We start from the raw sequence: 57671 nt of genomic DNA, 5'->3' as shown, positions 1-57671 counted from the left end.
AGGGCCAACGTCCCAGGACTTCATATCGCAGGGAAGACAGGAACAACGAATTATACAGACGAGGAAAGAGCACAATGGAATATCCCGAGCAGCTCTTATATTCCAGATGCCTGGTTCTCCGGTTATACACCAAATTACACAGCATCGATTTGGACCGGATATAAGGACCGTTCCACCCCAATTGCACCGGGAGATGGACAAAAGATTGCTCAAGATATGTTTAGGAATTTAATTTCCTATGTATCTGAAGGGAAACAAACATCCGATTTCCCTGTTCCAAATAGTGTTCAAAGGGTAAGAATTGAAAAAGGCTCAATGCCGCCGGTACTTGCAAGTCAATATACACCATCAAATTTGGTCATTACAGAATATGCTGTTAAAGGGAACGCACCAAGCAGAGTATCAACTCGATATGATAAATTGAATGCACCTGGCAGTGCATCAGTAAAATACGACGAAAAAAATAATCAGCTTGTTCTTAAGTGGAGTTATAAAAATAAATCATCAGCGAATATTCAATTCGCTGTGACTGTTGATAATGGTTCCGGACAAACAAGTTTAACAACTGAGAACAAATCCATTTCAATTCCAAATGTTACACCGGGAGCAACCTATAAATTTACCATTGTTGCAACCGACGGAAGCCGGAAAAGTGATTCGGCTGCTGCAAGCTTCACTGTACCAAAAGCTCCTGAAGAAACAACTCCTGGAAATGAAAACAATGGTGATAACGGAAATAAGAACGGTACACCATCTGATACGAATCCAGGACAGGATACCGGTCAAGACCAGGGCAACGGTACTGGTACTGGTACTGGCACTGGCACTGACACTGAACAAGGACAGGGTCAGGGTCAAGATCAGGGTACTGGCACCGAACAAGGAAATAATCCAGGTAATAATGATCAAGGCACTACTGACACTAATACCGGCACAACAGACAGCGGTACCACTACCCCAGACACTGAACAGCCGGGTACCCAATAACATCAAAAAAAGCGTCTAGCCTTATGGCTTTGACGCTTTTTCTTTAATATTTTTTTTAACAAACTGTTTTTCTTGTTCAAGAAAAAGTTCAGAAAGCTGACGATAGGAATGAAAAAGGTTTGGTCTTTTGAGGATAAAGCCAATCCTCTCACCGATGTTAACAGGTCTGTATGGTAATGAATCAAGTGGCAGTGGTTCTTTATCAACCACCGGCAATTCATTCGACCAAAATAAGAATTTAAGAAATAAGTTAATCCCCTTTTTCATTCCCAGATTCGTATTCTCTTGATCACGAATGCGATAAAATTTTTCAAGATCTGTTTTGATCTGTCCCCATTCCAAAAGAAGACTTGGAATCACTTCGGAAGGGTTCTCCCAAGGCTTTTCAAAATTAACTCGATTTTCCATTAGGAAACATCCTTTGCCTTCATCCTCTTCTTCCCTTCCCTGCATAGCTCTAATAAAGGACAAGAAGGACATTGCGGGTTTTGTGCCTTACAATGGTATCTTCCAAAGAAAATCAGGCGATGATGGGTTACCGACCATTCCTCGGGTGGTATTTTCCTCATTAGCGTCTTTTCCACCTCAAGAACAGAATCTTTCCAGCGGCAAATGCCTAACCGTTTAGTCACTCTTTCAACATGGGTATCAACGGCAATAGCCGGTATATTATAAGCAACAGAAACCACGACATTTGCAGTTTTTCTTCCAACTCCAGGGAGCTTCGTGAGTTCATCACGATCCATAGGAATTCCCCCATCATACTCTTCTAGGATCATGCGGCATAGGCTTTGAATATTTTTAGCTTTATTACGGTATAGCCCAATTGAACGAATATCATTTTGCAGTTCTTCCAGCGGTACACTCAAATAATCTTCAGGAGTTCTGTACTTTTGAAATAAGTTTTTCGTTACTTTATTGACGAGTGCGTCTGTACATTGGGCTGATAAAGAAACAGCGATGATTAATTCAAAGGGATTAGAATGATTTAATTCACAATGGGCGTCAGGAAACATCTCGCCCATTTTATCAAGACAATAGCGAATTTGTGTATTATTCAACAAAACTGTTCACCTACCTCATAAATTAAACTTGCCTGCGATTTGCGCTTGAATCTAACACAGATTAAATAAAAACAAACGAGAGAAGTTTCTCTCGCTGATTTGAGATTTTATTGTTCGAGCCAATTGTAGAAAGGGACTGTTGGGGGTTGTTCCGAATCTTCCTGGCTTGTTTTTCTATTTTGCTGTTGTTTATTACGAAATTTTCGACCATGGTTTTTTGCTTGTTCAATTGTTTTAATCCCGTTTTTCTTCCATTCAAATAAAATCCGATCAATATAACGAAAATTCAATTTTCCGGACATTACTGCTTCGCGTAATGCAGCTTTAATAATAATGGGGTGATGATGATCATCATCCATCCACATCGCCAATGACTCGCATTCAAATGGAGATAAGGGACGCCCGAATTCTTTTTCAAAACATGTATAAAGATCTGTTTCTTCGGATTTTTTATTTGCCTCATCAACGCGTTTATTTTTCATCAAGAATTGTTCAACCAATTTCTCTAGCAAGGGAATCACAGAATACCTTTCATACCGAATCCCATCCTGTGAATATTCATCAATGATTTCGATACATCCCTTTTGGATAAGTCTTCGCAGCATTTCATTGCATTCCGCTATGGAAACTGTCATACGGGAGGAGAGTTCTTCAGGGGTTGGAAATTGATTTCCTTTTTCGATAAAAGTCATAATATTTAATAAAAGAACAAGTTCGTATTCGTTTAAATTTAGATTTCGATACTCAGAAAATAAAATGGCCGGGACAGTAATATTACCTTCCTGAAGCCATGAAACAATCGTTGATTTCATATAGTAAACACCTCCTGTTAAGTATAACATGAACAGGCCATGGTAGTAAGAAGTATTAGAAATCCAACATTGGTAAAGAAAACTATAAGTAAAAAAAGTCTGCATTAGCAGACTTTTTCATCAATAAAGATTATCCTTGACGCTTAGACTCAACAAATTGACGCATTCTGGCAACTGCTTTTTCTAATAAATCCAATGACGTCGCATAGGAAAGACGAATATTATCTGGCGTTCCAAAACCAGAGCCTGGGATAACGGCAACTTTCGCTTCTTCGAGTAATGCAGTTGCAAAGTCATCCACATTATTAAATCCTGTAAGCTCTGCTGCCTCTTTCACATTCGGATACAAATAAAAGGCTCCTTGTGGCTTTACACATGAAAAACCTGGAATTGAAACTAATTGATCATAAATAATTTCTAATCTTTGTTCAAAGGCTTGACGCATTTCCTCGACAGGCGCCTGCGTGCCGTTATATGCTGCAATAGCCGCATATTGTGCAGTTGTTGTTGGATTCGATGTACTGTGACTTGCCAGGTTTGTCATTGCTTGGATAATTTGACTGTTACCAGCAGCATAACCAATTCTCCATCCAGTCATGGAATGGGATTTGGAAACACCATTGATAATAATAGTCTGAGCTTTTAGTTCAGGTGAAATTTGAGCAATTGAAATATGCTTATGATCACCGTACACAAGCTTTTCATAAATTTCATCTGAAACAACTAGGATGTCCTTTTCAAGGCAAACCTTTCCTAATTCCTGAAGCTCCTCCGCTGTGTATAGGACACCTGTAGGATTGCTTGGTGAATTAATGATAACGGCTTTAGTCCGATCAGTAATGGCATTCACTAACTGGTCAGGAGTGATTTTAAATTGATTTTCTTCTGCACCCTCAATATAAACCGGCGCACCTCCTGCAAGCTTTACTTGTTCAGGATAGCTGACCCAGTATGGAGTTGGAATAATAACCTCGTCCCCATCATTTAACAGCACTTGGAAAAGGGTGTATAAAACATGTTTAGCTCCATTTCCAACAATGATTTCATTTGCCTTATAGGAAATCCCTTGGTCCTTTTCAAATTTTTCAATAATCGCTTTCTTAAGTGCAGGTAAACCCGCTGAAGGAGTATATTTTGTATGACCTGCCTGCATAGACGCTGTTGCTGCATCTAAAATGTGCTGTGGTGTATTAAAATCAGGCTCACCAGCACCTAATCCAATAACATCTTCACCTTGTTCTTTTAATTCTTTTGCTTTTGCTGTAATCGCTAATGTTGATGAAGGCGTTAGCGCCAACACCCGATTTGCAAGATTTACCAACTTCTTCTCCTCCATTCTCCAACTATACTAAAAGTTTTCAATTTTTTTTAGCCATTCTCCTGTTTCAAAGTGAATGTAATAATAATTTATTAAATTATTTTTTGAACGGTAATAAATTTCCCATAAAGGGATATTTTTCTCCATTCCTAATCGAACAGAAATAATTTTTTCAGGATTTTTTTCTTGTAAAAGCTTTTTTATTGCCTGTTCTTTTGTAAGACCTGTCTTTGCATTTCTTACGATAATCTGTTTCGTCTTTTCAGGAATCCAAACGATAATTTTTTGACCGTTTTTGGCTTTTCCTTCAATGACATTAACCGTATCGATTCCATGATAGACATGAAAGTCATCCACCTCTTTAATGGCAACTTTTTTCTCAGCAAGAGCAACGGCTTTTTTTTCTGCAGTATTAAGGGGTTCTTGGGCTTTTACATACACTTTAACCAAAATCCCTGTAAAAACTAATATAATTACTACGAGACTTACAATCCATTTTTTCACGTTATCACTTCACTATGTACGATAAATGGTAAAAATCGCTTTATTTTTATCTTCTTGATCTAGGGCAAGTCCAAACATGAGGTCTTTTTCCTTTAGTGTTCGATTAAGAGCATCGACTATTTTATATAAATCCGGACCATGCTGGATTTTAACCGTTGATAAGACTTCAATTTTACTCTCCATATCCTGCCTCCTTTATTGCCAAATCAGAAAACTCTTCAACTATTATAACAGGTGTGCACGGTTTCGTGTTTTAATTTACCCTATATTAGTTTAATTTTTTGCCTTTATTCATCCCCTTCAATTGGGATGTTAAATACCTCATAGTTTGACTCTGTAAATTTAATGGTCACAGTACCTTGCTTCTTTGTAAAATATACTTCCGACCAGGAGTCCTGTAAATCCTGGATCATATCAATATCAGGTGAGTTTTTTTCTGCGGAAAAAAGAATCGATATTTGTGGGTTGACCGTATGAATTAATTTTTCAGATAAAGAATTGTCCTCGACCATCGTTGGAACCTTAAAGACATTGATATCACCGAGATTTTTTTTCATTAACATTTCCTGTGACCTTGGACTATATGAAGTCATAAAAAAGAGACGATGTTTATAAAACTTTAAAGTAAAGTCTAACCCCTCATCTTGTTCATTTCCTGCAAACTGAACGTTTGCTAATACCTCAGGTAAAATCTGTTTCGATGTCCCTTCTCCCCAGACCTTTATAGGAATTAAATTCGCACCATGGAAATAAGCCGACAATTGATTTGAAATTTCACGGGTTGTCACAATTTCTTTTATAAAATATTTGGAGATTAAATGATTAATTTGAGATTCATTTAATCCTTGTTTATTTGTTAAAATTAAAGAATTAATTTCTTTTACTCCATAGAACTGCAGCCATTCATCTAATTCTGACTCTACGCTCTCTCCACCTGTATTCACTAATATATTTTCATCATTAGGGCCTTGAATAAGGGTTGCCTCCCCGTTTGTTAACCCCAAAAAAGATACGGCCATTTCATGGTCTTTCAATTTTAAGTTGATACTTTCAAAATCATCTGGGATTAATGAAGAGGCAAAACCCAATGTGGCATTCTGTAATAATAGAGTTATTAGGATTAGTAAAATTCTCATACACATTCCCTCCCCTATAGTATCTATAGGATGTGTAATTTTACCAAATTTTATCCCAATTTACTGGTTAGGAAGATTCCTTCTTTCATAACCACTCATTAATAATCTCCACAAGTTCATCTATATTACCTTTTTTGACCGGAACAGCGGGAATTGACTTTAAAAAGGCATTGCCATACTTCGTAGTGATAATCCTTTTATCAAGAACAATGACAATCCCCCTGTCTGAAGCTGTTCGAATCAATCGGCCAAAGCCTTGTTTGAAACGAAGAATCGCCTCCGGAAGAGAATAATCCGAAAAGGCATTCCCACCCTGCTGGGTGATATATTGACATTTTGCCTCCGTAAAGGGTTCGTCCGGCGGGCTAAATGGAAGCCTGACAATAATAAGGCAGGATAAATCCTCTCCGGGGATATCTACACCTTCCCAAAAACTGCTTGTCCCGAGTAAAATGGCCTTATCATAGCGCTGAAAATTTCGCGTTAGCCTTGTTCTGCTCCCACTTGTAATTCCTTGAGCAAAAATCGCAAAATCGCTTAAAAAACCACTTTCTTTTATGAGTTCATATGTCTTTTTCAGCATGTCATAGGCTGTGAAAAGAATCAGCATTCTTCCCTTTGTTGCTTCCGAAAGTGAAATAATATGTTCTGTAATGGTTACAACATAATCATCCAGTGAAACAGAATTGATTTCAGGTAAATCCTCAGAAATCAATAGCTGAACATGATCTCCATATTCAAATGGAGAAGGAATCATCATAGTAGAAGCGGAATGTAGACCAATCTCCTTCTTTATATATTCAAATGAATGGTTAACCGTTAAGGTGGCTGATGTTACAACAACGCTTTTCTTCTTATTGAAGAACTTTTCCCTGAGCGCTACCGCAACAGAGGCTGGTTTCGCTAAAAAGGTTGTTACGTTTTGTGGAGACCTATAGTCTACTTCCATCCATTTTACAAAATTTGTTTTTAGAATAAAACATGATTGGACAGTATTCTTCAATTCTTCCAAATCATGTAGGAATGAAATCAATTCCTCGATTATATTCCTATGCTCTTGTGTAAGTTTATCTTTTTTATTCTCAATCCATGCTAATCTGTCCATCATTGCTGAATGCAAATCCTTTAGCAAGAATGCAAATCTTTCTGCACTATGGACAAGTGCTGACTTCTCTTTTCCATGATCTTCGTCTGAAAAGCGCACCTTTGCTCGGATGAATCCCTTTTTGTTACTTCCCATCTTTTTGGCATATAGGGCAATCAGCTTAAAAAAATCATCCATTTCATAAAATAAATCTGTTGCCAGCTTGTTTATTTTAGATGTATGTGTCAACGCTTCCCCTTTGATGCCGGATACTTGCAGCAATTCCTCAAATTGATAAAAAAGCTGCTTCTGTTCATAGTGACCAAATTGGCTTAACAGCATTCTAGTGGACAAATAATCCAAGCTAAAGCCAAAAAACTGACTGGCTACCTTCTCAAAATGATGTCCCTCATCAATAATGCAGAAATCAAAATTAGGCATAATGGTCCCATCAGTGGAAAGATCACTTAATAGTAAAGAATGATTTGTAATGATTAAATTTGCTTCTTCAGCTGTTTTTTTAGCCCGAAGATAGTAATCCTTTTCAAGCCATTCATTTGATTGTATAAAAACAACAGGGTCATTTTTTATCCGATTCCAATAAAAAGATCCTCCGCTTGCAAGATTTAATTCATCTTTATCACCTGTGTCTGTTTCCATCAACCAGACCAGGATTTGCATTTTCGTTAAAGTTGTATCGTAATTATCGTTTTCATCTAATAAGGTTTCGTTGAATTTCTCCAGGCTTATATAGTGACTTCTTCCTTTCAAAAGCACTGATATGAATTTGAATGGAAGCATCTTTTCGAGCATTGGAATTTCTTTTTTAATAATCTGCTCCTGGAGCTGAATGGTATGGGTACTCACAACAACGGGCTGTCCGATTTGCTTGGAATAAAATACGCTTGGTAATAAATAGCCAAGGGATTTTCCTACTCCTGTCCCCGCTTCAATCAACAAATGCTCCTGTTTTTGAAACGCTTGATAAATTCCATCCATCATCGTAAGTTGACCGGTTCTATTTTCAAAGTTTTCAAAGGCCTGCTTTATGATTTTGATTTTTTCCGCTTCTTGTTCAGGATAATGAAGAGACTCCTTTTCCCGATTTACTGATTGCCTCGCAGTTTCTTTTTTTAAGGCAATTCCCTTAAACATTTCAAGCCCTTCTGGCAGGACATCTTTAGTAAGATCCTTCTCCACGAGTAACTCGTCGAGCAATTGCTGTAAATCACTTTTAAGACCACCTGATAGCTGTGAAAGCTGTCTTAATGTTGTGATGGGCATTGATGCCAGTTTGTTAAGCAAAATAAGGAATAATTCTGCAGTTACCTCGGCATCACTGTCGGCTTGATGCGGACGGTCGTGCTGTAAATTTTCTTTTTCTGCTAGATCTGACAACTTATAGCCGTCTGCTGTTGGGTACAGAATCCTTGCCATTTCCACCGTGTCTATTACAGATCCGTAAAATCCTTCAAAACCAGCAAGCTGTAATTCTTCCTGAAGAAATGACAAATCAAATAATACATTATGTGCAACGAAATAAGCCCCTTCAAGAATTTTCTCTATCCTTGGGGCAATTTCTGAAAACACAGGAGCATCCTTTACCATATCATCATGAATACCAGTCAATTCTTCAATAAAAGCCGGAATTTGCTTTTTTGGATTAACCAGTGATGAAAATTTTTCTGTGATTTTACCGTTTTCAATGACCACAGCTGCAAATTGAATAATTCTATCTCCCTTTTTAGGAAGATTACCCGTGGTTTCTAAATCTATAACAACATATTTATTATCTAACATTATTTACACCTCAAACCTTCGTTCATTAAAACGGTATCACAAAAAAGGTAAAAGAAAAAGAAACTATTTCATGAGATTTAAAACTATTATATAAAAAGAACCGCAAAAAAGAAAAATCCCCAAAAGAGGGGATTACATCACTGTTAACGCTGGTTCAGCGTGTATCAATTCTTTTATTTTGTTGTTTTCATCCATGATGGCTACCCTTGGGCTATGCTCAGATAATTTTTCTTCTGAAACGATAGCATAGGAAATAATAATAACAATATCCCCTTTTTGGACAAGTCGTGCCGCCGCACCATTTAAACAAATCACTCCGCTGCCGCGCTCGCCGGGAATAATATAGGTTTCAAGACGTGCTCCATTGTTGTTGTTGACAATTTGCACCTTTTCATTGGCAAGCATCCCAACCGCATCCAAAATATCTTCATCAATGGTAATACTGCCCACATAGTTTAAATTCGCTTCTGTAACAGTTGCGCGATGGATTTTTCCATTCATCATTGTACGAAACATGATTGTTCTCCTCCCGGTCTTTGGTTGTTTTTCTATTGTACAGATTAATTTATTTCTAAAATGAAATTATCAATTAAACGAACATTAGTAAAATGTACAGCCAATGCGATGATGAATTTCCCCTCTAATCTTTCTAAAGGAAGTAACTGCGGGTAGGACAATATTTCTACATAATCAATACGACCGCTGCTCTCTGAAGTAATCATTTCCTTAATTAAGCTGATTAGTGTAGAAGGGTTTCTCTCCCCCTCATTCATCACCTTTTTCGCTTGCATCAAGCTTTTATGAAGAACAACTGCCTGCTTTCTATCTTCCGGAAGAAGATTTACATTCCTTGAGCTCTTAGCAAGCCCGTCTGCTTCTCGAACAATATCAACGGGTACTAATTCAACTGGGAAATTTAAGTCGGTAATTAGCCCCTCAACAACTGCCACTTGCTGGGCATCCTTTTTCCCGAAATAAGCCCTTGTTGGCAGCACAATATGGAAAAGCTTCGCCAAAACTGTTGCCACCCCGTCAAAATGACCGGGACGGGATTTTCCGCATAGTACGTCCGTGCGTTTCTGAACCACTAAGGTAACGGATGAAGGATTCGGATACATTTCCTCAACAGAGGGGTAGAAAAGAAAATCTACCCCCTCACTCTCCGCCAATTCCCGGTCCCGTTCAAAATCGCGGGGATATGTGGAAAAGTCCTCATTTGGACCAAACTGAAGTGGATTAACGAATATGCTTAATACAACCAGATCATTTTCTTCTCTCGCTTTTTTTATAAGACTGAGATGACCCTCATGCAAAAAACCCATGGTTGGGACAAAGCCGATCGATTTTCCTTGTCCTTTTTGATTTAAGACCTCTGCTTGCATTTCTTTGACAGCTGGAATAACCCTCATTGTTTTCCTCCATAAAGACCTTGAAGTTCTTCCTCTTTCATTGTAAAGGAGTGTTGATCTTCCGGAAATTTGTTCGATTTAACCTCTTCGGTATAGGCTTGGATTGATTCCGTAATAAATGGATTTAGATTTGAATATTTCTTTACAAACTTAGGTACCCGTTCAACACCATATCCTAAGACGTCATGATATACAAGGACTTGTCCATCTACATTTTGCCCTGCACCAATCCCAATCACAGGTATGTTCAATTCTTTTGCAACTTCATGTGCAAGCTGCTTTGGAACACATTCTAAAACAACGGCAAATGCTCCTGCACGTTCACATTCTCTTGCATCTTCAAGCAATTTAATCGCCGCATGGGCATCTTTGCCCTGAACCTTATATCCACCTAATACGCCTACAGATTGTGGTGTTAACCCTAAATGGGCGCAAACTGGGATTCCAGCCTTGGTAAGGGCAGCTATTTTTTCAATAACATCATCTGCTCCTTCAATCTTTACCGCATGTGCACCTGTTTCTTGAATCAATCTGCCGGCATTTTTCAGCGTTTCATGTAGTGATAGATGGTACGTTAAAAATGGCATATCAGCGACAATAAAGGTGTCTTTAGCTCCTCGTTTAACCGCTTTTGTGTGGTGGATCATGTCATCAAGGGTTACGGGAATAGTAGAGTCATACCCGAGGACAACCATACCTAATGAGTCCCCAACTAAAATGATGTCTACTCCTCCTTGCTCGGCATGTTGAGCGGAAGGATAATCATAGGCCGTTAACATGACAATTTTTTCTCCGTTTTGTTTCATTTTCAGAAATTCAGTCGTTTGCTTCATCATCGTACCTCCTTGTATTAGGAAGAGGTGAGTAAACGTAAAGAGTATCTTTTCGAAAATAAAAAGATCCTTCTGAAGGCAGAGAGGATCATTGTTACTCTTGTTTATGTTCATCCCTCTGTCCCGGTCCGAAATTTCGGATCTAGGCAGAATCCAATATTATATGTTTTTTAAATCTACAGGTGCAGTTCTGATTTGATACTGCCCAATGGAATTATAACAAAATATACGAAATGTGCAACTAAAGATTTTAAAGCTCTATATCTGCAGAATAAATATGTCGGATGTCTCCATTCACGTCTTCTAAGAGTAATACACCATCTTCCGTTATTCCGAGTGCTTTCCCTTCAATTACCTCTGTTAAAGTGCGGGCTTTAAGATGTTTGCCAATACTAACAGCATAGCTTTCCCAAAGCAGCTTAATTGCAGAAAAGCCTTTCTCTAAATAGAGGCCATACCATTTTTCTATATACAAAAAAATACTTTTTATTAATTCTGCGCGGGATATCGGCTCGCCTTTTTCAATCAAAAGAGAACTTGCCGTCTCCTGCAGTTCTATCGGAAAATCATCTTTTTTCTGATTCACATTGATTCCAATCCCAATAATAACAGAGTGAATTCTGTCTGCTTCCGCTTGAAGCTCGGTTAAAATTCCAGTTACCTTTTTCCCGTTCATTAAGATATCGTTTGGCCATTTTATTTCGGGTGTTAAGCCTGTAATCTCTTCTATTGCTTGTACCACTGCTACAGCCGTTAACAGTGTCAACTGGGGTGCCTTTGTTAACGGTATATTCGGGCGAAGGATTAGGCTCATCCAGATTCCTGTATACTTTGGAGAATGCCATTTTCTTTCCATTCTTCCTCTTCCAGATAACTGCTCTTCTGCTATGACGGTCGTACCTTCTGGAACATCTTCATTTGCTAATCGGTGGGCAATCTTTTGCGTTGACTCCACACTTTCCTCATAATAGATATTCCTGCCGATGTATTCTGTTTTTAACCCAAGCCTGATTTCATCTGCCGTTATCTTCTCAGGAGTTTTCAAAATTCGATACCCTTTTCGTCGAACTGCTTCAAGCTCAAAGCCCTCCTTACGAAGTTCTTCCACGTGCTTCCAAACAGCCGTTCTGGAACAGCCAATCAATTCTGCTAATTGTTGTCCTGATAAATAGGATTCACCAGCATTTGTGAAGGCATCCAGCAATTCTTTTCTTATTTCTGATTGCACTCCATCAGCCACTCCTTGATTTTGTTTTTTTCATTGATTATTTTTCCCTCGACAATAGCTTGTTCAATAGTTAAAAGAGCATCTTTTAACCAAGGTCCGGGTTTTTGATTGCACCACTCAAGCAAATCGTTCCCACTGACCATGAGGTCTCCCCGTTCTTTTATAGGGAGGCTGTCGTAGCATTGTATCAAATTGTTAATTATTTGAACTTCCTTCGTTCCATCTATCACCTGAAAAAGCTTTTCAACTGATATGATGGTGTCCCGTTTCGCCAAATACAAATCATAAAGCTCCCATTCTTTGTTTAGCCGAGAAGAGAGAAAAAAAATGATTTGCTGAATTTCTCTAATATCTTTAAGGGCCATCCGCCAATTCCTTAAAAATCTTTCAACTTCTTTTCCATCAAAATTCAGGCAATAAAGTACAAGCGTCCACATTTCATTTTTTGTCAAACTGTCCCAATTCAAACGGGGAAGTTTTTTTAGTTGTTCTTTCTGATTATCTAAACCTGGCAGATAGAGATATAGACCTGTGTTAAGCATAACGTTGATAGCTTCCTTACAATTTGGGCCGAGCAGAAGTTTCTCAAACTCTGCCCGTTTCCGTTCTACCGCAATTTTATCTAGCAGGGAAGCAAGGTTTTCGAGCGCTGACAATGTTTGCGATTCAATTGAAAAGGATAGCTGGCTCATGAAGCGGACTGCTCTCATCATTCTTAGCGCATCTTCTTGGAATCTTTCCTCTGCTAATCCGACAGTCTGAATAATTTTTTTCAAAATTGCCTTTTGGCCGTCAAATGGGTCGATTAGCTTTCCACTTTGGTCCATTGCGATGGCATTCATCGTAAAATCTCTACGCTTTAAATCATCCTCCAAGTTTCGAATAAACGAGACTTCTTTTGGCCTTCGGAAGTCCTGATATTCAGATTCGGTTCTAAAAGTTGTAATTTCATAAGATGTATCCCGATATAAAACAAGAATGGTTCCATGTTCTATTCCGAGATCAACCGTTTTCGGAAAAACCTTTTTCACTTCATCCGGTGTCGCGGATGTCGCAATATCAACATCACTAATTGGCTTCCCTAAAAGAAAATCCCGTACCGATCCCCCGACAAAATAAGCCTCGTAACCCGAGTCTACCAATTTTTTAAGTACCGGCAGGGCAGTTAAAAAAGGCTCAATCATACACTTCACCTTTATTCAAAAGTTTAAAATATAATTGTTCGTACTGTTCAACGACTTTATTAGCATTAAATTTATTTCTAACCGTTTCTATTCCTCTTAAGGAAAATGCTTCATGGAGATGTTCATCATTTAAAATTTGAATAGCCTTACTAGAGATATCCTCAATATCTCCTAATTCACATAAAAATCCCGTTTTTCCATGTTCAATCACTTCAGGAATACCGCCAACATTTGTCCCGATGCATGGGACACCACAAGCCATTGCTTCAAGTGCAACTAGACCAAAGCTTTCCTTTTCGGATAATAAGAGCTTTAAATCACTGATAGAATATAATTCTTCAAGGCTTTCTTGCTTTCCTAAGAAGAGAACACGGTCCTCTACACCTAATTTATGGACGAGCTTACAAACATTCGTCATTTCCGGACCGTCACCAACTAATAGTAATTTAGCAGGCAGGGCTTCGGAAATTTTCGCAAACGTTTTTACAACATCCGGAACCCGTTTTACAGCACGGAAATTGGAAACATGAATGATTACCTTTTCCGATTCTTTTATTTGAAATTCAGTTTTCAAATGTTGTACATCACTTTTTTGATAGACACGCTCATCGATAAAATTATAAACTGTTTCAATTTGTTTATCCGGATTAATCAGTTCATAGGTTTGACTAATTAATGCATTTGAGACAGCCGTCACGGCATCTGACTTTTCAATGCCAAATTTAATCGCATCGGTCAAGGATGGATCATAGCCTAAAACCGTTATGTCCGTTCCATGCAAAGTGGTAACTATCTTTATGTCATGATTGCTCATTTGTTTAGCTAAGATCGCACAAACAGCATGTGGAATTGCATAATGAACATGAAGTAAATCCAATTTCTCTCGATTAGCTACTTCGGCCATTTTACTTGCTAAAGCAAGATCATAGGGTGGATATTGAAACACAGAATATTGATTTACATCAACCTGGTGGTAATAAATATTATGGTACATCCGGTTCAGTCTAAAAGGCATGCTCGATGAAATAAAATGGATTTCATGGCCTTTCTCGGCGAGCATTTTTCCAAGCTCGGTTGCAACAACACCCGAACCGCCTACTGTCGGATAACAGGTAATTCCAATTTTAAGTTTCCTCATCTTGACTCTCCTAATAAATCATGATTAATGAGAAGAGGAACTTTCGACTTAAATCCTTCAGCAAAAGGGACACCAACAAGTTTCCCAAACATTTTTTCCCTTGCCTCAACTGTTTCAATGTATCCATTCGTTAGTGGTGTATCGAAGCTTTCTTCCGTTCGTTCAAATTGACTTTTATATGCCCTTAATGCCTCGAGTTTTTTCTCGATTTGCTGCGAGATATCAGTGGTAAAATCCGGTTTTTGGAAACCATTAATCATATAAAAATACATTCTCTCAACCCGATGCGGTGCCTCACCCTGATCAGTTATAAATTTGCGGATCCCTGCAGAAAAAACAGCCTCCTCCACTAGGCGTGCACAATTTCCGTGATCAGGATGGCGATCTTCAAAATATGGGGCAAAGACAATTTTAGGTTTCAATTGCCTTATGACCCCGGCAATCAATTTTATGTATTCACTGGTTACATATAACCCTCTATCCGGCAGGGAAAGTGATGTTCTAAAGGCTACCCCAAGGATATCCGCAGCATTCGCTGCTTCTTTTTTCCTGAGCTCTATTGTTCCATTCGAAGAAAGTCCCGCGTCCGTTAAATCACAAATCCCAATTCGCTTTCCTTGCTCAGAAAATTTAGCAATCGTCCCTCCCATGCCAATCTCGACATCATCGGCATGAGCGCCAAATGCTAGAATATCTAAAGACTTATTTTCCATTGCTCTCACCATTTTTCATCACATTTCTCCACTCAAGCAATCCTTGGTCCAATCCACGGATTAATAATTCTGCAGAACCCATATTCGTTGCAAGCGGAATCGAGTAAACATCACAAAGCCGAACAAGAGCAGTTACATCAGGCTCATGCGGCTGTGCGGTTAGTGGATCGCGAAAAAAGAAAACGGCATCCATATTATTTTTTGCAATCATCGCACCAATCTCCTGATCGCCACCAAGAGGCCCGGATTTAAATCGGGTTAATTCCAATCCTGTAGCTTCATTAATTCGTAATCCGGTTGTACCTGTTGCAAACAAGGTATGCTTTGCAAAAATTGTCTGATAGGCTGTAACAAATTGAACTAAATCATTCTTTTTTTTATCATGAGCGATTAAGGCAATATTCATATCCAGACCTCCTATTCTAAAATATTTTCAAGACCATACACAAATGTTTTTAGGTTCATCACTGTTTCTACAGCTACCTTCACTCCGGACATAAAAGAGGAGCGATTATAAGAATCATGTCTTATCGTTAAGGTTTGTCCATCAGACCCAAATAAAACCTGCTGGTGTGCAACTAAACCAGGGAGTCTAACCGAGTGAATATGCATTCCATCAAAATCGGCACCTCTTGCACCTGTAATGGTTTCTTTCTCATTTTGATGCCCCTGCTTCTTTGCCTCTCTTACTTCGGCAATCATTTCAGCCGTTTTAACAGCTGTGCCCGATGGCGCGTCAAGTTTCTGGTCGTGATGAAGTTCAATAATTTCAATATCCTGAAAATATTTTGCCGCCATTTGTGAGAACTTCATCATTAAAACAGCACCAATTGCAAAATTAGGTGCAATGATACAGCCTATTTCTTTTTCAGTACATATTCTCTCCAGTTCTTCTAAGTCATTTTTAGAAAACCCAGTTGTTCCAACCACAGGCCTAACGTTGTATTGAAGCGCAGTTTTTGTATGATGCATGCCGACTTCTGGTGTGGTTAAATCGATTAACACATCCGCTTTAATATTTTGTAAACAGGATTCAAGGTTCCCGAAGACCGGTACTTCAATTGGAAGCTCAAAGCCTTGTATGTCATTTAGCTGCTTCCCATCATATTTATAATCGACCACGGCTGCCAACTCGAAATGCTCCGTATTCGCTGCCAGCATTACAGCCTCTCTTCCCATTCTTCCACGCGGTCCGGCAATAATTACTTTTATTTGTTCCATTGAACTCACTCTCCATTTTCTGAATTAATTCTTGTCCAGCGATTTTTATCTCTTGTATTAAATTTATTCATTACATAATCATGAGCATCTTCTAAATCTATATTTAAAGAATTAGCGAAACAAATTAACACAAACAGCAAGTCGCCAAGCTCCTCCTCAATGGCTTTTTCTGTTTCACTGTCTTTTTTGGGCTTCTCACCATAAAAATGATTGATTTCCCTCGCAAGTTCACCTAGTTCTTCTGTCATCCTTGCCAGCATCGCTAATGGACTGAAATATCCTTCTTTAAATTGACCTATGTATTGATGAACCTCATTTTGCAGGTCCTTCATCGACTTTCCGTTCGACATCTTTTTCACCTCTGTTAAGTGTCTTACTGCTATTCATAGTAGCTAAAATAAGGCTATTTTACAAATATTTTTGCTGAAAGTTGGAACTTTCTGATAGGATTGCTCTTCCAATCGTAATTGGATATAATAAAAAACATTGATAGAGAGAAAAATATTGGAAAAAAAGGGGGAGATTTGATGATTTTTGGCCTTAAAATAAAGAATATCCTTTTCATCTTAATAGGTACCGCCATTATGTCATTTGGTCTTGTCAATTTTAATATGCAAAATAAATTGGCCGAAGGCGGCTTTACCGGTATAACACTTTTATTATACTTTTTGTTTAAATGGGACCCATCCTATACGAATCTTATTTTAAATATCCCTCTGTTTCTAATCGGTTGGAAAATACTCGGGAGAAACGCATTTATCTATTCCATTATCGGAACAGTTGGTGTTTCGATATTTTTATGGATTTTTCAAAGATACTCAATCAATATGCCACTAGAACATGACCTAACATTGGCAGCCTTATTTGCCGGAGTATTTGCGGGAATTGGACTGGGTGTTATTTTTCGATCAGGAGGAACTACCGGAGGAGTCGATATCATCGCCAGACTTGTTCAAAAGTATATTGGTTGGAATATGGGTAAAACCATGTTCATGTTTGATACTTGTGTGATTATTTTATCCTTGCTTACATACCTAAAATATACCCAGGCTATGTATACGTTAGTCGCGGTTTTTGTTGGTGCAAGAGTGATAGACTTTATGCAGGAAGGCGCTTATACTGCAAGAGGTGCAATGATCATATCAGAAAAAAACGAAGAAATTGCCAAAAAAATTATGGAGGAAATGGAGCGGGGTGTTACTGCCTTAAGAGGGTATGGCTCCTATACGAAAAATGACAGGGATGTCCTCTATTGTGTCGTTGCAAAAAATGAAATTGTCCGTTTAAAAAATTTAGTAACGGCAATCGATCCACATGCCTTCATATCTGTCAGCATTGTTCATGATGTCCATGGTGAAGGATTCACATTAGACGAAAATAAAATGCCAATCGTAGACTAAAAAAACAATGTCCGATAACGGACATTGTTTTTTAATCATCATTATTCCGAGTCATTCCTGTATAAATGAGGACAAGTCTGAGTAATTCTAGTACTGCTACGGCTGCTGCTGCCACATAGGTTAGAGCTGCTGCATTGAGAACTTTACGAGTTTTCTTAGCTTCATCATTGCGAATTAGGCCTAAAGAAACGACTTGTTTCATAGCGCGGCTGGATGCATCGAACTCAACAGGCAGTGTAATTAATTGAAAGAGGACTGCTGCTGCCATAAAAATGATTCCTAAAAGCAACATCCCGCTCAGATGAGCAAATATCCCTATCATAATCAGTACCCAAGAAAAATTAGAACCAATATTCGCTACCGGTACGAGGGCATGGCGAAATCTTAAAAAAGCGTACCCTTGTGAATCTTGAACGGCATGACCACATTCATGTGCAGCTACTGCGGCAGCGGCTAATGAATGGCCGTGATAGTTTTCTGGTGATAATCGAACAGTTTTCGTTCTTGGATCATAATGATCACTTAGAAATCCATGTCCCTGCTCAATTCCCACATTATATAAACCATTGGCATTTAATATCTCTCTTGCAACCTCCGCACCAGTCCGATATGTGGTAGAAGGGACTTGTGAATATCTTGCAAAAGTACTTTTCACCTTCAGCTGAGCCCATAATGGAATCAAGACGATTATTGCAAAATATACTAGGTAAAACATGATGAACCTCCATTTTATCTCTTGTTGCTTATCAGTTTACTGTTGCCGTATCAATTCGTCAATTTTTTCGATCCCTGGAGCGTCCTTTTTTCATTTCTTTATCACCGTTATACTTTCTCCAACCGACATAAGATAAGGTTGCTATAATGATGCTTCCTGTCGAGATAATAACCCACCATAAAGACGGGTCTGCCTCATCCTCATCCATATTTTCAAAAAGATTTTTTAAATCAGAATCTAAGACGTCCAGTTCTTTTTGGCTTTTCGAATCACTTATGATCTGAGAACGATATTCATCAATAAAATGAATACGGGCATCAATCTTTTGTATATTTTCTGCATTAACATCCACTTTCATACTCGGATAGATGACATTATAAAGAGAGAGAAAGTTATTAAAATTGTAATGAAAATCAGCAGAATCACCTTTATGTGCTGCTTCTTTAGCCTGGTGGAAGAAGTTCATAATTTGGCCTTCCATTTCCGTCCAAAGCGGTCTATTGCTTGTCCCAATCGCATCAATTACCAGACGGAATGTTGTTAATTTATTAATTCGTTCTTCATATTTCATGTCCGGGCTTGCTGCAGCTTCCAGTGCTTCATCATGTGAAGTATTTATAATTCTTAGCTCGTCCACTGTTAACGGCTGTTGGTTATTTTTTAAACTTGTAAATTGATCAGAGAAATAATTAAGCAGCTTTTTAGCATCATCATATCTATGAAATTTCACCATTTGAAGTGCTTCATCAGAAATATCATCAAGCTGTTCCATCGGTGAAGTTTGCTCAGCATGAACGCTTATGGGAGCGAGCAGCAAAACCATTGCAAAAAATAAAAAACATTTAAATTTCAATCCTTGTCCCCCCCTTTCATTACTAATAAAATGTATGAACGGTTGGACAAGGATAGACCAAATTTTAATATGTTACTTTTATTTTATTTCAAGCTTATAGTGGTTTGGACGGACACATAAATAATAGGCAATGCCTAAGGACAAAATAGATAGCCAAAAAGTAAAGTATCCAATTTCAGGTATGTATCGATCTAACATTTCGTATCGAGGAAGCATGAAAAAGACATAATCAATCACATCATTATGTAAAGTCCATATCGCGGCCACAATTACATGCCACCATTTTAAACGGTAAAACGGTGCATATAATAATCCTTGAACAGCCATAGCAAAATGTGAAAAAATTAACATATATCCTGCCCAACTCAGTTCTCCCTCAACAAAATAAACTAGAATATTCATGACCACTGCCCAAATTCCATACTTAAAAAGAGTAACAATCGCCAAAGCTTCAATTAATGGCCAGTTTTTTCTCATTAGAAATGCTACTAGGACAATCACAAAAAATAAACTTGCGGTTGGACTGTCAGGAACAAAAATTAAAAATTTTGCCGGTGTTTCTTTTAGCTGCCATCCATACCAATAATAGCCATAAACAGTCCCAATAACATTAACAACCAGCAGAAGCTTAAGAACCGAGCGATTAGCCAGAAGAGGATAGACCCATCCCACCTATTTTCCCCCTAACAAATTTTTTAGATATCAATAAAAAAGCTGACGAAACCGCCAGCTTTTTCTTTTCTCTATTATTTTTCTCCAAGACCTGAAATAAATTCAGTAAGCTGTTTAAGTTGTTCGTCATTACCTTTGAAGATACCTTTTGGCATTGCACCTTTACCATTTTTTGCAATATTTGCAATTTCTTCTGGTTTTAAACCAGTGGCAGTAAGTGCTGGTGCTCCTGCACCGCCTTGAAGGTTCTCACCATGACAGTTAATACAGCCTTGGCTTTTAAATACTTCATATCCCGGATTTGACTTATCAATTTCAACTTTCGCCACAATTTTACCTTGACGTTCTGCTGCAGCCCAGTCATGAGTGGCAACTGATTGCCATGTTAAGAATACCGTAGCAGCTAATGCAAGCAACATCATGCCTGTTGCAACCGGACGTCTAAATGGACGACGCTCCGGACCATTGTCCAGGAATGGAGCCAATAATAATCCTCCGAAAGCAAGTCCTGGAATAACCAATGCTCCGATAACCGTATATGGACCTGAAGCATATGAGTACTTCAGTAATTGATATAAAAAGAGGAAGTACCAGTCCGGTAATGGGATATAGCCTGTATCAGTCGGATCCGCAATTCTTTCTAGCGGGGCCGGGTGTGCAATTGTTAAACATAAAAAACCGACAAGGAATACTGCCCCAACCATCCATTCTTTTAATAGAAAGTTAGGCCAGAATGCTTCTGTTTTACCAGGATATTCTGAGTAATCCTTTGGCAGCATTTTTTTACGTGCCTCTGGTGCTAACACACGTGAGTCACCTACGAATTTCATACCTTTACCTTTATGCATCGAGCGATCCCCTCCTTTTTTCGTAAAAGTGAAAAAATAGTTACAAGTTCTTCATTATCATTTGAGTATTAAAGTGGGCCTGAAATCCCTTGTCTACGAATCATAACGAAGTGGGCAGCCATTAAACCAAATAATACTCCAGGCAGGAAGAACACGTGAATCGCAAAGAAACGGGTTAAGGTTTGAGCACCTACAATGTGTTCATGCCCCGCAAGCAATACTTTGATATAAGAGCCAATAAATGGTGTGGCCTCGGCGATTTGAAGACCTACTTTTGTAGCGAATAGCGCTTTCATATCCCAAGGTAATAGGTATCCTGTAAAACCTAATCCAAGCATGACGAAGAAAATTAGTACTCCGACAATCCAGTTAAGTTCACGAGGTTTCTTATACGCACCTTGGAAAAAGACACGTAACGTATGTAAGAACATCATTACAAGGACTAAACTAGCTCCCCAGTGGTGCATTCCGCGTACGATTTGTCCGAATGCTACTTCATTTTGAAGGTAATAAACGGACTCCCAAGCATTTTTAATATCCGGTACGTAATACATTGTTAAAAACATACCAGAGAGAATTTGAATTACGGTTACAAAAAACGTTAGACCTCCAAAGCAATATACAAACGCAGAAAAATGATGCGCTGGGTTTACATGCTCAGGTACTTCATGGTCTGCAATATCCCGCCACAAAGGCGCAATATCTAAACGTTCATCTACCCAATCGTAAATTTTGTTTAACAATTATTACACCTCCGTCCGTGGTTGTGCTTTACCTAAAAGAATAAACCCGTCTTTTTCCTTTACAGGATAAAGATCAAGCGGTTGTGGCGGCGGTGTTCCAGGAATGTTTTTACCATTCTTTTCATATCGTCCAAAATGGCATGGACAAAAGAATTGGTTTGGATGTGCTTTATCCGTATTCCAGTTAACCGTACAGCCTAAATGTTTACAAATTGGTGAAAGAGCAACAATTTTCCCACTATCGTCCTTATAAATCCAGGCAGTATTGGTAACCTCGGACTCATACCATGCATCCTTTTCCTTAAAGGTAAAGTCTACACGAACTGGCTCGCTTGTTAAATCTGCCGCCTTTTGCTTTGTTGGTATGAATTCACCGCCTGCATCGGCTTTTAAAACTGGATCCACAGCAAAACGGACCATTGGCATTAACATCCCCGCAGCCATGAAACCACCTACACCGGTTAATGTGTAGCTTAAAAATTGGCGTCTTGTAACGCGATTCTTACTCATTCATATCCCCCCTCTATTTCTAAAATTTTAGTCCACACGGACATTTATTAAACACATATAAAACTAGGACATAACCATGATATATCAATCTTCAAGCAAGGTCAATATCATACTATTTTAAAAACATATTATTACCGTAAAGAATTAGTCATTTTTGTGCCACTTTTCAGTAAATAGGTTTACTAGCTGTTTGACCTGTGAATCAATGATCGATACCTTCTGAGTCTCGTCCATATGTTCGAGTGGAATCGAAGGAAGCCAAATTAACGAACCATTAAGTTTTTCTTCTTGCGATTTCCATTCAAATTCAGATGTAATGAAAAAAATATGTTTTATTTCACTATTTTTGATATTTTCCTCCCATTTTTTTAATTCATTCATAGTATTTTCATTTTTTTCATTTTTTAAGTATGTATAAGGAGGAAATAATAAAATTCTTCCGGTAAACTGTCTTTCCAAATAACCTGTAAGCAAGGTTATAAACTCGTGCCTTGCTGCCGAGTCTTTCATCTCATCCCCCAAGGAAACAGAGTAAATCGGGATAATCGCCGTGTCTATGTATTCTTTTGCGCCTAAAAATGTTTCAATGTCTTTCGGTATCCATTTCATTTTTTCAACACCAGCCTTTAATCTCACTACTACCATCATACCATTTTCATCATCAACATCAACATTTTACGTTGAATGACAAAAAAAAGAAGGCCTGCTTATAGCAAGCCACCTTTTTGCTCGATTTTTTTTAGGTTATTTAATTTTCCGGTTAACTCATGAAAAGCTGCTTGATCCTGTTTGTCTAACGCTTCGTCAATTAATTGGAGCAGTTTCTCCCTCTGAAAGCGTTCGATACTCTTTTGAAGAAATTGTTCTGCAATTATCCCGTCTTTTTCATTTTCCTGAAGGTGTTTCGGTACAAAAGGGTTTTCTTCCAGTACAGCTGCATATTGATGTGCCTGATTCGATGCATGAAAGTTCAATTGAATAAAAATTTCTTCGTCACGATTTAAGCGGATATCGTGAAAAGACTTCTCAGCATCTGTTGTCATCACATTTTCTTTATAAAAGCGAAACGGTACTTTATCAACACAATGGGTAGACATAATCAATCCTCGTGGGCAATACTGGGCTTGCTCGACAAAATGAACCTTTTCCATTAATTGATCGTGGCTCATTAAATAGTTAAGGATCCACACACATTCTCTTCTCTTTAGTTGATAATGATTTAAAAACCAGCGAATAAAGTCCTTTTTCTCGTTGACAGATACAGGGGTTGCCATAAAAGTTTCCCTCCTCTGCGCTTTTCAGCTTTATTAGTAATCTTCTGTACCTTTAAAACGTTCAAGTAAATCGATGTACTCTTCATTTGTTGGATCATGTTTTTGCAGCTGTTTAAAAATTTCGGCAGCAGTGTCCGTTTTTCCTTCTTCAATTAAAAAATATCCGTAATCTCGAAGAAAGTCTGGATTGTTTTTATAAAAAGTATATGCTGCTTCATATTTGTCTAATGCATATGAAAATTCCTCTAATCTGTGAAAGCTTAGGGCGGCATCCCATAAAAACTGGGGTTCTTCGTCTTCCTCAAAATCCAACTGGGAAATTAAATCAATTACATCCTCATATTGCTCTTGTTGAATAAACAGTTTATTTAACGTCAGGGCTGCTTCTATAAAACCTGGATCTAATGCAAGCGCCTCCCGAAAAAGTTGCTCGGCCTTGTCTGTTTTACCCAGTTTAATCGCTATTTTCCCACCATAAAAATAGAGGTCCTTGTTAAATTCATCCTGTTTAATCCCCTCATGAATGGTGCGGAAGCTATTTTCCAGTTCTTCTTCACGTTCGTATGCCTTTGCAAGATGTAAATATAAGGAGTGGTACTCGGGGTCAAGCACTTTTAATTCCTCAAACTTCTCGATTGCTGTACGATTGTAATCTGCCTGGAGTGCAGTGAATGCATAACCAAAAAGGGTATTAATTTCTAACTTTTCATCGAGTGCCTTATCATAGTAGGTCAAAGCTTCTTCAAAGGCACCTGAGGAGCTTAACAGCTCGGCCATCCGTTGATAAATATTAACACCGGCAATCATACTTTTTTCTTTTAATACAATTTCATATGCGGCCATTGCCTTGATGATTTCACCCTGTTCGCTATAAAGCTCCCCTAGTGCAAAATCGATTATCACTTCTTCAGGTAAAATTTTCTTTGCTTCTAATAGCTTTCTTTCACAAACCTCGTAAAGCCCTTGAACTTGGTACAAGTCGGCAAGTAATAATAACGATTGTCCATAATTTGGATCTTGTTCGGTTATTCTTTCAAGAACAAGAATCGCTCTTTCCTCTTCACCAGCTTCAACTAGGATCTCACCAAGAAGAACCAGAAGTTCACCTTCTTCGGGATAAATCTCTAAAAGATTTTCAACTAGAGCTTGTGCTTCTTCTAAAAACCCAAATTGGTATAACTCCTCCGCTAAAAGGAATTTTTCGTCAGACATGCCGCTGTTTAATACAACATTATATTCAGTTAATGCTTCTTTATGTTGACCTTTTTCCAACATTTGAATAATTTTATTTATGCGGTCCATTCTCTTATCCTCTCGTTCCAAGGCTGTTCAGTTAAATAGTAAAAAAAGATGGGGTTTTCACTTTAACATATTCTCCATTCCCCGGTCTATATAAAACCTCTCCCCCTGAACGAATAACCTTTCCTTTATGAATTGTCACTACAAGTCTATCACCATGATAATGAAATAAACTCACTTCATCAACATTCTTGATTTCTCTAGCCTTTAAATATAGGTTATAGCTTACCTCAGCCCCATGCATTAAACTTGCTCTTTGTGGATATAGACCTATTTTATTTAAAACCATGGCTGGTAGTGGTTCGTTTTCATCCAATTCCTCAAAAAGACATGGGATTTTCTCTTTTATCATCACCATTTTCCATTTACTCAAGAAATCTTTGGCTTCTTTTTTGGCTGGTGAGGATATTACCGGGATTAAAGGGCAATTAAAAGGAAATAAAGCATCCCTTATCCACCCCCATGGAATTTCCTCAAGTTCTTCTGTCTTATTTATTTCTACAAAGATAGCCGGTATCCTTTCTCTTTTGCAGATTCTGATAAATGATTGTGTGACTTTTTTTATCGGGATTTTCACACTAATAATAAAGTCTACCGGGCTTCCCATAAGGGCAGTCTTGATCTCTCGTACTTTTTCAGGTATTTCTCTTTCGTAGGAAACATTTACGCAGGTTAGAATTGTTGTACAGCCTTTTAATAAAAATTCTTCGGTCATGTATTTTTTCATTTCTTGAAAGGTTCCCTTATAAGGGATTTGGTTGTTTAGCAGGACAAAGGTAGGGGTCATAATGTAGGGTTCTGCATTCATTTTCATCCATTTGTATTGGTTAAAATCTGTTCGAACTGAGGCAATTTTATTTTCTTTAATAAGCAGGGAGCGTTTTTGCAATTGGTTATCCTTTAGAATATTGGCATTTTCGATGATATAGGTCATAAAATCACCCCTTTTACTTGTCTATAAGACAAGCTATGTGGGATTTTAAGAAATATTCCATCCATATTTTTATGAAATAAAAAAGCTGCACGAGGGCAGCTTTTTACTTGATAAGTGAATGTAGATGGTCAAAAAAGTTCGGATAGGAAACGGAGATTGCTTCCGGATTTTCAAGATTCACTTCTTCTTTACATAACAGCGAAGCAATTGCCAGCATCATACCGATTCGGTGGTCACCATGGCTGGACACTTTTCCACCCTTAAGTTCAGATTTTCCGTGAATAATCATGCCATCCTCCGTTGCTTCAATGGAGGCACCTAATTTATTTAACTCATTAACAACCGTGTCAATCCGATTTGTTTCCTTCACCTTCAGTTCTTCCGCATCCTTAATGATTGTGGTCCCTTCAGCTTGAGTAGCCAATAGGGCGATAATCGGAATTTCATCGATTAATCTTGGAATAATCTCTCCTTGCACGACCGTCCCCTTAAGCTTAGAGCATTTAATTACGATATCCCCAACAGGTTCAAAAGAACTTTCATCCTGTACTTGAATATGTATGTCTGCGCCCATTGCTTGCATAACCTCAATAATACCGGTTCGGGTAGGGTTTAACCCAACATTTCTTAAGGTAATTTCACTACCTTCTACAATCGCACCGGCAACAAGGAAAAAGGCTGCAGATGAAATATCACCTGGAACATGAATCGTTGCTGCTTTTAGCTGTTGACCGCCTCTTAACCTAATTGTGAGATTGTCTTTTTCAATTTCACCGCCAAACTTTCGGATCATTCTTTCTGTATGATCCCTCGTTTCTGCCGGTTCAATAAGGGTTGTTTCCCCTTCAGCCTGAAGCCCGGCTAAAATAAGCGCAGACTTCACTTGTGCACTCGCAACTGGCAATTCATAGGTAAATGACTTAAGTTTACCGCCACGAAGTGATAAAGGCGTGTAAGCACCGTTCTCGCGCCCGTCTATTTGTGCACCCATTTGCTTTAGTGGATTGGTCACCCTTGTCATTGGTCTTTTACCAATTGATTTATCACCAATTAGCGAATTAAAAAAAGGTCTGCCAGCAAGAATTCCCATTAGTAAGCGAATCGTCGTTCCAGAGTTTCCTACATCTAATAGTTCGTTTGGCTCATTTAACCCTTCAAAGCCTTTTCCAATAATCTGTAATTCGTTACCCTTAACAGAAATGGTCACTCCAAGCTTTCTAAAGCAAGAAATTGTACTTAAACAGTCCTCACCAAGTAAGAAATTCGTTACCTTGGTTTCTCCATGGGCAATTGACCCAAACATTACGGAGCGGTGGGAGATTGATTTATCTCCCGGAATCTCAATTTCCCCTATTAAGCCTTTTATGTTCGTTTGTAATTGTATATCTTTCATAACATCACCTTTTTTACCCTATAGATGTTTCGTAGCTAGAATAAGTGGCAATACATTGTTCAGCTCTTTCACGATCTTCTTCTGTTTGAAAGCTGATAACAAGAATCCCATATATTTCTTCTCTCGTTTCAATGATCCGAATATTGGTAATACTGATTTTTTCCTTGGCAAGATAACCAGTCACTTCTGAAATAACCCCCGGATAGTCAGGAACATCCACATATAAATCATAAAAAGCCGGAATAGCTCCCTTTTCCCTAACAGGCAGGCGGTCGCGAAATTGTTTCGCTTGTTGAAAGTATTGAAAAATGGCCTGAGAGTTTTCTTCTTCCAATAAATTTTTAACCCCATTCATTTCTGCTTGCCATTGATCGAGAAGACCAATTAGTATCTCCCGATTATTCAATAAGATATCCTTCCACATTTCCGGACTGCTTGAGGCTATCCTGGTTATATCTCTGAAGCCCCCAGCTGCCAAACGTGGAATCAGCGTCTCTTCTGACGCCAATTTTTCCGTCTGACGCACGATCGATGCAGCAATAATATGTGGAAAATGACTGACGACTCCGGTAAGGAAATCATGGTTTTCAGGTGATATCGTTAAAAATTTGGCTCTAGTACCTTTAAGCCAAATTTTCAATTTTTCCAACCTGGTATTTTCGATATGCCCTTCAGGAGTAAATAAATAAAATGCATTTTCAAATAAAATTTCTTTAGCAGCTGTAACACCACTTTTATGAGAACCAGCCATCGGATGGCCACCAATGAAAGTAATACCTTTTTCTCTTAAACTGTTTGCACTCGCAACAATTTTTCTTTTTGTACTTCCAGTGTCTGTCACAATAACTTCTGGATTCAATGGTAGATCAGACAGAAGTTCAATGATGGCTTTTGTTTCGTTTACAGGTGCTGAAATAATAATTAAATCAGCCGAAAGAGCACCTTCTTGGATGCTTTCGGCTGCGGTATCAATTACACCCAGCATTTTTGCCAAGCGTGCCTGCTCAGAATTTATATCAAATCCGATTATCGTTGTTTCTTTATGTTCCTTTTTTATACATAACGCTAGGGAACCGCCAATTAGCCCTAATCCAATGACAAATACACGGCCTTTCAAAAAAACTCCTCCTACTTCCCCTGGTGCTGTTCCACACGGCTTTCACGCAGGAACTCCTTCAGCACCTTTAGTAAACCTTCATTTTGTTCAAAAGAACCAACTGTAATCCTAACATAGGTTGGGAATCCAAGTGCCTTTCCAGAACGAACTATATACCCACGCTCAAGTAAATATTGAAAGACTTTGTCTCCATCCTCATTAAAATCAATCAAAATAAAGTTTGTTTGTGATGGATAATAGGTAAGTTGATTTTGCTCACAAAATTGATAATACTGCTCGAGACCTTTTCTATTTACCATTCGACATTCCTCAACAAATTCCTTATCGGAGAGTGCCGCTGCGGCTGCCAGCTGTCCAAAGGAACTTACATTAAATGGCTCTCTGGCAGGTTCTAAAGCTTCAATAATTTGAGGGTTGGCAACACCATAACCAATCCGGAGTGATGCTAAACCATAAATTTTTGAAAAAGTTCTTAACACAATTAAATTTTGATATTTTCTCGTTAATATAATTGAATCATAATAATCATCTGCCACAGCATATTCAAAGTAAGCCTCATCAAGGACTACCAGAACTTCAGGCGGAACACGATCTAGAAACGAAACTAAATTATTTTCAGGAATATATGTACCTGTAGGGTTGTTTGGACTGCATAACCAAACAATGTTTGTTTTTTCATCTATAGCCTGAAGCATTCCATCTAAATCATGATCCCCATTGACTAATGGAACTTCCTTAATAACGGCCCCTTCTATCACTGCATTATGTTTGTACTGCGAAAAAGTTGGGGCTGCCATAACTGTACTGGCATCAGGATGAAGCAATGCTCTTGAGATAATTTGAATAAGATTATCGGAACCATTACCGAAGATTAGTTCTTCCTGTTCAACCTGTAAAAAAGCAGCCAAAGTTTCCCTAAGATTGGTTGCGTATCCATCAGGATAAATGGCAAAACCAACCTCATGTGATTGAAGCGCAGAAAGCACCTTTTTTGAACAACCGAATGGGTTTTCATTTGATGCAAGTTTAACAATTTGGTCAAGATTGTATTGTCTTTTTACTGAATCTATCGATTTTCCCGGCTGGTACGGAGTCAACGTTAATAATTGTTCTTTCCATCTCATTTTTCTCCACCCCATTGTAAAAATTTTGTTAAGACGTTAAAGTTCACTACTGCTATCTAAGTCAGGTCTTAAAACTTTCGCACCTCTTAAATAGACATGGTTAATTTCTTCTTGTAATTTTTCCGTATTCACATGCATCATAATTCTCACACACATTTTTAACGAATTTGGGACGGGTAATTCCCGCATACACATTACAGGTACATAGGTCCATCCGGAAAATTTCCGTAATGCCTTTGCTGGAAATGCTGCATCCACGTCCTCAGTTGTTGAGATAAAAACAGATGCAACAGAAGTTGGGTGAATCTGATTGCTATCAATGACCTCTTTGACGAGCTCTTCAGTTGCAGAAACAATCTCATCCTCTGTATTTCTACTAACTGTAATTGCTCCCCTCACCCCTCTAATCATGAAAAGTTCCCCCTTGATTAAAAACTGTTAAGTTCTTTTAATAATAAATCTTCAGGAATTTCCTGGAGATTTGGTTTGCCAATTTGTTCTAGTAAAACAAATCGGATCGTTTCACCGATTGTTTTTTTATCTTGTTTCATCTTTCCGATTAATTGTTCAATCATTAATCCATCTGGTATTTTAGTCTCATAGCCAAGGCTTTCAACCCATGAGATAAATTCATGTAAATTAAATGAAAGATGGTTGATTTCATTACTGAGCTTTAACGCAAATACCATCCCAATCATAACCGCTTCTCCATGGGTAAAATTACCATAACCCATTTCTGATTCAATAGCATGTCCTAGGGTATGTCCAAAATTCAAATAGGCTCGAATCCCTGTTTCTTTTTCATCTTTTGAAACAAATTCGTTTTTGATGGCAATCCCTTTTGTTAATGAATAGGTTAACTGCTCGGTTGTGATAGCGGTAAGATCACTTATATTGGTTTTAAGCCAAAGATAAAAGTCAGGATCGTTAATGAGCGAGTGTTTAATAACCTCTGCAAATCCAGAGCGGATTTCCCGCTCCGGTAATGTAGAGAGTAGCTCAAGATCATAAAAAACGGCTTCAGGCTGATGAAAAGCACCAATCATATTCTTTCCCAATGGATGGTTAATGGCAACCTTCCCGCCAACCGCACTATCATGAGCTAAAATAGTTGTCGGAATTTGAATAAATGGGATTCCCCTCATAAAAGAGGCAGCAACAAACCCAGATAAATCCCCGACTGCTCCACCACCTAAAGCAAGGATTAAAGATTTTCGGTCTAACCGATTTTCTAAAGCTGTCCCTAAAGCAGAATAATAAACATCGAAGGTTTTAGCCTTCTCCCCACTTGGCGCAGTAAAGATTACCGGCTCCCAAGGCTTAAGACAGTCTACTAGGTTTTCCAGATGAAGACTGCCAACAGTCTCATCTGTAATGATTAAAACTTTGGTCAAATTGTTAAAATGCTTGTCTAAAAATGAACCAATTTCCCTTCGAATCCCTTCACCAACAAAAACTTGATAGCTTTTTGACTCCGTTTGAATTGGAATAATTTGCATTAGAATTCCCTCGCATATTCCCGCTGTCTGTTAATTTCCTCAGCAAACGTATCAAAGCGATCGCTATAGAATTGCTCAACAAGTGCACTCGCAAGCTCCCAAGCCACCGCATTCTCTGCTACTACAGCTGCGGCAGGTACCGCACAGCTGTCAGACCGTTCTATGCTTGCAGTGAACGGCTCCTTTGATTCGATGTCAACACTCATCAGCGGCTTATAAAGCGTTGGGATTGGTTTCATAACTCCTCGGACAACAATCGGCATACCTGTCGTCATACCGCCCTCAAAGCCTCCCAGACGATTGGTTTTTCTGTAATAGCCCTTTTCCTCGCTCCATGCAATCTCATCATGAACCTCACTGCCAGGCTTTCTTGCCGCCTCAAAGCCAATACCAATTTCGACCCCTTTAAATGCATTAATTCCAACAATCGCAGCGGCTAATTTTGAGTCTAATTTTCGATCATAATGTACATAGCTTCCAACCCCTGTCGGCATTCCTGTTGCAATAACCTCTACAACTCCACCGATGGAATCGCCATTTTTCTTTGCATCATCTATCGCAGCCATCATTTTCTGTGCTGCATCCGCATCTGCACAACGAACAGGCGATTGTTCAGTTGTTTCCTTAAGGGCCTCATAGGTTAATGATGGGTCAACTTCTGCCTTAATTCCGGCAATTTCAACGACATGCGAAATAAGCTCAATCCCTACTAATGACAAAAGCTTCTTTGCCACAGCACCGGCTGCAACTCTTACTGTTGTTTCACGTGCAGATGAGCGTTCAAGAACATTCCTCATATCACCATGTCCATATTTAATTGCCCCGTTTAAATCGGCATGTCCAGGACGGGGCCGTGTAATTTTTCTTTTAATCTCATCCTCTTCCCCTTCAAGAAGCGGATCTGCACCCATTATATTCGTCCAGTGCTTCCAGTCATTATTTTTCACCACTAAAGCAACTGGTGAACCAAGGGTATACCCATGACGAATTCCTGATGCGATTTCTACCATATCTTTTTCAATTTGCATTCTTCGGCCACGGCCATAACCTTTTTGTCTTCTTGCTAATTCCTCATTTATGTCATTGGCTAACAACGGCATACCCGCAGGAAGACCTTCGATGATAGTAGTTAATTGAGGTCCATGGGATTCTCCTGCTGTTAAATATCTCATTCCCATTTGTTCTTTCTCCCTTCAACTCATTAAAGAATTATTTATCAATATAACATATCCTGATCAATAAACATAGTAAAACTATTCCGAAAATAGGGAAAAAATATTTGAAATCGCATACAAAAAGGCACTTGTATAAAAGTTATACAAGTGCCTTTTTTACAACTATTTTAATAAATCCATTCATTTACAGGTTTAGTGTATTCAACCAATTCATTTTCTTTAAAGAAAATGCCGATTTCGCGTTCTGCACTTGCAGGTGAATCAGAACCATGGATAACGTTTTTACCAACTGTTATACCGAAATCGCCGCGGATTGTTCCAGGAGCTGCATCTTTTGGATTAGTAGAACCCATCATTTGACGTGCAGTCGCAATTACGTTTTCACCTTGCCAAACCATTGCAAAAACCGGACTGGATGTAATGAAATCAACTAATTCTCCAAAGAAAGGGCGTTCTTTGTGCTCACCATAATGCTCTTCAGCAACTTCTTTTGGAATGCTCATTAATTTTGCTCCAACAAGTTGGAATCCTTTTTTTTCAAAACGTGCAACGATTTCGCCAATTAGGTTACGTTGTACGCCATCAGGTTTTACCATTAAATATGTTCTTTCCATAATCCCACTCCTAAATCATTATGTATATGATTGTCATTAAAAAGCAATCAACGAAAATAGTATCATTATTTTGGTAATTTCGCAAGACCGGAAAATCTAAAACTTGCGTCTTCCAATATACTTCGCAATATCTCGAAGCGTTTTCTTTGCTTTATTCGTAGGCAGTTCTTCAAGAACAGCCAATGCTTTATCAAGATAAAGATCACTCAATGCAATCGATTTTTCAATCGCTCCTGATTGTTTAATCAGGGTAATGATTTCGCTTATCTGATCTGGCTGAGTATTCTCATTCACTTTAATGATTTCCTCACGAATTTTCGCGTTTTCCATTGCATACAAAACCGGGGCTGTGATGTTTCCTTGCAATAAATCACTTCCTGCTGGTTTGCCTAACTCTGCCTCAGAAGCAGTAAAATCCAAAATATCATCGGTTATTTGAAAGGACATCCCCACATAATATCCAAAACGGTATAAGTTTTTATGGACAGATTCGCTGGCACCTGCGGCAATAGCCCCTAATTGACAACTTGCAGCAATCAACAAGGCCGTTTTCCGCTTTATCCTTCGGAAATAATCACGGAAATTTTGATTAAAACGGTATTTATCCTTGATTTGTTGAATTTCGCCAATTGTAACCTCTACAATCGTATTGGCCAAAATTTTATGCGCTGCAGGATCTTTAATATTAGACATTAATTCAAGTGAAAGAGCAAAAACAAAATCACCTGTATACATGGCAATCTGATTATCCCATTTTGATTTTACCGTTGGCTGCCCTCTTCGAAGGTCAGCATCATCAATTACATCATCATGAACAAGTGAAGCCATATGGATAAGTTCTAAAGCAACTGCAACGTCTTTCATTGTCTCAATATCATAATGTCCAAATTTTCCTGCAAGCAAAACAAAAATAGGACGAATTCTTTTTCCTCCAGCTTGAAGTGTATGCATTGAAGCCTGCTTTAAAAGAAACGAGTCTGACTTAATCGTTTCTTCAAGCTTCTTTTCAATTACGTTGATATCCGAATTCAAAAATGAATACATCATTTTTAATTTCATTTGTATTCACCAGCTTTTCATCCTGTCTACATATAATCTATCAGTTCTTATACCCAAAATGAACGGCAGCTGCGCCCCCGCTATAGGGTCTATAGAAAACATTCTTAAAGCCTGCAGTCTCAAACATTCGGGCAAGCTCCCTCATGCCCGGAAAATCCCTTGCAGATTCATGAAGCCATGAATACTCATTATAGCTTTTTGCAAATAGCTTTCCAAATAAAGGCATAATATAGTGAAAATAAAAATAAAACAGCTGTCGATATCCAATCAATGTGGGCTGTGATGTTTCAAGACATACTGCAACCCCACCAGGTTTCAAAACACGGTTCATCTCTTTTAAAACCTGTAAGTAATCCGGTACATTCCTTAATCCAAAACCAATTGTCACATAATCAAAACTTTGGTCTGGGAATGGAAGTTCCATCGCATTACCGTGAATTAATTTAACTTGATTCAAACCTAAATGATTAACTTTTTCCTGGCCAACCTTAAGCATGTTTTTGCTGAAATCCAACCCAACAACTTCACCGGAAGGGCCTACTGCTTCAGCTAGTGCAATCGTCCAGTCTCCCGTTCCACAGCAAACATCAAGGGCTTTTGAACCAGGTTTAACTTTCATCCTATTCATCGTGTCCTTCCGCCACTTTATATGCTGTTGAAAACTTATCACAGAGTTCATCTTGTCATAGTTATCAGAAATCTTTTCAAAAACCTTATGAACCCGCTGTTCTTTCGATTGCTGCATGATTACCCTTCCTCCACAAAAGTTTTTGCAATTGGCTGTGCTCGATCTAGAATAAAGGAAATTCGCTGTTCAAGTAATTCATTTAAATAAGGAAACTGATTTTTTCCTTTTTCAATCAATTGTTTTGTTTTATTAATATAGCGATCGCAAATCATGAGCAGGTCCTGCTGCTGATCGCTCGATAAATTTGTTGATTGCTGTTCATTATAGGGAAAAATAATATTTTTTAGTCCTTCAAATAATAATGAACTGCCGTATTGAAGATATTGTTTTTTCTCCGTTAAAAGACGCTTAACGAAGAATAAATTTTCGAAAAACTCAGTCCAAGCATCTCCTTGAAAATATTCAGTGAGCTTGATTAGTAAAGAACTTTCAATCCTTTTTATACTCATCATCAGCTTGTCAATTGTATCCGCTTCTCTATGGTAAACCGATATTTTATTTTCATTAATTTCCTTAATTCCTTCAGAAAGTGCTTTTATAACCAAAATATCTTCTGATTCAGCAAGAAGTTTATAATATAGACCACTGAAATAATCCCCTGCTAAAACAGTTAATTGACGGCTTTTTTCATCATCGGACGAAATCGAATTTTGTTCATGGGTATCAAGGGCAATTTGAATTAGCATTGTAGATAAACAGTAGTTTTTGACTTCCTTGTAAGACAATTCGAGTCCATCCATAATTGATAAAAGGATAAGAAGTTTATCCTCGTCAATAATGGGGGTTTCAATATGTTTAAGCAAGTATGGGTCCAATACCCTTTGTTCAACCTGCTCTAGAATATCTGTAAATTTTTGTCGAATGTCTGACACTCTAATCACCCTTGCTTCCCCAAAAAGTTTATATCTTTATTCTGTTATTTTCTAATAAACAGGAATATTCATGCCTGTTATTCAGCTAATTTCGGATAGTTTTCGATCCTTTTTTAAACAACAGACACAATTATAGCATAAATGAATTACCCTGAGAGGAAATTCGCAAAATAAACACATTTTCAATGAAGGGAATAGATTAATCCTTTTGATATTGAAGGTAATCGATTTTCATCAATCATTTTTTCATTTCACTTTCTACTTCGCCAAATTGGGTTAAAACCTTTGCGTTGCCCCTAATTTTAATTGCGGATGTATGCTCCGTAAATTGGGCAATTAAAACCTCTCCCTTATCAAGCTTTTCAGAATGATGGAATCTAGTATCCGTTCCTCTTGTTAGACCGATTACATTTACTCCGTCATCTAAGGCTTTTATCACAACATAATCACTATTTTGGGATTGCCGTTTTTCCAATTATAATCCCCCCTAGCTTTTGGTTTTACTAATTTTTAATTAATGAAAGAATTTCAGAGCGTGCAATCGTATCATTCGCAAGTGTTCCACGAACAGCAGTCGTTACTGTTTTTGAGCCGGGTTTTTTTACCCCTCTCATCGTCATACACATATGTTCAGCTTCCACAACGACCATTACACCATGCGGCTCAAGCTTTTCCATAATACTATCTGCAATGGTAGAGGTTATCCTTTCCTGAAGCTGCGGTCTCTTCGCAACGGCTTCTACTGCCCGTGCTAATTTACTTAGTCCGGTGACACGGCCGTTTTGTGGAATATAGGCAACATGAGCCTTCCCAAAGAAAGGTACAAGATGATGTTCACACATAGAATAAAACGGAATATCTTTAACTAATACTAATTCCTCATGATCCTCGCTAAAAATAGTTTCAAAATGTTTTTTAGGATCCTCATTTAATCCGCTAAATACTTCCTCATACATTTTTGCTACACGTTTAGGTGTATCAAGTAAGCCTTCACGGTTTGGGTCCTCGCCAATTGCTTCTAATATTAAACGCACCGCCTCTTCGATTTGGGCACGATTTACATCTGACATGGTGATTCCTCCTACTGTATATCTGTCAAGTATATATGACACATACATATTAGCACAACCTTTTCACTACAGGCAAAAAAGAAAAGCATAAAGCATTCTTTAATGAAAAAAGGTCATGGCTTTAACCATGACCTTAGCTCTTAAGCATTCGCTTAAAGCAATAAATTATGTAATTATTTTACTGCGTCTTTAAGCGCTTTTCCTGGCTTAAATGCTGGAACTTTGCTCGCACCAATCTCAATTTCCTCACCAGTTTGAGGGTTGCGACCTTTACGTGCTGCACGCTCGCGTACTTCAAAGTTACCAAAACCGATTAATTGAACTTTATCACCGTTTTTCAAAGCATCTAAAATTGAATCAAAAACAGCATCAACTGCTTTGGTAGCATCTTTTTTAGAAAGTTCACTTGCTTCAGCTACTGCATTAATTAGTTCTGTCTTGTTCATGCCATTCACCTCCTCCCAAAGCAATTATTCAAAAACTCGTAAATAAGGTTACTTATCTACATTTCTAAACAGATTTTCCAAATTCTATACGTCATAGTGCGGTTTTATTAACAATTTAATCTTAAATGAATTTTTCTTATCGTACAATCTATTTTTTTTGAAAAAACCTTATAATATAAAGGTTTTTAGCACCATAACGTAATTCTGTTAAAAGATTATCATAATCATTTCAGCATATCAAGAAAATTTCATGAAATAATGGTAATCTTTTCTTTAAAACAACAAATTTCTACTTTTTTCTCTCTATTTTCTTACAAAATACTACAAAAAAGAAAAAAGACCCCATGCGGAGTCCCTTCTTCTAGAGGATAATGGCAATTAAACCGCCTGATCCCTCGTTAATAATTCTCTCTAATGTTTCTTTTAATTTATATCTTGCATTCTCAGGCATTAATGAAAGCTTTGCTTGAATCCCTTCTCGAACAATAGAGCTTAGCGACCTGCCGAATATATCAGAATTCCAAATCGATAGAGGGTCATCCTCGAAGTCTTGCATTAGATAACGGACCAGCTCTTCGCTTTGCTTTTCAGTACCAATGATCGGAGCAAACTCAGATTCAACATCAACCTTAATCATATGAATAGAAGGTGCAACAGCTCTCAACCTTACTCCAAACCGGGCACCTTGACGGATAATTTCCGGCTCTTCAAGACTCATGTCTGAAAGCGTAGGTGAGGCGATACCATAACCTGTTTGCTTCACCATTTTCAATGCATCAGAGATATGGTCATATTCCGCTTTTGCATGTGCAAAATCTTGCATAAGTTCAAGAAGATGGTCTTTACCCCTAATTTCTACACCGACGATTTCTTTCAAAATATCATCATATAACTCATCTGGAGCGAATAAGTCAATTTCTGCAACCCCTTGCCCCATCTCAATCCCTGCTAATCCTGCACGGTCAATAAAATCATATTCACTGAATTGTTGCACGACCCTGTCAACATCTCTTAATCTCTTGATATCTTTAACAGTATCTTTTACTGCCTCCTGATAGCTCGCGCGGAGCCAGTGATTCTCCCTTAAGACCATCACCCAGCTTGGCAGGTTCACATTCACCTCAAGGACTGGGAACTCATACAAGGCTTCACGAAGAACATTGAGTACATCGCTGTCCCTCATGCTTTCTACACTCATTGCAATGACTGGAATGTCATATTTTTCGGCCAGGCTCGACCGAAGGGTTTCTGTACTCGGATGGTAAGGCTGAGCACTGTTGACAACCATTATAAACGGTTTGCCGACTTCTTTTAGTTCCTCAACGACTCTTTCTTCCGCCTCGATGTAGTTGCTTCTCGGGATTTCACCAATTGTTCCATCTGTAGTGACAACAACCCCGATGGTTGAATGTTCTTGAATAACCTTCCTTGTTCCGATTTCAGCTGCTTCATGAAAGGGAATCGGTTCTTCATACCAAGGAGTGGTAATCATTCGAGGTCCATTTTCATCCTCATAGCCTTTTGCACCTGGCACCGTATAACCAACACAATCCACAAGCCTTATATTAACATCCAAACCATCATCAACATGAACTGTCGCTGCTTGATTTGGAACAAATTTCGGCTCTGTTGTCATGATTGTTTTGCCGGCAGAACTCTGTGGAAGTTCATCTTGAGCACGTGATCTGTCAGCCTCATTGTTTATATTCGGTAAAACAACCAGTTCCATAAATTTTTTAATAAATGTTGATTTCCCTGTCCGTACCGCTCCTACGACCCCTAAATAAATATCACCGCCGGTTCTCTCGGCAATATCTTTAAAAATATCAACCTTTTCCAAGTGATCCCCTCCCGATCATAGACTAAAGTGGGATAATATTATCCATCTAGGTATTTTTGGACAGTATATGTTTATGACGTTGTCCTATATTGTTATGACACTTTTTTAAAAATTTTTTACCCCCCTATTCAAAATTCAGTGCTTTTAAAGGTATGTGTCGTGTCTGAACGGTTTGGATCAAGTGAGGGTTTCGAATAAAGATACACAGCTTTCATCTCGGTGTTATCCTTATTGGGATAGATTTTGTTAACCTATTAACCTAAAAAACCCTTCTCCTACAATATATTTCGCAAGAAAAGGGTTATGACAATTTAATATTATCTTATTTATTCATGAACTTTAGTTTCCAGAAAAACAGGCTCTTTAGTTTTAGGATCCACCGTATAGGGTAAGGAATAGGCCGGAACAAACATGGAGTTGTTCACGAGAATAGACCGAATGTCCTCCCCGGGTTTAAAGGTTTTTTTCGTTTTCTTCAACGCCTGATACAAATCAGCCCGATAATCTACATAGACCTCTGCATTTCCGGTGATGACTAGAGGAAGATTTTGATTTGAATAAGGACTGACTACATATGGCGGACTTTCAAGACCCAGCTTTTTATAATCCAGAGTATAAACGTTATTTGCAATACTTTCTTTATAGGGCGGATATCCCTTTGTTTTAATTCTTAAATTAATGTCCCGGAGAGTTTCCGCCATCCTTAAATCCAACAATTTTACGGTTGGATTCTTTTCAACATCCACGAGCACATACTGAAAAATCCCGCCATTTTCAAAAGCATTTCCCGGAGGCTCAGCCATGTACCTCGGTGAAATTTTTTTAAAGTCAATCGGATATTTTAAATATATTGGAGTATTTGCTTCCCTTGTTTTAATCGGCAGAATGCCGCCATTTTCCTTCTGAAAAGAATCCACAGCTGATTGAACTGCCTGAATTTGATCTTTATAAGGGATTTGATTCTTTGCCAGTTTTTCATTTGGGTACATGCACCCTGATAAAAAAATAGCCGTAAACACAAAAACGCAGCCTAGCACGAGCTGTTTCATACAATCACCTTTATTTTATGTAATAAGAATTTAAGTAAATAAAACAATAAATAAAATAATTCCCGCAATAATCATAAATAAATAAGCTAGTATTGCTGTTATAGCCCGAAAAATCCCTTTTACTTTATAGCGGCTAAGATAAATGGTGAAAATCGCTAAGAACATTAAGCCGATTCCGGCAACAGAAATCCACATTTTAAGCATTCCAGGTGACAAAAATAATTCCCCCTTTTACCGTAGGTTATTATACCATAGTACAATAAAAAAACTGAAGTAAAGAGGGGCGAATTCTTTACTTCAGTCATTTAGACTAAAATAACCCATACTCCAGCTTCATACTACCTTTGTGCTTCGTTGCATTGTATGCTGACATATTAAAAAGCGTATCATCGGACACCAATTTTTTTAGTCAAAAATGCACATTTTTAGTTTTAATCATTTCTTTCGTCTAAAATATTTGTCAGGTCTTCCATTTCCGGTTTTTTTCCACGGCCCATTAAGATATCAACGCCGTCCTTTGCGTTTTTACCGTTGAACAAGACATCATACAAGGCGAAGGTGATTGGCATGACGACATCGTATTTTTTTGCGAGCTGATACGCTGCTTTTGTTGTCCTTACTCCTTCTACCACCATTCCCATATTGTCGAGAACTTCATCAAGTGTTTTCCCCTTACCGAGAAGATTTCCAGCTCGCCAGTTTCTCGAATGAACACTTGTGCAAGTTACGATTAAATCTCCAATACCCGCTAAACCGGAGAACGTTAGTGGATTTGCCCCCATTTTCGTTCCTAAACGGGCAATTTCCGCTAGACCTCTGGTGATTAAGGCGGCTTTGGCATTATCTCCATAGCCTAGTCCGTCCGTAATCCCTGCCGCAAGCGCAATAATATTTTTTAAGGCGCCGCCAATTTCTACACCAATTAAATCGGAATTTGTGTAGACCCTAAAATTATTATTGATGAATAAATCTTGAATTTTTCCAGCCGCCTCCATATTTTTCGATGATACGGTTACAGTTGTTGGATGGCGTAAACTAACTTCCTCAGCATGGCTTGGACCGGAAAGTACAACAACATCCCTTAAAAACTCTTTCGGCATTTCTTCTTCAATTATTTCAGTTATTCTCATTAGCGAGTCAGGTTCAATCCCTTTGCTCACATGGGCAATAATAAATGGATTTTTTGCAACCGAAGCGATTTTTCCAATGACTTCGCGAATTGCCTTTGTCGGCACAGCTAAAATAATTGTTTCTACACCTGATAACGAGTCACTTAAAGAAGCATAACCTACAATCAACTCCGGCAGGTTGATACCCGGTAAATACTTTTTATTTGTATGAAATTGATTGATTTCTGTAACTTGATTTTCGTTATGACTCCACAAACGGACATGGTGACCATTATCGGCTAGAACCATTGCCAAGGCTGTTCCCCAGCTGCCTGCACCTAAAACAGAGATAGTTTCAGATTTTTGCTCCATTTACTACACCGGCCTTTCTTATTTTCTTTCTCTAGCAAAGATTTTTATCGGGGTTCCTTCAAATCCAAAAGCATCGCGAATTCGATTCTCAAGGAAACGCTCATATGAAAAATGCAGTAGCTCGGGTTCGTTGACAAAGATAACAAAGGTCGGCGGCTTAACAGCAACCTGGGTTGCATAATAAATTTTCAGGCGTCTGCCCTTGTCTGTTGGGGTTGGATTCATTGCAACTGCATCCATGATAATATCATTTAACACACTAGTATCAACACGCATTGAATGATTTTCACTGGCCAAATTAATCATTGGCAACAATGTATGGATCCGCTTTTTGGTTTTAGCAGATAAAAAGACGATTGGCGCATAACTTAAAAATAGGAAATGTTCCCTTATTTTTTGTTCGAGCTCCTTCATAGTCTTTTCATCTTTTTCAACAGCGTCCCATTTATTGACGACAATAACGACTGCTCTTCCCGCTTCATGAGCATACCCGGCAATTTTCTTGTCCTGTTCAATGATTCCTTCCTCCGCATTTAAAACGACTAAGACAACATCGGAACGTTCGATCGCCCTTAGTGCCCTTAGGACACTGTATTTTTCGGTACTTTCATAAACTTTTCCTTTTTTACGCATACCCGCCGTATCAATAATGACATATTTCTCGTCGTTATATGTATAGGGTGAATCTACTGCATCCCGTGTTGTACCAGCAATATCGCTGACAATAACACGATCTTCTCCTAATATAGCATTAACCAAGGAGGATTTCCCAACATTGGGACGGCCGATTAATGAAAACTTAATGACATCGGCATCATAATCATCTCCGTTGTCTTTTGGAAAGTGTTTTGCTGCAGCGTCTAGTAAATCACCGAGACCAAGACCATGTGACCCGGAAACCGGAATCGGTTCACCAAATCCCAATGCATAAAAATCATAAATTTGTTCCCGCATTTCGGGATTATCAATTTTATTTACACCTAAAACAATCGGTTTTTTTGATTTATAGAGGATTTTCGCTACTTCTTCATCCGCAGCGGTTACCCCTTCTCTTCCGTTAGTTAAAAAAATGATAACATCGGCTTCATCAATCGCTACTTCTGCCTGTTGGCGAATTTGCTCCAAGAAAGGCTCATCACCGATGTCGATCCCTCCAGTATCAATTACATTAAAATCATGATTTAGCCATTCACCAGAACTATAAATACGGTCCCTTGTCACGCCTGGGATATCTTCTACAATCGAAACACGCTCACCGACAATACGGTTAAAAATAGTGGACTTACCTACATTGGGACGGCCCACAATGGCAATAACCGGTTTTACCATTTACATTCCCATCCTTTCAATATTTAATCAACAACTTATTTATGTTTAATTTTCTAAGCAATATACTCAGGCCAAATCATTCAGTAATAAGTGCTAATGATAAAACCCTTCTATCCATGAGAAGGGCCAACTTAATTAGTTTAACAAATGTTAATCCTTTCCCGCAATGGAAACCTCCGAGGTCAAGATGATTTTTGCTTTGCTTTTTCAGTAAAGTTAAAATGATTTTGAAATATCGCACCTGCATTTTCAAAAAAGCTCCATCCAACAAGCAAAAAGCTGATTAATGCACAAACATCAAGATAGGCTAATGCACCAATTGAGTAAGGAAAATGATATTTATTTAAAATAAACGCATATAAGAATTCTCCTTGCATCGTTCCATTTATAACAATTAATAATCTTCCTCTGAGTGATTTTTGGAGAATAATGGCTAAATATCCCAATAGAATTCCCATCATCCATTCCTTTTTAATAATAATCCAAATCGGATCGAAAATTTCAAACAAATGAAAGGTAACATAAGCAATTCCCATAATATAGGAACAAATAAAAAAATAGATAATTGCTCTAAGCTTTTCCTTACTAATCATTATAAAGGTAAGACTTAAAATGAATACGCCGCTTGCATAGATTTCGATATTTCCAAGCTTAAAATGAGTAGTTGAAAGAATAATGACGAGTAAAATGGCTGCAGCTAATTTTAGACGATATGGATTCTGCTTTTTTAAAAAGAAAGTTAGATAGACCCAGAAAGACCAGCAAATCCAATAAAATATGGAGCCTTCCACCTTTACCACCTCCTATTATCTTCATTATTGGTTAAAACTATGTATTTTCATACTAACCTGCATAATCTTTACCTGATGATTCATCTTATTAAGAGGAGGTGTAGGAAGAATGGGAAAAGACCGTCAAGAAAAAAAACTAAAGGCAAGCAGAAGAGTAGAATCTGACAGGGATCAAGCATTGCATTATCCAGGTGCTACCAAATTACAGAGCCCCGAAGAGGCTAGAAGCTTAAACGACTCTAAATATGATTAACTAAAAAAAAAAGAAAGCATCAGCGGAAAAGTTTTTTCTTATTCCGATGATGCTTCTTTTTTAATTATTGAATTTCTAAACTTGTCAATTTTCTACCATATTAACTTGTTTAATGCTTCTTGGTTCAAAACTTTGACTAAAGGCCGACCGGCTACACCGTCAAGAATATTTTGGCATGTCTTATATTTCAATTCGTTAAGAGCATCATCCGAAATATATCCGGAATGCGGAGTGATATAAACTTCATCAAGACTAAGCAACGGATCGTTTGGGTCAGGGGGTTCATTCAAGAGTACATCCAAGCCCGCCCCTGCAATATGTCCTTCAACAATGGCTTGATACAAATCCTCTTCATTAATTAGCCCTCCACGGCTGGTGTTTACAATAAAAGATCCCTTAGGCATCATTTTTAATTGTTCATACCCAATAATATTCCGATTTTCTGGTTTCAAAGGTATGTGCAGACTTAGGATTGTGGATTGCCTTAACAAATCGTTAAACGCAACTGCTTCAACTGAGTATTTTGAAAATACTTCTTTAGGAGCACTCGGGGCATAGGCAATAAGGCGAACACCAAACGGCTTAAGTTTTTCAGCAACCCTCCGTGCAATTTTTCCAAATCCAAGAAACCCTACTGTATTTGAACTAAAACGTTGAATTGGCAGGGTGTCCATCGGATGCCATTTCCCTTCTTTTACTTGTCTATTATAAGCTGGGAAACGTCGAGTAATGGTTAACATGTGGGCAATCGTCTGATCCGAAACCTCTTCCGAACAAAATTCGGGTACATGGGTGACTTTTATCCCTTTACTTGCGGCTGCATCCAAATCAATTGTGTTATATCCAACTGATGAAGCTGTAATAACACGGCAAGAATCCAACTTATCAATTAATTCTTCATAACAAGGAAATCCTACTTGGACGATTACACCATCCGCGTATGGGGCATAAATAGGCCATTCCGCATCCAATGTTTCGAACCGTGTAACTTTTACATCAAAACCATTTTGTTCAAGGATTGCCTTCTCAACACTGTGATCAATCCACTCATCATCAAGTATCCAAGCCAAAAGTTTCCCATTTTTCAAAATACCCACCACCTTTATACATGATTTGGAGTTTGGCTGCTAATTTCCTGCAGCGCTTTGATAAGTTTTTGATTATTTACCTCAGAACCGATACTAATCCGAGCAAAAGTAGGGAACCCCCAAGCTGCACATGGACGTATGATAAGGCCTTTTTGGCATAGTTTTTGTGCTAGTTTCGAAGTATCCTGTTTCATATCGATAAATAAAAAGTTAGTATGTGTTTCTTCAACGCTAAATCCAAGGGACCGGAATTCTTTTATCATCTTAACCATTTCTGTTCTGTTTTCAGCCAATACCTTTTCGGTATATTCCACGTCCTCAAGAGATGCTATAGCACCGGCCTCTGCTACGCGGTTACATGCAAAAGGTTCACGAACCATTTGCAAGGGTCGAATCAACTCTCCCTTTGCCATTGCATAACCGACTCGCATCCCAGCTAAACCAAATAATTTCGAAAAGGTACGGATTGTAATGACTGGGTATCCTTCCTGGATATACTCTACACCGGTTGAATAATTTGGTATTGCAATAAATTCACCATATGCCTCATCTAAAACAACAATTACATGTTTTGGCAAGCGGCTTAAAAAGGTTCTTAGTTCCTTTTCATCAACAATTGTTCCCGTCGGATTATTTGGGTTGCAAATAATGACCAGCTTTGTTCTCTCATTAATTGCGTCCAGTATCGCCTCAAGATCAAACTTATGATCCAGCGTGGTCGGAATCTCTACTGGGATTCCCCCAACAAGCAAAGTGTTTTTATTATATTCCGAAAACGTGGGCGTACAATAAACCACCTCTTCCCCCTGATTAACATAGGAGGCAATCACTAGATTAATAATATTGTCTGCTCCATTTGCGATTACATAATTTTCCGGATCCATTCCATGCAGTTTTCCAAGTTTGTTGCGAAGCGCAAGACAAGTCAAGTCCGGGTAATAATGACTTTCAAGAACTGCATTTTGCATTGCTGTAATCGCTTTTTGCGAAGGGCCATGTGGATTTTCATTTGTCGCAAGTCGAATTACTTCCTTTATTTTTGATTGTTGTTCTGCTTCCATTGCTGCTTGTCTGGGAATATACGGATCCAAATTCCTTACACTATCACGCCATAAATCTTCTGACATTGTTAATCCCTCCTAAGATAGTTAACCATTTTTTAACCTTTAAATTTTTTTACTAGGATTAAAAAATTACTATTTATAAACAGAGTGTTGAACTCAAAAGTTATTTTACACAATATTCAGAATTAGGCTAAGTCATTTTTTAATTACTGCTAAAAAAATACACAATAAAACAAAAATTTAGACTACTGTTTGATATCACTCTTTCACTGCTAGAAAAGTAAGGAAGTAAACTTTTTCTTAAAAACACGAGAACAAAGCAAAAAAGTATTGTATTTCATAAAAATGCGTGGTTACTGAAAACTCGCCTATCAGATAACATTAAGAAGATTCATAAAATTGGAACAAATGGAAGGAGGTGAAAAATTCACCTACTGATGGAGAGGATTCAAATAGCACTGATATTCTTCGGTGGGATGTATTTTTACTATTACGAACGTAAAAAAGGGGGAAAGTGATTAATGTATGCTGTTTTAATTTCTGTGTTCGTTTTAATTGCATTAAGTATGTTGAGAGTAAATGTGCTTCTAAGTATTTTACTAGCTGCAATAAGCGCTGGATTAATTGAAGGGCTCTCCATTACAGACACATTAGCGATGCTCATTTCCGGAATGGGTGGACAAGCTGAAACCGCTTTAAGTGTAATTTTGCTTGGTATTTTCGCGGTTATGATTAAGTATTCAGGAATTACCGGTATACTAGTTAAAAAAATGATCAAATTTATGAAAGGGAAAAGAGCAATTATTTTGTTGGCTATCGCAGGGGTTTCTTGTTTTTCGCAAAACTTGGTTCCCGTGCATATAGCCTTTATCCCAATTCTTATTCCTCCCTTGCTCCATCTGTTTGATCGCATGAAAATAGACAGACGTGGAGTAGCAACAGCCTTAACCTTTGGTTTAAAGGCTCCTTACATCATGATTCCTGCTGGATATGGACTTATGTATCACCAAATTATTGCAAGCGAAATGAAAAAATATGGGATGAATATTACGGTGGGTCAGCTTCCTCTTGCCTTACTAATTCCAGGCTTAGGAATGATTGTCGGATTATTAATTGCCGTTTTCATTACCTATCGAAAAGCAAAGGAAACAGCACCACCAAACGAACTGGAAAATTCCCTTGCGGAATTAGAAATGTCAGCAACTTCCGAAGTTATTCCATTTAACAAGCAGCATGTTATCACTTTAATTGCGATTGTTTTGTCCCTTGGAATTCAACTATATACTCATTCTCTTGCATTAGGAGCGCTAGCAGGTATCGCAGCTATGTTCTTGGGGCGCGTCGCCCCGTTTTTCAAAGGGGATGAAATTGTCGATGATGGTATGAAAATGATGGGGGCCATTGCATTTGTATTATTGATTGCTGCTGGTTATTCAACAATCTTAAAAGAAACCGGAGCAATTGACCACTTAGTTTCTAATACATCTGGTATTATTGGTGGGAGCAAATTGTTCACCTCTTTTATCATTCTTACAATTGGATTGTTGATTACAATGGGAATCGGTACTTCATTTGGTACAATCCCGATTTTAGCAGCCGTATATGTTCCTTTATGCATTTCAGTAGGATTTTCACCAATGGCAACTGCAGCATTGATTGGAACAGCAAGTGCATTAGGTGACGCAGGTTCGCCTGCATCAGATAGTACAATTGGCCCTACCATTGGGTTAAATGCAGACGGAAGACATAATCACATTTGGGATACATGTGTTCCTACCTTTATGCACTACAATATTCCACTTTTTATATTTGGGTTAATAGCTGCTTTTGTTTTATAAATAATATTATCAAATTAGCAATAGGAGTTGAATAAAAATTTTAACACTCTGTTGATTGGAGTGGAAGGCGCGAAGTGACGAGGAGGCTCCCCGGCACGCCCGCGAACCGCTCGCGCCTGGAGCGGAAATCAACAGACAAGATTCAAAGAACAGATACACAAAAAGAGGGTACCCTTAAAAGTTTTAGGAAACCCTCTTTTTGCTTTAATAGTAACAGCTTCAACCATATATATAAGAAAAGAAATAACCAGACCGAATTAACCGGTCTGGCCATTTCAAAATAATCAATTATATTTTTATTTTCTTCAGATTCAATGCATATGGCAAATCATTTCCTAAAACGCCATCAATTGCTGCCTGAGTTGTTCTGGTTCTTAGCTCTGTGATCGACTCCTCAGAGAAATAAGATGAATGTGGTGTAATTAAGCACTCCTCCATTGTTAACAGTGAATAATCTGATGCAGGAGGTTCCTGCTCCAGCACATCTAGGCCTGCTCCGGCTATATGACCTTCTTCAATGGCTCTTTGTAAGTCATTTTCATTTAAGACGCCACCACGGCATGTATTGATAACAAAGGCACCTTTTGGGAGCTTTTTAAGGCGTTCATAATTGATTAAATTGTGTGTTTCAGGTGTAAGTGGTACATGAAGACTAATAATATTCGATTGCTCCAACAGTTCGTCTAATGAAACCGGAATAGCACCTTGATTTCGAATAGATTCTTCCGAAATGTACTCATCATGTGCTAAAATTTGCACCCCAAATGGCTTTAACTTATCAGCAACCATACGGGCAATACGTCCAAAGCCAATTAATCCAACAGTTCTTGTACTAAAGCGATGAATCGGAAGGGTATCAAGTGGATCCCATTTTCCTGCTCTTACTTTCCGACTATAAGCAGCCAACCTCCGAGTAACCGCAAGAATTAAGGCAACTGTATGATCAGATACCTCTTCTGCGCAATAATCTGGAACATGTGAGACAGCAATCCCTTTTTTAGTAGCCGCCTCCACATCTACATGATTAAAGCCAACTCCCGGAATAGAGATCACTTTACACGAATCTAACTTTTCAATAATTTCACCCCGGCATTGAAAACCAACTTGTGCAACAACGGCATCAGCGACGGCAGCATATACCGGTAAATCTTCCGCTAATGTTTCCGAACGGGTAACTTTTACTTCTATATTATACTGTTGATACATCTTCATTTCTAATTGATGTTCATTCCATTCATCGTCTAAAATCCAAACCAAATGCTTTCCATCTCTCACTCTACTTCTCTCCTTTTGCAACGGTTGCAGTTAGATTTTTTCTAATTTTTTTTAATGATTTTATTAACTGTTTATTTTGTTCCCAAGTACCAATAGAAATACGGGCATATGTTGGTAACCCCCAAGCTATACATGGGCGAATAAGAATTCCCTCTTGCATAAGCGCCTTGGATAACTCTTTAACATCTTCTTTCATATCTACGAACAGAAAGTTAGCGTGTGATTCAGTCACATTAAACCCCAAAGCCTTTAGTTCTTTTGTAAGCTCAATCATCTCACGCTTATTTTCTCGTAAACTTTTATTTATATACTCCTGGTCATCGAAAGCAGCTAAAGCGCCGGCATGGGCAATTCGATTTGCTGAAAATGGTTCCCTTACCGCTCGTATTGGCTCTATATATTCAAAACGTGCTGCAGCATATCCAATTCTAGTGCCAGCTAACCCATATAATTTTGAAAATGTTCGAACAAAAATAACAGGATATCCTTCCTTTACATAATCGATTCCAGTACTATACCTTTCACGATCAATAAAATCGACATATGCTTCATCCAACACCACTATCACATGTGGTGGTATTTTTTTAAAAAATAATTCTAATTCATTTTCTCCCAAAATCGTACCAGTCGGGTTATTGGGATTACAAATAAAAATAAGTTTAGTATTTTCATTTATTGCTGACAGAATTCCTTCAAGATTATAGGTATGGTTCGCGAGCAACGGGACTTCAACAGGAGTTCCTTCCATTAGCAAAGTAATTGTCCTATATGCCGGGAAAGTCGGGGTGCAATAGATAATTTCATCCCCAGGGTTAATGTAGGCATTACCAATCAAAGAGATAATATTATCCGCACCGTTTGCAATTAGAAACTGATCAGGATCAATTTTATAGAAATTTCCTAATTTTTCACGAAGTTCCCTGCATGTTGACTCAGGATATAATTGGCTGTCTTTCACAGCGATTTGCATAGCCTCTACGGCCTTTGGTGATGGTCCAAAAGGATTTTCATTAGAGGCCAACCGAATGATTTCATCCAATCCTAGTTCCCGCTTTACCTCTTCTATGGCCTTCCCAGGGATATAAGGCTTTAACTTTGTTACACTTTTTCTCCATGATTCTTTCATCAATACAACTCCTTCCGTTCAAATAATCCCTCCGTTGAATTTCCAGATGGAACCAATATAGAATTACGGTATTCACTTGGAGTTTTGCCCACCAATGTTTTAAAAACACGGCTAAAGTAGTGAGAATTACTATATCCGACTTCAAAAGCGATTTGATAAACCGTATAATTTAAATCTTTTAACAATTCTTTCGCTTTTTCTATTCGCAAATAAGTAATATATTCAACAAAATTAGTTCCAGTAGCACTTTTAAAAATTCTACTAAAATATGTAGGACTTAGATGTACATGACTTGAAACCTTTTCCAAAGTAATTTGTTCTAAATAATGCTGTTCAATATATTCCATAGCCTTTTGGATTGATTTAAGGGTATGATCATTATTTTTTGTAGAAACCAGGTCAATAAATCGATGGATCAGATTCCTTATCCACTGCTCCAATTGGACTAAATTTTCGACAAAATTTAAGGAAGATGTATATTCCGAAAGGATAAAATGAATTTCCTTTTCATTTGCCCCCCCATTTATAGCTGCACGAGCAAGCATAGTCGAAATTTCTGAAAGCTGCAGTTTTAAGACTTCTGGGTCAACATTCTGTAACGAAAACAATCGGTCTAATAAATTTTTCATATTATCTGAAACAGCTATATTATCCGCTACCATTAATTTACTTGCTAAGGTTGATACATCTTGATTTGGTAGAAGAACAAATTCATTTGTAAACGGTACTACATCATCATGCGGGATCACTAAATCCTTTCCTAAAAAGAATTTATGTTTTAAAGCGGTTTGTGCTTCTTGATAACTTAAATGTAAATTCCTTACATCTTTATAATAGTTTCCAATGCCTATCGTGACGCTATAACCTGTATTTTCTTTGATATATGTTTTCGCTTCCTCGGATATTTTCTTAGCGTATTGCTTAAATCCTAAATGGTCGTCAAAAAAAGGAAATGAGAGGAGGATTGCAAATTTATCTGCTGCTGTTCCCATAGCCAGACACTCATCTAACTTTTTCATGAAGAATTGACGGGTAACCGTGATAATTTCATTACGAACAAAATCCTGCCACTGTTTACTCTTTTCCTTGTTCTTTAAAAAAAACTCGTCTATTTGAAGGGACATTGCAGTGTTTGGCATGGTAGATAATCCAACTAATTGACTTTGATCCCAAATTTCTCTAGAGTTTTTAATATTTCCATATAATAAATTATAAATAAGACCGAGTCTTACGGAAGACATAATATTATGTGGATCTTCATTTCTTTGTTGCATCATCTGGTCGGAAAGCTGTGCTTCCACTTTGAGTTCCTGCAACAGTCGATACACTACTTCCTCATCAAACGGCTTACTTAAGCAATCAAAAACACCATTTTTAAAAAGCGATCGCATCTCGAGGTCCTCGTAACGGCTTTTCACCACAACCAAAGGTATTGTAATTTTCTTCTTAGCTAATTGTTGAAGAACGACATCTTTAGTTAATTTCATCATTTCATCGAGATCTAAAAGTACTGCGATGGTACCCAGCTTAAATGATAAATCTTCTTTTAAAAGGTACTTTTTGTCCACTGCTTCTATCAAAAAGCCAAATTTATATTCTTTATTTATTTGATGAAAGAGATTAATCACATGTTTATCATCTGTTGCGAGGAGTATTAGGTTTTCCATAGAATCACACTCTTTCATTCAAAAGTTTAAATATATATTTAAAAAATTGAGTTAGGTACCTATGACTCTGTAAGACACGAGATACCTCACTCAATTTTAATCTAATTTTAATTTTTATTAAACGGTTTCATTTACAGGATAGATTGTATCATAATAATGAATCATTTCTTCGCGAAGACGACGTGCACCCCAAATTGCGTTTTCAATATGTTCATCAGTAACAACATACTTTTCGACAATCATTTCTCCAAGTCTAGCATGGAATTCTTCATCCTTTTTAATTGTTTCATAGCATCTTGCCAAGTCAGGTAAGCCAATCCGCCGGCAGTTCTCGATTACGATATCATGTGTAGTTGTTGTTGAAGTTTCAGAACAATTCCATACAGCCACTGCACAGGCGCGGTCTTTTCCAAGGGCCTCCCAATGCAAGTTTTCCCAACCAAGATGTTGTGCTGGTGGTTCAGTTGGAGCAGTATAACCATGTTTCTCAAGCACTCTACAAATAATCTCATAATGGTGCGCTTCTTCCCACATATGTTTACACAAAGCTGTTACTGTGGTTCTATCGAATTCCTTCCAATAATCATTAATTTGTTTTCCAAGGAAGAAAACATAAGCGATTTCCAGCCAAACTCTTTGTTCAATCGCAGTAAAAACTTCTTCCTGTGTTAGATCTTCCTTTGTCCAGAATTTTTCTGCTTTCTCTTGGGCATAGTTCTTAAGCTCTTCCTTAATGCCCCTAAACTCTGTAAAAAATTCTTCGCGTGTGATTGTTGCCATTTTAAAACCCTCCATTTGAAAATTTATTATTCTAACTATTCATAATTATATTTCTGGTTATAATTTTCTAAAAGTACTCATTCTTATGATATCTTACACTTTTTTAACTTCCTGGTAGTAAAAATTATTTCACTTCTATCATTGCTTTTAAGCTTTCCTCACGAATTAATTCTGTTAACTGTTCCTTATATGCAAGGAAGCGGGAATCCATTTTAATATGATAGGACCTTGGATGCTCAAGTTCTATTGGAATATCCGCTTTAATTTTACCGGGTCTTGAAGTCATGACAATTACCCTATTGGCTAGATATATAGATTCTTCAACATCATGCGTAATAAATAGAATTGTCTTATGTGATTTCTCCCAAATTTCAAGCAATAATTCTTGCATCAATGTCCGCGTTTGATTGTCAAGTGCACCAAATGGTTCATCAAGCAAAAGGATCTCCGGATCATTTGCCAATGCTCTTGCAATCGCCACACGTTGCTGCATCCCACCGGAAAGCTGCCGCGGGTAATGTTTTTCAAATCCCTCAAGCCTAACTAATTCAATATAATTCCTACCAATCTCTTTACGTTGTGCTGTACTGAGCTCTTTATGTTTCAAGCCAAACTGAATATTTTCTTCCACTGTAAGCCAGGGAAATAGAGAATAGGCTTGAAAAACCATTCCTCTATTTGAAGATGGACCATAAACCTCTTTACCATCGAGATAGACATGTCCCGCCGTCTGTTCCTCAAGACCTGCTACAATCCTAAGCAAAGTAGATTTCCCACAACCCGACGGACCAAGAATAGTAATAAATTCATTAGGCATAATTTTTAGGTTCGTTGTATTAAGGGCAAGTACTTGTGAACCTTTTTTATTACCAGAGAATATTTTTGTGATATTCTGTATTTCAAGCTTTGCATCCATCATTTCTCATCACCTTCCATAATGCCATGGGAACATTTTTCTTATTGCCACTTTTAAGATTAAATCAGATAGCAAACCCAACAAACCGATTGTCAAGATACCAAAAATAATATTTCCGGTTTTCAACATACGCTGAGACTCTAAAATCAAGCTCCCAATACCAGAAGATGAAGCCACAAGTTCTGCGACAATAATGTATGACCATGCCCAGCCAAGAATCAGCCGGATTATTTCCATAATACCCGGAATAGAAGCAGGAAGAATGACAGACCGTAGTACTCCAAATCTTGTTCTCCCAAGTGTATAGGCTGCTTCTAAAAGCTCCCGTCGAACATTTGCTACCTCAACGGCAGTCATAAGAACTAAGGAGAAAAAGGTTCCAACAAAAATAATTGTAATTTTCTCCAATTCTCCCACACCAATCCATAAAATAAAGAGCGGGATAAAAGCAGATGCCGGCATGTATCGAATCGAGGAAATCACTGGTTCAAAAAATGCCTCCACTACTTTAAATGTGCCCATCAATATGCCAAGCGGCAGTCCAACTAGGACAGCAATCATAAAACCAGCAAGAACTCGATAAATCGTAATTCCAATATCATTAATAAAGTTATATTCTGTAAACAAGGTTACCCCAGAATTGATAATTTGAGTGGGAGTCGGTAGAAAAAGGGGATCGACCATTCCCCCATATGTTAGCAGCGACCAAATAACAAACAATAATGCAATACTTGACACGCTAACCCCTAGATATAATTTATACGGTATATTTGCTTGCGGCTGGAGCCATTTTCTATTTTTATGTGCACCATTTCTTTCAGCTTTAAATGGTATTTTGGGTGGTTGTTTAACTACTTCCTCGTTTTTTACCACTTTTTCCACATAATTCCTCCTCTTTATTGAACAAATGAGTAGTTAATAATTTCATCAATATTCGGCTCATTATCGATTAATTTTTGCTGTTTCCAAAAATCCGCGCCTAGTTTTGAGAGTTCATGTAATGGTCCAGGATGATCCTTAGTTCCAAAGTATTTTTTATTTCCCGTCTCATCATAAAACTGCACACCCTGCAATGACTCTTCTAATTCTGTTGGAGATTGCCCCATTGCCTTAGCCATAATTTTCAATGCATCTTCCTTATTTGTTTTATAGTATTCGACCGCTTCAAACCAAGATTTTACTAAAGCTTTTACCGCTTTTGGGTTTTCTTTAGTGAAATCTTTTCTCATGGCAATCGTACTTGTAATGACGCCCGGGGAAGCAGCACTAGTCATTAATACGCTTCCAAAGTTTGTGTGTTTTGCTTTTGTTAACCACGGCTCCCAAGTAACGGCAGCATCTACTTTGTTCGCTACGAATGCTGCACCTGCATCTCCAGCCGTCATGTTTTGTGCATCAATATCTTTAAAATCAATTCCCTCTTGCTTTAATAAATAAAGGAACCAAAAGAAACTTGCACCGCCGTCTGTCTGTACAGCAACACGCTTACCTTTCAAATCTTTCAAACTTTTAATTTCCTTATTTGCTACAATCCCATCCCCGCCATGTGAATCGTCGAGCGCTACCACCTGAACGACCGGCACATTGCTTGCTGCAGTAACCACATGAGTGTCAACAGTTGAAGCAAATCCCTGCAGACGGTTTGCTGCAAGGGCGGTTCTACGATCCGTATTGCTTTCCATTTTCATCAAATTAACATTAACGCCATTCTTTTTGAAAAATCCTTTTTCCTGTGCAATGTATAGCGGAGAATACCCAACCCAAGTGGCCACGCCTAAATTAATAACATCATTCTTTGCTGATTCCTTTTTTTCAGGCTTGGTGCTAGCGGTCCCCGAACATCCTGTCATGGCTAGTAATAAAATAATGAATACAAGCAACCCAAATTTTCTCATTAAACTACCACCTTTTTAGAATTTTCCAAAAATTTAATATACATAGGTTATTTATACAATAATTTTTTATGAAAAAATGCACTTTTTTTACATAGGACAAGATACTGTACAAAAAAATAAATATTTACACCGTGGAAACCTTGTTATCCTTACCTGATACAACTTATTTTTAATTCCATACCGTATGGAAAGTTCCTTCCCGATCAACACGCTGGTATGTGTGTGCACCAAAATAATCTCGCTGGGCTTGGATAAGATTCGCTGGTAATGTTTCTGTCCGATAACTGTCATAGTAAGCTAATGCACTTGAAAATACCGGTACTGCAACACCTTGCCCGATGGATAGTGTAACCACATGTCTTAGAGCAGATTGGTAGTTTTCTACAATGTCTCTAAAATAAGAATCTAGTAATAAGTTAGATAGATTAGAATCCCGATCATAAGCATCTTTAATTTTTTGTAAGAATTGTGCCCTAATAATACAGCCTCCTCTAAAAATCATGGCAATATCTCCATAGTGGAGGTTCCAGTCATATTCTTCTGATGCCAAACGCATTTGAGCAAATCCTTGTGCATAAGAACAAATTTTACTCATATATAATGCCTTCCGTACAGCTTCAATTAGCTCTTCTCTATTACCTTCAAACTTCCTTATTTCTGGACCATTTAATAAATTGCTTGCCTTAACTCGTTCATCTTTCATGGCAGATATATAGCGGGCAAACACAGATTCCGTAATAATTGGAAGTGGAACGCCTAAATCCAAAGCACTTTGACTTGTCCATTTACCGGTGCCCTTTTGACCTGCAGCATCTAATATAACCTCAACTATTGGTTTACCTGTTGCATGATCCATCTTCGTAAAAATATCAGCGGTAATTTCGATTAGATAACTATCTAATTCCCCCTTGTTCCATTCTGCAAAAACCACATGAAGTTCTTGGGCTTGTAATCCCAACACATGTTTCAAAATAAAATAGGCTTCAGAGATCAACTGCATATCCCCGTATTCAATTCCATTGTGAACCATTTTTACATAATGTCCGGCGCCATCAGGACCAATATAGGTACAGCAAGGATCTCCATTTACTTTTGCAGAAATTGCTTCAAAGATTTCTTTTACCAATTCATATGCAGCTTTTTGGCCGCCTGGCATGATGGAAGGACCTTTCAATGCCCCTTCTTCTCCACCAGAAACACCTGTTCCGATAAAATGGACACCCATATCCTCCAATTCCTTATTTCGTTTAATCGTATCCTGGAAAAAAGTATTGCCGCCATCAATGATAATATCCCCCTTCTCAAGATAAGGTTTTAAAGAATTAATGATGGCATCTGTTGGTGTGCCTGCTCTCACCATTAATAAAATTTTCCGCGGACGTTCTAATGACTCAATGAATTCTTTAATTTCATAAGTCCCAATAAAATTCTTCCCCTCTGCTTCACGCTTTAAAAACGCTTCTGTTTTTTCCGAAGAACGGTTATACACGGATACCGAGTAACCTCTGCTTTCGATATTTAATGCAAGATTTTTTCCCATAACCGCTAAACCAATAACCCCAATCTGACTCTTCACCATTTTCATCCTTCCTTTCAAATATTTCGCTTATAACCTTGCCTCAAGCTCTTTCTTTTCCTTTTCAAAGCCTGGTTTTCCAAGTAAAGCAAACATATTCTTCTTGTAGGCTTCAACACCCGGCTGATCAAATGGATTCACACCAAGAAGATGTCCACTAATCCCACACGCCTTTTCGAAAAAGTAAATCATTTCACCAATTGAAAATTCAGTTATTTCATCTAGTTCTATAATTAAGTTTGGTACCCCGCCATCAATATGGGCTAATACAGTACCTTGAAATGCCTTTTTATTGACTACATCCATGGTCTTTTCAACTAGGAAGTTTAAACCATCAATATTTTCTATGTCACTTTGAATCAACCATTCTACCTTAGGTTTTCTAATCTGTATAACCGTTTCAAATAAATTGCGTCTGCCTTCCTGCACATATTGACCCATGGAATGCAGATCAGTTGAAAAATCAACAGCGGCTGGAAAAAGACCTTTCTGATCTTTCCCTTCACTTTCCCCAAAGAGCTGCTTCCACCATTCCGCAACATAATGCATGGATGGTTCATAATTAACCAATAATTCGATTTCCTTGCCTTTGTTGTAAAAGGCATTACGAACAGCCGCATATTGATAGCATTCATTGGTTAAAAGCTCCGGGTTGTTAAATCTATGACAGGCCTCTCTAGCCCCTTCCATTATGCGATCGATATCCAATCCGGCTGTGGCAATAGGCAAAAGGCCGACTGCAGTCAGCACAGAGTATCTTCCGCCAATATTATCCGGAATGACAAAAGTTTGATATCCTTCTTCGTCTGCAAGCTTTTTTAAAGCGCCCTTTTCTTGATCAGTGGTCGCAAAAATACGTTTTCTTGCCTCATCCTTCCCATAGCGTTTCTCCATATAGTTACGGAAAATGCGGAAGGAGATCGCCGGTTCTGTCGTTGTGCCAGATTTTGAGATGACATTTATCGAG

General features: G+C 38.1%; 62 protein-coding genes (2 of these 62 only partly in view). 4 read left to right on the top strand and 58 right to left on the bottom strand.

The features are described 5' to 3' along the window. Window positions 1-987: the end of a PBP1A family penicillin-binding protein gene (locus ACFQZ9_RS19540; RefSeq protein ID WP_498944993.1), read on the top strand. 1671 nt of this gene lie to the left of the window's left edge; the window shows 987 of its 2658 coding nt (coding positions 1672-2658); the start codon falls outside the window, past its left edge; the stop codon is at window positions 985-987. 21 nt (window positions 988-1008) lie between these two features. On the opposite strand, the gene ACFQZ9_RS19535 is transcribed toward ACFQZ9_RS19540, so the two are convergent. The 18 genes from ACFQZ9_RS19535 to ACFQZ9_RS19450 form a co-directional block, all read right to left on the bottom strand. Then, window positions 1009-1395, bottom strand: a complete 387-nt coding sequence (locus ACFQZ9_RS19535) for a YpoC family protein (RefSeq protein WP_198308994.1) — start codon at window positions 1393-1395, stop codon at window positions 1009-1011. Further along, window positions 1395-2051, bottom strand: coding sequence for an endonuclease III (gene nth, locus ACFQZ9_RS19530; RefSeq protein ID WP_198308995.1), 657 nt, complete (start codon window positions 2049-2051; stop codon window positions 1395-1397). Before nth ends, ACFQZ9_RS19535 begins: the two co-directional genes overlap by 1 nt. A gap of 107 nt (window positions 2052-2158) precedes the next feature. Then, window positions 2159-2863: a DnaD domain-containing protein gene (locus ACFQZ9_RS19525; protein ID WP_498944992.1), complete on the bottom strand. Its 705-nt coding sequence runs from the start codon at window positions 2861-2863 to the stop codon at window positions 2159-2161. Between the two features lie 130 nt (window positions 2864-2993). Next, on the bottom strand, window positions 2994-4184 hold the full coding sequence (locus tag ACFQZ9_RS19520; protein ID WP_498944991.1) for a pyridoxal phosphate-dependent aminotransferase: 1191 nt from the start codon (window positions 4182-4184) through the stop codon (window positions 2994-2996). Window positions 4185-4211: 27 nt separating this feature from the next. After that, window positions 4212-4685, bottom strand: a complete 474-nt coding sequence (locus tag ACFQZ9_RS19515; RefSeq protein ID WP_198308998.1) for a cell wall elongation regulator TseB-like domain-containing protein — start codon at window positions 4683-4685, stop codon at window positions 4212-4214. Window positions 4686-4697: 12 nt separating this feature from the next. Next, window positions 4698-4868 (bottom strand): YpmA family protein, encoded by a 171-nt coding sequence (locus ACFQZ9_RS19510; RefSeq protein WP_071353850.1) that lies wholly within the window; start codon window positions 4866-4868, stop codon window positions 4698-4700. A gap of 104 nt (window positions 4869-4972) precedes the next feature. Next, window positions 4973-5821, bottom strand: coding sequence for a ComEC/Rec2 family competence protein (locus ACFQZ9_RS19505; protein WP_198308999.1), 849 nt, complete (start codon window positions 5819-5821; stop codon window positions 4973-4975). 85 nt (window positions 5822-5906) lie between these two features. Then, the gene (dinG, locus tag ACFQZ9_RS19500) at window positions 5907-8705 is read right to left on the bottom strand and encodes an ATP-dependent DNA helicase DinG (RefSeq protein WP_498944990.1); all 2799 of its coding nucleotides are present in this window, start codon (window positions 8703-8705) and stop codon (window positions 5907-5909) included. Window positions 8706-8837: 132 nt separating this feature from the next. After that, the gene (gene panD, locus ACFQZ9_RS19495) at window positions 8838-9221 is read right to left on the bottom strand and encodes an aspartate 1-decarboxylase (protein WP_198309001.1); all 384 of its coding nucleotides are present in this window, start codon (window positions 9219-9221) and stop codon (window positions 8838-8840) included. Window positions 9222-9265: 44 nt separating this feature from the next. Continuing rightward, window positions 9266-10114, bottom strand: a complete 849-nt coding sequence (gene panC / locus ACFQZ9_RS19490) for a 4-phosphopantoate--beta-alanine ligase (protein ID WP_498944989.1) — start codon at window positions 10112-10114, stop codon at window positions 9266-9268. Next, a complete protein-coding gene (gene panB / locus ACFQZ9_RS19485; protein ID WP_198309003.1) occupies window positions 10111-10947 on the bottom strand; it encodes a 3-methyl-2-oxobutanoate hydroxymethyltransferase in 837 nt (278 codons plus the stop codon). Before panB ends, panC begins: the two co-directional genes overlap by 4 nt. A gap of 250 nt (window positions 10948-11197) precedes the next feature. Next, window positions 11198-12175 carry a biotin--[acetyl-CoA-carboxylase] ligase gene (locus tag ACFQZ9_RS19480; RefSeq protein ID WP_198309004.1) on the bottom strand — a complete coding sequence of 326 codons (978 nt, stop codon included), beginning with the start codon at window positions 12173-12175 and terminating at the stop codon, window positions 11198-11200. Then, a complete protein-coding gene (locus tag ACFQZ9_RS19475) occupies window positions 12160-13359 on the bottom strand; it encodes a CCA tRNA nucleotidyltransferase (protein ID WP_498944988.1) in 1200 nt (399 codons plus the stop codon). The genes ACFQZ9_RS19480 and ACFQZ9_RS19475 overlap by 16 nt, the downstream gene beginning before the upstream one ends. Beyond that, complete coding sequence (gene bshA, locus ACFQZ9_RS19470) at window positions 13352-14497, bottom strand: N-acetyl-alpha-D-glucosaminyl L-malate synthase BshA (RefSeq protein ID WP_498944987.1); 1146 nt, start codon at window positions 14495-14497, stop codon at window positions 13352-13354. The genes ACFQZ9_RS19475 and bshA overlap by 8 nt, the downstream gene beginning before the upstream one ends. Next, complete coding sequence (bshB1, locus tag ACFQZ9_RS19465; protein WP_498944986.1) at window positions 14494-15210, bottom strand: bacillithiol biosynthesis deacetylase BshB1; 717 nt, start codon at window positions 15208-15210, stop codon at window positions 14494-14496. Before bshB1 ends, bshA begins: the two co-directional genes overlap by 4 nt. Then, entirely contained in the window at window positions 15200-15616 is a 417-nt protein-coding gene (gene mgsA / locus ACFQZ9_RS19460; protein WP_498944985.1) for a methylglyoxal synthase, read from the bottom strand. Before mgsA ends, bshB1 begins: the two co-directional genes overlap by 11 nt. An 11-nt stretch (window positions 15617-15627) precedes the next feature. Next, window positions 15628-16431, bottom strand: a complete 804-nt coding sequence (gene dapB / locus ACFQZ9_RS19455; protein WP_498944984.1) for a 4-hydroxy-tetrahydrodipicolinate reductase — start codon at window positions 16429-16431, stop codon at window positions 15628-15630. Window positions 16432-16436: 5 nt separating this feature from the next. Beyond that, window positions 16437-16781 (bottom strand): nucleotide pyrophosphohydrolase, encoded by a 345-nt coding sequence (locus tag ACFQZ9_RS19450; protein ID WP_498944983.1) that lies wholly within the window; start codon window positions 16779-16781, stop codon window positions 16437-16439. 177 nt (window positions 16782-16958) lie between these two features. Between ACFQZ9_RS19450 and ACFQZ9_RS19445 the strand changes: the two genes are divergently transcribed. Further along, window positions 16959-17831 (top strand): YitT family protein, encoded by an 873-nt coding sequence (locus ACFQZ9_RS19445; RefSeq protein ID WP_498944982.1) that lies wholly within the window; start codon window positions 16959-16961, stop codon window positions 17829-17831. Window positions 17832-17862: 31 nt separating this feature from the next. Here the strand turns inward: ACFQZ9_RS19445 and ACFQZ9_RS19440 are convergent, their stop codons facing one another. The 29 genes from ACFQZ9_RS19440 to ACFQZ9_RS19300 form a co-directional block, all read right to left on the bottom strand. Beyond that, on the bottom strand, window positions 17863-18546 hold the full coding sequence (locus ACFQZ9_RS19440) for a zinc metallopeptidase (protein WP_198309012.1): 684 nt from the start codon (window positions 18544-18546) through the stop codon (window positions 17863-17865). Between the two features lie 58 nt (window positions 18547-18604). Further along, window positions 18605-19399, bottom strand: a complete 795-nt coding sequence (gene ypjB, locus ACFQZ9_RS19435) for a sporulation protein YpjB (protein WP_498944981.1) — start codon at window positions 19397-19399, stop codon at window positions 18605-18607. Between the two features lie 78 nt (window positions 19400-19477). Next, window positions 19478-20071, bottom strand: a complete 594-nt coding sequence (lhaT, locus tag ACFQZ9_RS19430) for a lipoprotein heptaprenylglyceryl N-acetyltransferase LhaT (protein WP_198309013.1) — start codon at window positions 20069-20071, stop codon at window positions 19478-19480. Between the two features lie 74 nt (window positions 20072-20145). Further along, window positions 20146-20919, bottom strand: coding sequence for a menaquinol-cytochrome c reductase cytochrome b/c subunit (locus ACFQZ9_RS19425; protein ID WP_498944980.1), 774 nt, complete (start codon window positions 20917-20919; stop codon window positions 20146-20148). 68 nt (window positions 20920-20987) lie between these two features. Next, the gene (gene qcrB, locus ACFQZ9_RS19420) at window positions 20988-21662 is read right to left on the bottom strand and encodes a menaquinol-cytochrome c reductase cytochrome b subunit (RefSeq protein ID WP_026573265.1); all 675 of its coding nucleotides are present in this window, start codon (window positions 21660-21662) and stop codon (window positions 20988-20990) included. Between the two features lie 3 nt (window positions 21663-21665). Then, window positions 21666-22172 (bottom strand): QcrA and Rieske domain-containing protein, encoded by a 507-nt coding sequence (locus ACFQZ9_RS19415; protein ID WP_026573266.1) that lies wholly within the window; start codon window positions 22170-22172, stop codon window positions 21666-21668. 144 nt (window positions 22173-22316) lie between these two features. Beyond that, a complete protein-coding gene (locus ACFQZ9_RS19410) occupies window positions 22317-22820 on the bottom strand; it encodes a YpiF family protein (RefSeq protein ID WP_232489975.1) in 504 nt (167 codons plus the stop codon). A 59-nt stretch (window positions 22821-22879) separates the two neighbouring features. Further along, window positions 22880-23446, bottom strand: a complete 567-nt coding sequence (locus ACFQZ9_RS19405) for a ReoY family proteolytic degradation factor (RefSeq protein WP_026573268.1) — start codon at window positions 23444-23446, stop codon at window positions 22880-22882. Window positions 23447-23479: 33 nt separating this feature from the next. Continuing rightward, complete coding sequence (locus tag ACFQZ9_RS19400) at window positions 23480-24748, bottom strand: tetratricopeptide repeat protein (RefSeq protein ID WP_498944978.1); 1269 nt, start codon at window positions 24746-24748, stop codon at window positions 23480-23482. Window positions 24749-24779: 31 nt separating this feature from the next. After that, window positions 24780-25472 (bottom strand): hypothetical protein, encoded by a 693-nt coding sequence (locus tag ACFQZ9_RS19395; protein WP_498944977.1) that lies wholly within the window; start codon window positions 25470-25472, stop codon window positions 24780-24782. A 310-nt stretch (window positions 25473-25782) separates the two neighbouring features. Then, a complete protein-coding gene (gene aroA / locus ACFQZ9_RS19390) occupies window positions 25783-27072 on the bottom strand; it encodes a 3-phosphoshikimate 1-carboxyvinyltransferase (RefSeq protein ID WP_498944975.1) in 1290 nt (429 codons plus the stop codon). 13 nt (window positions 27073-27085) lie between these two features. Further along, the gene (locus tag ACFQZ9_RS19385; RefSeq protein WP_498944974.1) at window positions 27086-28189 is read right to left on the bottom strand and encodes a prephenate dehydrogenase; all 1104 of its coding nucleotides are present in this window, start codon (window positions 28187-28189) and stop codon (window positions 27086-27088) included. Between the two features lie 11 nt (window positions 28190-28200). Then, a complete protein-coding gene (gene hisC, locus ACFQZ9_RS19380) occupies window positions 28201-29313 on the bottom strand; it encodes a pyridoxal phosphate-dependent aminotransferase (RefSeq protein ID WP_498944973.1) in 1113 nt (370 codons plus the stop codon). Window positions 29314-29349: 36 nt separating this feature from the next. Next, window positions 29350-29724: a chorismate mutase gene (gene aroH, locus ACFQZ9_RS19375; protein ID WP_026573274.1), complete on the bottom strand. Its 375-nt coding sequence runs from the start codon at window positions 29722-29724 to the stop codon at window positions 29350-29352. Between the two features lie 17 nt (window positions 29725-29741). After that, window positions 29742-30812 carry a 3-dehydroquinate synthase family protein gene (gene aroB / locus ACFQZ9_RS19370; RefSeq protein WP_498944971.1) on the bottom strand — a complete coding sequence of 357 codons (1071 nt, stop codon included), beginning with the start codon at window positions 30810-30812 and terminating at the stop codon, window positions 29742-29744. Beyond that, on the bottom strand, window positions 30812-31984 hold the full coding sequence (gene aroC / locus ACFQZ9_RS19365; RefSeq protein WP_498945189.1) for a chorismate synthase: 1173 nt from the start codon (window positions 31982-31984) through the stop codon (window positions 30812-30814). The genes aroB and aroC overlap by 1 nt, the downstream gene beginning before the upstream one ends. 170 nt (window positions 31985-32154) lie before the next feature. After that, window positions 32155-32601, bottom strand: coding sequence for a nucleoside-diphosphate kinase (ndk, locus tag ACFQZ9_RS19360; RefSeq protein WP_026573277.1), 447 nt, complete (start codon window positions 32599-32601; stop codon window positions 32155-32157). A gap of 96 nt (window positions 32602-32697) precedes the next feature. Next, window positions 32698-33660 (bottom strand): isoprenoid biosynthesis enzyme family protein, encoded by a 963-nt coding sequence (hepT, locus tag ACFQZ9_RS19355; protein WP_498944969.1) that lies wholly within the window; start codon window positions 33658-33660, stop codon window positions 32698-32700. Window positions 33661-33700: 40 nt separating this feature from the next. Further along, a complete protein-coding gene (locus ACFQZ9_RS19350; RefSeq protein WP_498944968.1) occupies window positions 33701-34405 on the bottom strand; it encodes a class I SAM-dependent methyltransferase in 705 nt (234 codons plus the stop codon). Window positions 34406-34407: 2 nt separating this feature from the next. After that, on the bottom strand, window positions 34408-35229 hold the full coding sequence (locus ACFQZ9_RS19345) for a heptaprenyl diphosphate synthase component 1 (protein ID WP_232489976.1): 822 nt from the start codon (window positions 35227-35229) through the stop codon (window positions 34408-34410). A 229-nt stretch (window positions 35230-35458) separates the two neighbouring features. Beyond that, window positions 35459-35695 carry a trp RNA-binding attenuation protein MtrB gene (gene mtrB / locus ACFQZ9_RS19340; RefSeq protein WP_327834434.1) on the bottom strand — a complete coding sequence of 79 codons (237 nt, stop codon included), beginning with the start codon at window positions 35693-35695 and terminating at the stop codon, window positions 35459-35461. A 28-nt stretch (window positions 35696-35723) separates the two neighbouring features. After that, window positions 35724-36290: a GTP cyclohydrolase I FolE gene (gene folE / locus ACFQZ9_RS19335; RefSeq protein WP_133335887.1), complete on the bottom strand. Its 567-nt coding sequence runs from the start codon at window positions 36288-36290 to the stop codon at window positions 35724-35726. Between the two features lie 173 nt (window positions 36291-36463). Further along, window positions 36464-36736 carry a non-specific DNA-binding protein Hbs gene (gene hbs, locus ACFQZ9_RS19330; protein WP_034676225.1) on the bottom strand — a complete coding sequence of 91 codons (273 nt, stop codon included), beginning with the start codon at window positions 36734-36736 and terminating at the stop codon, window positions 36464-36466. 361 nt (window positions 36737-37097) lie between these two features. Further along, entirely contained in the window at window positions 37098-38576 is a 1479-nt protein-coding gene (spoIVA, locus tag ACFQZ9_RS19325; RefSeq protein WP_198309025.1) for a stage IV sporulation protein A, read from the bottom strand. Window positions 38577-38902: 326 nt separating this feature from the next. Next, window positions 38903-39625 (bottom strand): YphF family lipoprotein, encoded by a 723-nt coding sequence (locus ACFQZ9_RS19320; protein ID WP_498944967.1) that lies wholly within the window; start codon window positions 39623-39625, stop codon window positions 38903-38905. 30 nt (window positions 39626-39655) lie between these two features. Continuing rightward, a complete protein-coding gene (locus tag ACFQZ9_RS19315; protein WP_198309027.1) occupies window positions 39656-39841 on the bottom strand; it encodes a DUF2768 domain-containing protein in 186 nt (61 codons plus the stop codon). A gap of 215 nt (window positions 39842-40056) precedes the next feature. After that, a complete protein-coding gene (locus tag ACFQZ9_RS19310) occupies window positions 40057-41106 on the bottom strand; it encodes an NAD(P)H-dependent glycerol-3-phosphate dehydrogenase (RefSeq protein WP_198309028.1) in 1050 nt (349 codons plus the stop codon). An 18-nt stretch (window positions 41107-41124) separates the two neighbouring features. Continuing rightward, a complete protein-coding gene (gene der / locus ACFQZ9_RS19305) occupies window positions 41125-42435 on the bottom strand; it encodes a ribosome biogenesis GTPase Der (protein WP_498944966.1) in 1311 nt (436 codons plus the stop codon). A gap of 182 nt (window positions 42436-42617) precedes the next feature. Next, on the bottom strand, window positions 42618-43226 hold the full coding sequence (locus ACFQZ9_RS19300) for a YphA family membrane protein (protein ID WP_498944965.1): 609 nt from the start codon (window positions 43224-43226) through the stop codon (window positions 42618-42620). Window positions 43227-43335: 109 nt separating this feature from the next. On the opposite strand from ACFQZ9_RS19300, the gene ACFQZ9_RS19295 reads away from it, so the two are divergent. Then, window positions 43336-43479 carry a YpzI family protein gene (locus tag ACFQZ9_RS19295; RefSeq protein WP_081810677.1) on the top strand — a complete coding sequence of 48 codons (144 nt, stop codon included), beginning with the start codon at window positions 43336-43338 and terminating at the stop codon, window positions 43477-43479. A 92-nt stretch (window positions 43480-43571) separates the two neighbouring features. Here ACFQZ9_RS19295 and ACFQZ9_RS19290 read toward each other — a convergent pair whose 3' ends face one another. Continuing rightward, a complete protein-coding gene (locus ACFQZ9_RS19290) occupies window positions 43572-44567 on the bottom strand; it encodes a C-terminal binding protein (protein ID WP_498944964.1) in 996 nt (331 codons plus the stop codon). 14 nt (window positions 44568-44581) lie between these two features. Further along, complete coding sequence (gene hisC / locus ACFQZ9_RS19285) at window positions 44582-45694, bottom strand: pyridoxal phosphate-dependent aminotransferase (protein WP_498944963.1); 1113 nt, start codon at window positions 45692-45694, stop codon at window positions 44582-44584. A 458-nt stretch (window positions 45695-46152) separates the two neighbouring features. Between hisC (ACFQZ9_RS19285) and ACFQZ9_RS19280 the strand changes: the two genes are divergently transcribed. Then, complete coding sequence (locus tag ACFQZ9_RS19280; protein WP_198309033.1) at window positions 46153-47469, top strand: Na+/H+ antiporter family protein; 1317 nt, start codon at window positions 46153-46155, stop codon at window positions 47467-47469. A gap of 288 nt (window positions 47470-47757) precedes the next feature. On the opposite strand, the gene ACFQZ9_RS19275 is transcribed toward ACFQZ9_RS19280, so the two are convergent. From ACFQZ9_RS19275 to ACFQZ9_RS19235, 9 genes are all read right to left on the bottom strand, one after another. Continuing rightward, the gene (locus ACFQZ9_RS19275) at window positions 47758-48744 is read right to left on the bottom strand and encodes a C-terminal binding protein (protein WP_498944962.1); all 987 of its coding nucleotides are present in this window, start codon (window positions 48742-48744) and stop codon (window positions 47758-47760) included. A gap of 1 nt (window position 48745) precedes the next feature. Next, complete coding sequence (hisC, locus tag ACFQZ9_RS19270; RefSeq protein WP_498944961.1) at window positions 48746-49870, bottom strand: pyridoxal phosphate-dependent aminotransferase; 1125 nt, start codon at window positions 49868-49870, stop codon at window positions 48746-48748. Next, window positions 49870-51498 carry a helix-turn-helix domain-containing protein gene (locus tag ACFQZ9_RS19265; RefSeq protein WP_498944960.1) on the bottom strand — a complete coding sequence of 543 codons (1629 nt, stop codon included), beginning with the start codon at window positions 51496-51498 and terminating at the stop codon, window positions 49870-49872. Before ACFQZ9_RS19265 ends, hisC (ACFQZ9_RS19270) begins: the two co-directional genes overlap by 1 nt. A 156-nt stretch (window positions 51499-51654) precedes the next feature. Beyond that, window positions 51655-52317, bottom strand: coding sequence for a hypothetical protein (locus ACFQZ9_RS19260; RefSeq protein WP_498944959.1), 663 nt, complete (start codon window positions 52315-52317; stop codon window positions 51655-51657). Between the two features lie 124 nt (window positions 52318-52441). Then, window positions 52442-53236: an ABC transporter ATP-binding protein gene (locus ACFQZ9_RS19255; protein ID WP_498944958.1), complete on the bottom strand. Its 795-nt coding sequence runs from the start codon at window positions 53234-53236 to the stop codon at window positions 52442-52444. 6 nt (window positions 53237-53242) lie between these two features. Then, window positions 53243-54115 (bottom strand): ABC transporter permease, encoded by an 873-nt coding sequence (locus ACFQZ9_RS19250; RefSeq protein WP_498944957.1) that lies wholly within the window; start codon window positions 54113-54115, stop codon window positions 53243-53245. Window positions 54116-54129: 14 nt separating this feature from the next. Beyond that, window positions 54130-55128 (bottom strand): ABC transporter substrate-binding protein, encoded by a 999-nt coding sequence (locus ACFQZ9_RS19245; RefSeq protein WP_498944956.1) that lies wholly within the window; start codon window positions 55126-55128, stop codon window positions 54130-54132. A gap of 169 nt (window positions 55129-55297) precedes the next feature. Next, window positions 55298-56707 carry an NADP(+)-dependent, decarboxylating phosphogluconate dehydrogenase gene (gene gnd / locus ACFQZ9_RS19240; RefSeq protein ID WP_498944955.1) on the bottom strand — a complete coding sequence of 470 codons (1410 nt, stop codon included), beginning with the start codon at window positions 56705-56707 and terminating at the stop codon, window positions 55298-55300. A 27-nt stretch (window positions 56708-56734) separates the two neighbouring features. Continuing rightward, window positions 56735-57671, bottom strand: the 3' portion of a protein-coding gene (locus ACFQZ9_RS19235; protein WP_498944954.1) for a glucose-6-phosphate isomerase. It continues 395 nt past the right edge of the window; only the last 937 of its 1332 coding nucleotides appear in the window; the start codon falls outside the window, past its right edge; the stop codon is at window positions 56735-56737.

This window comes from Neobacillus sp. GCM10027624 (genome assembly GCF_042675345.1).
GTDB lineage: Bacteria > Bacillota > Bacilli > Bacillales > Cytobacillaceae > Neobacillus > Neobacillus cucumis_D.
This window is presented reverse-complemented; position numbering and strand designations above follow the sequence as displayed.

Coding starts and splice junctions, on each gene's coding strand:
- ACFQZ9_RS19405 (WP_026573268.1), bottom strand. CDS start 23,446: ATGGCAACCCCTGTATCTGTCAACGAGAAAAAGGACTTTATTCGCTGG.
- gnd (WP_498944955.1), bottom strand. CDS start 56,707: ATGGTGAAGAGTCAGATTGGGGTTATTGGTTTAGCGGTTATGGGAAAA.
- ACFQZ9_RS19525 (WP_498944992.1), bottom strand. CDS start 2,863: ATGAAATCAACGATTGTTTCATGGCTTCAGGAAGGTAATATTACTGTC.
- ACFQZ9_RS19395 (WP_498944977.1), bottom strand. CDS start 25,472: ATGAAAAAATACATGACCGAAGAATTTTTATTAAAAGGCTGTACAACA.
- bshB1 (WP_498944986.1), bottom strand. CDS start 15,210: ATGGAAAATAAGTCTTTAGATATTCTAGCATTTGGCGCTCATGCCGAT.
- folE (WP_133335887.1), bottom strand. CDS start 36,290: ATGTCAGATGTAAATCGTGCCCAAATCGAAGAGGCGGTGCGTTTAATA.
- dapB (WP_498944984.1), bottom strand. CDS start 16,431: ATGGAACAAATAAAAGTAATTATTGCCGGACCGCGTGGAAGAATGGGA.
- aroB (WP_498944971.1), bottom strand. CDS start 30,812: ATGCAAATTATTCCAATTCAAACGGAGTCAAAAAGCTATCAAGTTTTT.
- ACFQZ9_RS19245 (WP_498944956.1), bottom strand. CDS start 55,128: ATGAGAAAATTTGGGTTGCTTGTATTCATTATTTTATTACTAGCCATG.
- mgsA (WP_498944985.1), bottom strand. CDS start 15,616: ATGAATATTGCCTTAATCGCTCATGATAAAAAAAAGAATGATTTAGTT.
- ACFQZ9_RS19475 (WP_498944988.1), bottom strand. CDS start 13,359: ATGATTGAGCCTTTTTTAACTGCCCTGCCGGTACTTAAAAAATTGGTA.
- ACFQZ9_RS19280 (WP_198309033.1), top strand. CDS start 46,153: ATGTATGCTGTTTTAATTTCTGTGTTCGTTTTAATTGCATTAAGTATG.
- ndk (WP_026573277.1), bottom strand. CDS start 32,601: ATGGAAAGAACATATTTAATGGTAAAACCTGATGGCGTACAACGTAAC.
- hisC (WP_498944973.1), bottom strand. CDS start 29,313: ATGAGATGGAAAGAACAATTATTAACGTTGACTCCGTACCAGCCGGGA.
- ACFQZ9_RS19350 (WP_498944968.1), bottom strand. CDS start 34,405: ATGCAGCAATCGAAAGAACAGCGGGTTCATAAGGTTTTTGAAAAGATT.
- ACFQZ9_RS19320 (WP_498944967.1), bottom strand. CDS start 39,625: ATGAAACAGCTCGTGCTAGGCTGCGTTTTTGTGTTTACGGCTATTTTT.
- hisC (WP_498944963.1), bottom strand. CDS start 45,694: ATGTCAGAAGATTTATGGCGTGATAGTGTAAGGAATTTGGATCCGTAT.
- ACFQZ9_RS19310 (WP_198309028.1), bottom strand. CDS start 41,106: ATGGAGCAAAAATCTGAAACTATCTCTGTTTTAGGTGCAGGCAGCTGG.
- aroC (WP_498945189.1), bottom strand. CDS start 31,984: ATGAGATATTTAACAGCAGGAGAATCCCATGGACCTCAATTAACTACT.
- ACFQZ9_RS19295 (WP_081810677.1), top strand. CDS start 43,336: ATGGGAAAAGACCGTCAAGAAAAAAAACTAAAGGCAAGCAGAAGAGTA.
- ACFQZ9_RS19445 (WP_498944982.1), top strand. CDS start 16,959: ATGATTTTTGGCCTTAAAATAAAGAATATCCTTTTCATCTTAATAGGT.
- ACFQZ9_RS19410 (WP_232489975.1), bottom strand. CDS start 22,820: ATGATGGTAGTAGTGAGATTAAAGGCTGGTGTTGAAAAAATGAAATGG.
- panB (WP_198309003.1), bottom strand. CDS start 10,947: ATGAAGCAAACGACTGAATTTCTGAAAATGAAACAAAACGGAGAAAAA.
- ACFQZ9_RS19400 (WP_498944978.1), bottom strand. CDS start 24,748: ATGGACCGCATAAATAAAATTATTCAAATGTTGGAAAAAGGTCAACAT.
- ACFQZ9_RS19440 (WP_198309012.1), bottom strand. CDS start 18,546: ATGTTTTACCTAGTATATTTTGCAATAATCGTCTTGATTCCATTATGG.
- bshA (WP_498944987.1), bottom strand. CDS start 14,497: ATGAGGAAACTTAAAATTGGAATTACCTGTTATCCGACAGTAGGCGGT.
- der (WP_498944966.1), bottom strand. CDS start 42,435: ATGGTAAAACCGGTTATTGCCATTGTGGGCCGTCCCAATGTAGGTAAG.
- ACFQZ9_RS19510 (WP_071353850.1), bottom strand. CDS start 4,868: ATGGAGAGTAAAATTGAAGTCTTATCAACGGTTAAAATCCAGCATGGT.
- dinG (WP_498944990.1), bottom strand. CDS start 8,705: ATGTTAGATAATAAATATGTTGTTATAGATTTAGAAACCACGGGTAAT.
- ACFQZ9_RS19255 (WP_498944958.1), bottom strand. CDS start 53,236: ATGATGGATGCAAAGCTTGAAATACAGAATATCACAAAAATATTCTCT.
- ACFQZ9_RS19260 (WP_498944959.1), bottom strand. CDS start 52,317: ATGGCAACAATCACACGCGAAGAATTTTTTACAGAGTTTAGGGGCATT.
- aroH (WP_026573274.1), bottom strand. CDS start 29,724: ATGATTAGAGGGGTGAGGGGAGCAATTACAGTTAGTAGAAATACAGAG.
- hisC (WP_498944961.1), bottom strand. CDS start 49,870: ATGAAAGAATCATGGAGAAAAAGTGTAACAAAGTTAAAGCCTTATATC.
- aroA (WP_498944975.1), bottom strand. CDS start 27,072: ATGAAAGATATACAATTACAAACGAACATAAAAGGCTTAATAGGGGAA.
- ACFQZ9_RS19535 (WP_198308994.1), bottom strand. CDS start 1,395: ATGGAAAATCGAGTTAATTTTGAAAAGCCTTGGGAGAACCCTTCCGAA.
- hepT (WP_498944969.1), bottom strand. CDS start 33,660: ATGAAATTAAAAATGATGTATTCATTTTTGAATTCGGATATCAACGTA.
- ACFQZ9_RS19505 (WP_198308999.1), bottom strand. CDS start 5,821: ATGAGAATTTTACTAATCCTAATAACTCTATTATTACAGAATGCCACA.
- panC (WP_498944989.1), bottom strand. CDS start 10,114: ATGAGGGTTATTCCAGCTGTCAAAGAAATGCAAGCAGAGGTCTTAAAT.
- ACFQZ9_RS19425 (WP_498944980.1), bottom strand. CDS start 20,919: ATGCATAAAGGTAAAGGTATGAAATTCGTAGGTGACTCACGTGTGTTA.
- panD (WP_198309001.1), bottom strand. CDS start 9,221: ATGTTTCGTACAATGATGAATGGAAAAATCCATCGCGCAACTGTTACA.
- hbs (WP_034676225.1), bottom strand. CDS start 36,736: ATGAACAAGACAGAACTAATTAATGCAGTAGCTGAAGCAAGTGAACTT.
- ACFQZ9_RS19450 (WP_498944983.1), bottom strand. CDS start 16,781: ATGTCGAACGGAAAGTCGATGAAGGACCTGCAAAATGAGGTTCATCAA.
- ACFQZ9_RS19415 (WP_026573266.1), bottom strand. CDS start 22,172: ATGAGTAAGAATCGCGTTACAAGACGCCAATTTTTAAGCTACACATTA.